The organism is Nonomuraea sp. NPDC047897 (assembly GCF_043204415.1).
Classification (GTDB): domain Bacteria; phylum Actinomycetota; class Actinomycetes; order Streptosporangiales; family Streptosporangiaceae; genus Nonomuraea.
The window spans coordinates 331,001-387,023 of sequence record NZ_JBIDCC010000003.1 but is presented as its reverse complement, the minus strand read 5'-3'; the positions used below and the strand labels follow the sequence as shown (position 1 = coordinate 387,023).

49 protein-coding genes and 2 pseudogenes (2 of these 51 cut by a window edge) are annotated in these 56,023 nt (G+C 71.8%); 27 read left to right on the top strand and 24 right to left on the bottom strand.

Annotated elements, in window-relative coordinates:
* From ACGF0J_RS08775 to ACGF0J_RS08760, 4 genes are all read right to left on the bottom strand, one after another.
* Window positions 1–1,140 carry the 5' end (the start) of an NEW3 domain-containing protein gene (locus tag ACGF0J_RS08775; protein ID WP_393143468.1) on the bottom strand. It extends 3,087 nt beyond the left edge of the window, so the window shows 1,140 of its 4,227 coding nt (coding positions 1–1,140); its start codon is at window positions 1,138–1,140; the stop codon falls past the left edge of the window.
* A gap of 98 nt (window positions 1,141–1,238) precedes the next feature.
* On the bottom strand, window positions 1,239–3,782 hold the full coding sequence (locus ACGF0J_RS08770; RefSeq protein ID WP_393143466.1) for a discoidin domain-containing protein: 2,544 nt from the start codon (window positions 3,780–3,782) through the stop codon (window positions 1,239–1,241).
* A 12-nt stretch (window positions 3,783–3,794) separates the two neighbouring features.
* On the bottom strand, window positions 3,795–5,015 hold the full coding sequence (locus ACGF0J_RS08765; protein WP_393143464.1) for a glycosyl hydrolase: 1,221 nt from the start codon (window positions 5,013–5,015) through the stop codon (window positions 3,795–3,797).
* 46 nt (window positions 5,016–5,061) lie between these two features.
* Window positions 5,062–6,093, bottom strand: coding sequence for a LacI family DNA-binding transcriptional regulator (locus ACGF0J_RS08760; RefSeq protein WP_393143462.1), 1,032 nt, complete (start codon window positions 6,091–6,093; stop codon window positions 5,062–5,064).
* 98 nt (window positions 6,094–6,191) lie between these two features.
* Between ACGF0J_RS08760 and ACGF0J_RS08755 the strand changes: the two genes are divergently transcribed.
* The 5 genes from ACGF0J_RS08755 to ACGF0J_RS08735 all read left to right on the top strand — a co-directional run bounded on the left by ACGF0J_RS08755 (window position 6,192) and on the right by ACGF0J_RS08735 (window position 13,582).
* Window positions 6,192–7,472, top strand: a complete 1,281-nt coding sequence (locus ACGF0J_RS08755) for an ABC transporter substrate-binding protein (protein WP_393143460.1) — start codon at window positions 6,192–6,194, stop codon at window positions 7,470–7,472.
* Window positions 7,469–8,368, top strand: coding sequence for a carbohydrate ABC transporter permease (locus tag ACGF0J_RS08750; RefSeq protein WP_393143458.1), 900 nt, complete (start codon window positions 7,469–7,471; stop codon window positions 8,366–8,368). The genes ACGF0J_RS08755 and ACGF0J_RS08750 overlap by 4 nt, the downstream gene beginning before the upstream one ends.
* Before the next feature lies 1 nt (window position 8,369).
* Window positions 8,370–9,311 carry a carbohydrate ABC transporter permease gene (locus tag ACGF0J_RS08745; RefSeq protein WP_393143456.1) on the top strand — a complete coding sequence of 314 codons (942 nt, stop codon included), beginning with the start codon at window positions 8,370–8,372 and terminating at the stop codon, window positions 9,309–9,311.
* 32 nt (window positions 9,312–9,343) lie between these two features.
* Complete coding sequence (locus ACGF0J_RS08740) at window positions 9,344–12,364, top strand: alpha-mannosidase (RefSeq protein ID WP_393143454.1); 3,021 nt, start codon at window positions 9,344–9,346, stop codon at window positions 12,362–12,364.
* Between the two features lie 153 nt (window positions 12,365–12,517).
* Window positions 12,518–13,582, top strand: coding sequence for a glycerophosphodiester phosphodiesterase family protein (locus tag ACGF0J_RS08735; protein ID WP_393143452.1), 1,065 nt, complete (start codon window positions 12,518–12,520; stop codon window positions 13,580–13,582).
* A 58-nt stretch (window positions 13,583–13,640) separates the two neighbouring features.
* On the opposite strand, the gene ACGF0J_RS08730 is transcribed toward ACGF0J_RS08735, so the two are convergent.
* From ACGF0J_RS08730 to ACGF0J_RS08720, 3 genes are all read right to left on the bottom strand, one after another.
* The gene (locus ACGF0J_RS08730) at window positions 13,641–13,898 is read right to left on the bottom strand and encodes a hypothetical protein (RefSeq protein WP_393143450.1); all 258 of its coding nucleotides are present in this window, start codon (window positions 13,896–13,898) and stop codon (window positions 13,641–13,643) included.
* Window positions 13,899–13,965: 67 nt separating this feature from the next.
* Window positions 13,966–14,598 carry a tyrosine-type recombinase/integrase gene (locus tag ACGF0J_RS08725; protein WP_393143448.1) on the bottom strand — a complete coding sequence of 211 codons (633 nt, stop codon included), beginning with the start codon at window positions 14,596–14,598 and terminating at the stop codon, window positions 13,966–13,968.
* Window positions 14,599–14,826: 228 nt separating this feature from the next.
* A complete protein-coding gene (locus tag ACGF0J_RS08720; protein ID WP_393143446.1) occupies window positions 14,827–15,321 on the bottom strand; it encodes a MarR family winged helix-turn-helix transcriptional regulator in 495 nt (164 codons plus the stop codon).
* Window positions 15,322–15,400: 79 nt separating this feature from the next.
* On the opposite strand from ACGF0J_RS08720, the gene wrbA reads away from it, so the two are divergent.
* From wrbA to ACGF0J_RS08695, 5 genes are all read left to right on the top strand, one after another.
* Window positions 15,401–16,081 carry an NAD(P)H:quinone oxidoreductase gene (gene wrbA / locus ACGF0J_RS08715; protein WP_393143444.1) on the top strand — a complete coding sequence of 227 codons (681 nt, stop codon included), beginning with the start codon at window positions 15,401–15,403 and terminating at the stop codon, window positions 16,079–16,081.
* Between the two features lie 25 nt (window positions 16,082–16,106).
* Window positions 16,107–17,531, top strand: coding sequence for an MFS transporter (locus ACGF0J_RS08710; RefSeq protein ID WP_393143442.1), 1,425 nt, complete (start codon window positions 16,107–16,109; stop codon window positions 17,529–17,531).
* Between the two features lie 116 nt (window positions 17,532–17,647).
* Window positions 17,648–18,139 carry an alpha/beta hydrolase fold domain-containing protein gene (locus ACGF0J_RS08705; RefSeq protein WP_393143440.1) on the top strand — a complete coding sequence of 164 codons (492 nt, stop codon included), beginning with the start codon at window positions 17,648–17,650 and terminating at the stop codon, window positions 18,137–18,139.
* Window positions 18,021–18,365: an alpha/beta hydrolase gene (locus ACGF0J_RS08700; protein ID WP_393143438.1), complete on the top strand. Its 345-nt coding sequence runs from the start codon at window positions 18,021–18,023 to the stop codon at window positions 18,363–18,365. Before ACGF0J_RS08705 ends, ACGF0J_RS08700 begins: the two co-directional genes overlap by 119 nt.
* Window positions 18,366–18,429: 64 nt before the next feature.
* Window positions 18,430–18,966, top strand: a complete 537-nt coding sequence (locus tag ACGF0J_RS08695; RefSeq protein WP_393143436.1) for a hemerythrin domain-containing protein — start codon at window positions 18,430–18,432, stop codon at window positions 18,964–18,966.
* A gap of 98 nt (window positions 18,967–19,064) precedes the next feature.
* Here the strand turns inward: ACGF0J_RS08695 and ACGF0J_RS08690 are convergent, their stop codons facing one another.
* The 3 genes from ACGF0J_RS08690 to ACGF0J_RS08680 all read right to left on the bottom strand — a co-directional run bounded on the left by ACGF0J_RS08690 (window position 19,065) and on the right by ACGF0J_RS08680 (window position 21,704).
* A complete protein-coding gene (locus tag ACGF0J_RS08690; protein ID WP_393143434.1) occupies window positions 19,065–19,409 on the bottom strand; it encodes a hypothetical protein in 345 nt (114 codons plus the stop codon).
* Window positions 19,410–20,172: 763 nt separating this feature from the next.
* On the bottom strand, window positions 20,173–21,318 hold the full coding sequence (locus tag ACGF0J_RS08685) for a DUF1648 domain-containing protein (RefSeq protein WP_393143432.1): 1,146 nt from the start codon (window positions 21,316–21,318) through the stop codon (window positions 20,173–20,175).
* A complete protein-coding gene (locus ACGF0J_RS08680) occupies window positions 21,315–21,704 on the bottom strand; it encodes a GntR family transcriptional regulator (protein WP_393143430.1) in 390 nt (129 codons plus the stop codon). The genes ACGF0J_RS08685 and ACGF0J_RS08680 overlap by 4 nt, the downstream gene beginning before the upstream one ends.
* A gap of 56 nt (window positions 21,705–21,760) precedes the next feature.
* On the opposite strand from ACGF0J_RS08680, the gene ACGF0J_RS08675 reads away from it, so the two are divergent.
* From ACGF0J_RS08675 to ACGF0J_RS08665, 3 genes are read left to right on the top strand one after another with little or no spacing between them, the layout of a single operon-like run.
* A complete protein-coding gene (locus ACGF0J_RS08675; protein ID WP_393143428.1) occupies window positions 21,761–22,117 on the top strand; it encodes a hypothetical protein in 357 nt (118 codons plus the stop codon).
* A complete protein-coding gene (locus tag ACGF0J_RS08670) occupies window positions 22,114–22,995 on the top strand; it encodes an ABC transporter ATP-binding protein (protein ID WP_393143426.1) in 882 nt (293 codons plus the stop codon). The genes ACGF0J_RS08675 and ACGF0J_RS08670 overlap by 4 nt, the downstream gene beginning before the upstream one ends.
* Window positions 22,992–23,786 carry an ABC transporter permease gene (locus tag ACGF0J_RS08665; RefSeq protein ID WP_393143424.1) on the top strand — a complete coding sequence of 265 codons (795 nt, stop codon included), beginning with the start codon at window positions 22,992–22,994 and terminating at the stop codon, window positions 23,784–23,786. The genes ACGF0J_RS08670 and ACGF0J_RS08665 overlap by 4 nt, the downstream gene beginning before the upstream one ends.
* A gap of 219 nt (window positions 23,787–24,005) precedes the next feature.
* Here the strand turns inward: ACGF0J_RS08665 and ACGF0J_RS08660 are convergent.
* A pseudogene (locus ACGF0J_RS08660) lies at window positions 24,006–24,098 on the bottom strand (Tn3 family transposase); the annotation flags it as partial.
* 251 nt (window positions 24,099–24,349) lie between these two features.
* Window positions 24,350–24,865 (bottom strand): MarR family winged helix-turn-helix transcriptional regulator, encoded by a 516-nt coding sequence (locus ACGF0J_RS08655; protein WP_393143422.1) that lies wholly within the window; start codon window positions 24,863–24,865, stop codon window positions 24,350–24,352.
* A gap of 103 nt (window positions 24,866–24,968) precedes the next feature.
* On the opposite strand from ACGF0J_RS08655, the gene ACGF0J_RS08650 reads away from it, so the two are divergent.
* The gene (locus tag ACGF0J_RS08650) at window positions 24,969–25,913 is read left to right on the top strand and encodes an EamA family transporter (protein WP_393143420.1); all 945 of its coding nucleotides are present in this window, start codon (window positions 24,969–24,971) and stop codon (window positions 25,911–25,913) included.
* A gap of 2 nt (window positions 25,914–25,915) precedes the next feature.
* Window positions 25,916–26,788, top strand: a complete 873-nt coding sequence (locus ACGF0J_RS08645) for an NAD(P)H-binding protein (protein ID WP_393143418.1) — start codon at window positions 25,916–25,918, stop codon at window positions 26,786–26,788.
* Here ACGF0J_RS08645 and ACGF0J_RS08640 read toward each other — a convergent pair.
* A complete protein-coding gene (locus tag ACGF0J_RS08640; RefSeq protein ID WP_393143416.1) occupies window positions 26,778–30,542 on the bottom strand; it encodes a helix-turn-helix domain-containing protein in 3,765 nt (1,254 codons plus the stop codon). The two genes, ACGF0J_RS08645 and ACGF0J_RS08640, sit on opposite strands and share 11 nt — an antisense overlap.
* 107 nt (window positions 30,543–30,649) lie before the next feature.
* Between ACGF0J_RS08640 and ACGF0J_RS08635 the strand changes: the two genes are divergently transcribed.
* The gene (locus ACGF0J_RS08635; RefSeq protein ID WP_393143414.1) at window positions 30,650–34,003 is read left to right on the top strand and encodes a hypothetical protein; all 3,354 of its coding nucleotides are present in this window, start codon (window positions 30,650–30,652) and stop codon (window positions 34,001–34,003) included.
* An 82-nt stretch (window positions 34,004–34,085) separates the two neighbouring features.
* On the opposite strand, the gene ACGF0J_RS08630 is transcribed toward ACGF0J_RS08635, so the two are convergent.
* The 3 genes from ACGF0J_RS08630 to ACGF0J_RS08620 form a co-directional block, all read right to left on the bottom strand.
* Window positions 34,086–35,030 (bottom strand): hypothetical protein, encoded by a 945-nt coding sequence (locus ACGF0J_RS08630; RefSeq protein ID WP_393143412.1) that lies wholly within the window; start codon window positions 35,028–35,030, stop codon window positions 34,086–34,088.
* A 61-nt stretch (window positions 35,031–35,091) separates the two neighbouring features.
* A complete protein-coding gene (locus tag ACGF0J_RS08625; protein WP_393143410.1) occupies window positions 35,092–35,904 on the bottom strand; it encodes a MerR family transcriptional regulator in 813 nt (270 codons plus the stop codon).
* A 33-nt stretch (window positions 35,905–35,937) separates the two neighbouring features.
* Entirely contained in the window at window positions 35,938–37,254 is a 1,317-nt protein-coding gene (locus ACGF0J_RS08620) for a PLP-dependent aminotransferase family protein (RefSeq protein ID WP_393143408.1), read from the bottom strand.
* 74 nt (window positions 37,255–37,328) lie between these two features.
* On the opposite strand from ACGF0J_RS08620, the gene ACGF0J_RS08615 reads away from it, so the two are divergent.
* The gene (locus ACGF0J_RS08615; protein ID WP_393143406.1) at window positions 37,329–38,246 is read left to right on the top strand and encodes a branched-chain amino acid transaminase; all 918 of its coding nucleotides are present in this window, start codon (window positions 37,329–37,331) and stop codon (window positions 38,244–38,246) included.
* A gap of 42 nt (window positions 38,247–38,288) precedes the next feature.
* On the opposite strand, the gene ACGF0J_RS08610 is transcribed toward ACGF0J_RS08615, so the two are convergent.
* Together ACGF0J_RS08610 and ACGF0J_RS08605 are read right to left on the bottom strand one after the other, a co-directional pair.
* Window positions 38,289–39,725, bottom strand: a complete 1,437-nt coding sequence (locus tag ACGF0J_RS08610; RefSeq protein ID WP_393143404.1) for an alpha/beta hydrolase family protein — start codon at window positions 39,723–39,725, stop codon at window positions 38,289–38,291.
* Between the two features lie 134 nt (window positions 39,726–39,859).
* Window positions 39,860–41,308, bottom strand: a complete 1,449-nt coding sequence (locus ACGF0J_RS08605) for an FAD/NAD(P)-binding protein (protein WP_393143402.1) — start codon at window positions 41,306–41,308, stop codon at window positions 39,860–39,862.
* 158 nt (window positions 41,309–41,466) lie between these two features.
* On the opposite strand from ACGF0J_RS08605, the gene ACGF0J_RS08600 reads away from it, so the two are divergent.
* On the top strand, window positions 41,467–42,576 hold the full coding sequence (locus ACGF0J_RS08600; RefSeq protein ID WP_393143400.1) for a response regulator transcription factor: 1,110 nt from the start codon (window positions 41,467–41,469) through the stop codon (window positions 42,574–42,576).
* Between the two features lie 46 nt (window positions 42,577–42,622).
* Here ACGF0J_RS08600 and ACGF0J_RS08595 read toward each other — a convergent pair whose 3' ends face one another.
* Window positions 42,623–43,678, bottom strand: coding sequence for a protein kinase family protein (locus ACGF0J_RS08595; RefSeq protein ID WP_393143398.1), 1,056 nt, complete (start codon window positions 43,676–43,678; stop codon window positions 42,623–42,625).
* 41 nt (window positions 43,679–43,719) lie between these two features.
* Here ACGF0J_RS08595 and ACGF0J_RS08590 point away from each other — a divergent pair, with 41 nt between their 5' ends.
* The 4 genes from ACGF0J_RS08590 to ACGF0J_RS08575 all read left to right on the top strand — a co-directional run bounded on the left by ACGF0J_RS08590 (window position 43,720) and on the right by ACGF0J_RS08575 (window position 46,272).
* Window positions 43,720–44,628 (top strand): alpha/beta fold hydrolase, encoded by a 909-nt coding sequence (locus tag ACGF0J_RS08590; RefSeq protein ID WP_393143396.1) that lies wholly within the window; start codon window positions 43,720–43,722, stop codon window positions 44,626–44,628.
* Between the two features lie 100 nt (window positions 44,629–44,728).
* Entirely contained in the window at window positions 44,729–45,541 is an 813-nt protein-coding gene (locus ACGF0J_RS08585) for a helix-turn-helix domain-containing protein (RefSeq protein WP_393143394.1), read from the top strand.
* 192 nt (window positions 45,542–45,733) lie between these two features.
* Window positions 45,734–46,036: a type II toxin-antitoxin system Phd/YefM family antitoxin gene (locus tag ACGF0J_RS08580; protein ID WP_393143392.1), complete on the top strand. Its 303-nt coding sequence runs from the start codon at window positions 45,734–45,736 to the stop codon at window positions 46,034–46,036.
* Window positions 46,033–46,272 (top strand): type II toxin-antitoxin system RelE/ParE family toxin, encoded by a 240-nt coding sequence (locus ACGF0J_RS08575; RefSeq protein ID WP_393143389.1) that lies wholly within the window; start codon window positions 46,033–46,035, stop codon window positions 46,270–46,272. The genes ACGF0J_RS08580 and ACGF0J_RS08575 overlap by 4 nt, the downstream gene beginning before the upstream one ends.
* Window positions 46,273–46,416: 144 nt before the next feature.
* Here ACGF0J_RS08575 and ACGF0J_RS08570 read toward each other — a convergent pair whose 3' ends face one another.
* Window positions 46,417–46,998, bottom strand: a complete 582-nt coding sequence (locus ACGF0J_RS08570) for a TetR/AcrR family transcriptional regulator (RefSeq protein ID WP_393143387.1) — start codon at window positions 46,996–46,998, stop codon at window positions 46,417–46,419.
* Window positions 46,999–47,147: 149 nt separating this feature from the next.
* Between ACGF0J_RS08570 and ACGF0J_RS08565 the strand changes: the two genes are divergently transcribed.
* Complete coding sequence (locus ACGF0J_RS08565) at window positions 47,148–48,680, top strand: MDR family MFS transporter (protein ID WP_393143914.1); 1,533 nt, start codon at window positions 47,148–47,150, stop codon at window positions 48,678–48,680.
* Window positions 48,681–48,838: 158 nt separating this feature from the next.
* Window positions 48,839–49,249 carry a VOC family protein gene (locus ACGF0J_RS08560; RefSeq protein ID WP_393143385.1) on the top strand — a complete coding sequence of 137 codons (411 nt, stop codon included), beginning with the start codon at window positions 48,839–48,841 and terminating at the stop codon, window positions 49,247–49,249.
* Window positions 49,250–49,272: 23 nt separating this feature from the next.
* On the opposite strand, the gene ACGF0J_RS08555 is transcribed toward ACGF0J_RS08560, so the two are convergent.
* The gene (locus tag ACGF0J_RS08555; protein WP_393143383.1) at window positions 49,273–50,052 is read right to left on the bottom strand and encodes a phytanoyl-CoA dioxygenase family protein; all 780 of its coding nucleotides are present in this window, start codon (window positions 50,050–50,052) and stop codon (window positions 49,273–49,275) included.
* A 41-nt stretch (window positions 50,053–50,093) separates the two neighbouring features.
* Between ACGF0J_RS08555 and ACGF0J_RS08550 the strand changes: the two genes are divergently transcribed.
* Window positions 50,094–50,984, top strand: coding sequence for a helix-turn-helix domain-containing protein (locus ACGF0J_RS08550; RefSeq protein WP_393143381.1), 891 nt, complete (start codon window positions 50,094–50,096; stop codon window positions 50,982–50,984).
* A gap of 61 nt (window positions 50,985–51,045) precedes the next feature.
* Here the strand turns inward: ACGF0J_RS08550 and ACGF0J_RS08545 are convergent, their stop codons facing one another.
* Window positions 51,046–51,762 (bottom strand): TetR/AcrR family transcriptional regulator, encoded by a 717-nt coding sequence (locus ACGF0J_RS08545; RefSeq protein WP_393143379.1) that lies wholly within the window; start codon window positions 51,760–51,762, stop codon window positions 51,046–51,048.
* A gap of 87 nt (window positions 51,763–51,849) precedes the next feature.
* On the opposite strand from ACGF0J_RS08545, the gene ACGF0J_RS08540 reads away from it, so the two are divergent.
* Both ACGF0J_RS08540 and ACGF0J_RS08535 read left to right on the top strand, forming a co-directional pair.
* The gene (locus ACGF0J_RS08540; protein ID WP_393143377.1) at window positions 51,850–53,034 is read left to right on the top strand and encodes a cytochrome P450; all 1,185 of its coding nucleotides are present in this window, start codon (window positions 51,850–51,852) and stop codon (window positions 53,032–53,034) included.
* Window positions 53,035–53,154: 120 nt separating this feature from the next.
* Window positions 53,155–53,286, top strand: a pseudogene (locus tag ACGF0J_RS08535) (methyltransferase domain-containing protein); the annotation flags it as partial.
* Window positions 53,287–53,460: 174 nt separating this feature from the next.
* Here ACGF0J_RS08535 and ACGF0J_RS08530 read toward each other — a convergent pair.
* Together ACGF0J_RS08530 and ACGF0J_RS08525 are read right to left on the bottom strand one after the other, a co-directional pair.
* Window positions 53,461–54,687, bottom strand: a complete 1,227-nt coding sequence (locus ACGF0J_RS08530; RefSeq protein WP_393143375.1) for an MFS transporter — start codon at window positions 54,685–54,687, stop codon at window positions 53,461–53,463.
* Window positions 54,688–54,707: 20 nt separating this feature from the next.
* A protein-coding gene (locus ACGF0J_RS08525; RefSeq protein ID WP_393143373.1) for a rhodanese-like domain-containing protein crosses the window boundary here: on the bottom strand, window positions 54,708–56,023 show its 3' portion. It continues 64 nt past the right edge of the window; the window shows 1,316 of its 1,380 coding nt (coding positions 65–1,380); its start codon lies off the right edge, out of view — the gene reads right to left on this strand; the stop codon is at window positions 54,708–54,710.

Here is a 56,023-nt window from a genome sequence, read left to right as displayed (position 1 = left end):
GGCCCGGACCGCGTCGAGGAAGTCGCGCGGGGTGGCACAGACGAACCGCGGCCAGACGTAGCGGGCGTTCCAGGAGCGGTGGATCTCGGTGACCCACTTGTTCGGCGGGGTGTAGTCGGTGCCCACGGGCAGCAGCAGGTTCCTCGTCGCTCCGACCGGCTTGAGCTTGCGGTACAGCTCGTACACGGCCTTCTCGGCGCTGGCCAGGTCGGCTGAGGAGTCCATCCACCAGCCCGCCGAGTAGTGGTGCGGCATGAAGTGCGTCAGCACCCCGAGCCCCGACGGGGAGATCCACTCGAACTCGCTCGGGAACTGCATGACCGTGGCGTCGTCCTTGGCCTCACGGAAGTTCTTCTGGATCGGCCCCCACTGGTGGAACGGCCCGCGCGCCCACGCGCTGCCGGTCAGCCCGGCCGCCGCGAGGTATCCGGGGAACTGCGGGTCGTGCCCGAACGCGTCGAGCTGCCACGCCGTCGCCGGCTCCCCGCCCAGGATGTCGCGCTGGTAGCCGATGCCGTACACGATGTTGCGGATCGTGGTCTCGGCCCCGGTCAGGTTCGTGTTTGGCTCGTTGTACGTCCCGCCGACCAGTTCGACCTGCCCGCGCTCCATCAGCAGCCGCAGGTCGGCCCGGCGCTCGGGATGCACGTCGAAGTACGGCTTGAGGTAGTCGATCTCGGCGAGCACGAACTTGTAGACCGGGTCGCGCAGCGCGAGGTCCAGGTGCGCGTCCACCAGGGCGAAGCCGTTCCGCTCCCACAGCGGACGGGTGGTGGCGTCCCCGGACAGCAGTTCCCAGGGCGAGGTGTAGGCCGCCTGCGTGTTCCACCACACCGGGTCGTAGTGGAAGTGCGAGACCATGAACATCGTCCAGCCGGGTTCGGCCACGACGACCACGCCGTCGGCGCGCGCGTCCCCCGCCGTCACCACGATCGGCAGCTCGGTCCCCGGGACGGGGTCGGCGATCCGCAGCGGGACCTCGACCTCGCCGGAGCCCTCGGCCGCGCCCGCCACGCCGGGGCCGGTGACGGCGACCCGCGCGGGTGGCCCGTCGAGCGTCACGCGCAGCACCTGGCGCGGGGCGTCCTCGCTGCCCGCGAACAGGTCCGTGGACTCCACGGAGACGATGGCGACTGACACGGGATTCCTCTCTTCGGGCCGGTGACCCGCGTGATCGGCGGCCGGTCGCCGCGCCGGATGGCGGCGGAGCGACCGGCCTGGTGGGGCGCGTCACCGCGCTAGCTGCCCCATGCCTCGAACTCGTAGATCCGGGCGGCGGAGTCGGTGTTCTGGGTCGGTCTGGTGATGGACAGTCTGACGTGGCGGGCGGTGAGGGTGACCGGGTGGGTGGTGGCGGCCGCCGTGTTGCCGGTGACGGTCACCGCGGTCGTCCACTCCTGCGAGGCGTCGGAGCGCACCTGGATGGTGAAGTCCCGGGAGTTGAACGCAGCGGGCTCCCCGCCGGCCTGCGCGTGCCGGACCACGAACCGGGTGAGCGGCCGGGCCTCGCCGAGGTCGACCTCCAGCCACCTGTCCGCGGTGAGCGTGCACCACTTGTCGGAGTTGCCGCCGGTGACGGTGCCGTTCACGGCCTTGGCCGGGCCCTCGTCCGCGGCGCACTGCCCGGAGGCGGTCGCCGGACGGCCGAGCGCGTGGTTCTCCTCCCCCGGTCCGCCCGGCCAGGCGACCGTCGCGGTGGCGGCGGCCGACCGGCCGTACTCGGTGGAAACGGCTTCGACCTCGATCGTCGTGCTGGTCTCCGCGCCGGCCCGGTCGAGCCGCGGCACGAAGTAGGCGTCGTTCGGCGTCGCGCCCAGGTAGGTGCGGGAGCCGTCGGCGTTGCGGCGGTAGACGTCGTAGTGGTGAACCTGCCCGGAGCCGGCGGCGGTCCAGGCCAGCCGGAGCGACTTGCGGGAGGAGGACACGTCGGTCGCTCCGAGCACCTGCAGGCGGGAGGGCGCAGCGGGCGTGTCCACGGCTCCGTCGTACACGGCGAGCTGGCCGACCCGGATGTCGTAGGAGGCGGCGGAGCCCTCGGCACGCAGGCCGAGCTGGGCGATGGTCTTGCCGGCGTGCGCCGACAGGTCGAGCGTCCTGCGCTCCCACCCGGTGCCGCTCGTGGACCCCAGGTCGAACGTGGTGAAGGTGCCCGGCGCGTCGGTGAACGCGACGGCCGCCTTCAGGCGGGTCGGGCCCGCGGCGGGCGTCTTGACCACGACGGACAGCTTGGTGCCGGCCGTGACCGGCAGCTTCGCCTGGTAGAGCCGCACGGTGTTGGCCGCGTCGAGCTTCCCGGTGAGCCGCAGCGAGGAGCCGCCCTCGTAGGCGTCGCCGTAGTCGATGGACGGGGTGAGCCTGGTGCCGGTGGAGTTCACCACCCACTGATAGGTGGGGGGCACGTCCTGCACCGACAGGTTGTTCCAGCCGCCGGTGCGCACGCGGGTCCCGCCGACGTTGTAGAAGTCGCCGTGCCCGGTGTTGAACCCGGTGACGAACGGCTTGGCGGTGACGGCCGTGGACTCGGCGATGTGGTGCGCCAGTCCCTTCCAGGGCGAGGAGGTCGCGGTGTCGGACGGGTCGGCGTTCGCGCCCACCCAGTAGCGGGAGTCGCGGGTGCGGAAGTCGGCCGGGCCCGAGGAGGACTTCCACGTCCACTCGGGCCGGTAGATGCCCAGTGAGGTGACGTGCGGCTGGCCGGCGGGGAACACCGCGTCCCAGTTCACCCCGGTGTTGTAGCCGTTGGCCTCGGTGTCGATGCCCGCGTACAGCTCGTGCTCGTCCCGGCCGAGGGAGCGGGCCAGGTCACGCGACGACCGCAGGTTGCCCGCGCTCCAGCCGAAGTCCAGGAACATCGAGTCGGACACGCGGGCGGGGTCGCTGAGGAAGGCGTCGTTCGCCGTGGTGAGAGCGTCCTGCCAGGTCACCGAGCCGCTCTCGGTCATCGCGTCGTACCACATGAACTCGACCGGGCCCTTGGCGCGGGCGTACTTCATCAGCGAGCGGATCTCGGTCGCCAGGGCGGCGTCGCCGCCGGCGGTCTCCTGGTTGATGAACCAGCCGTCGAAGCCGTAGTGCTGGGCCACCTGCACCAGTTTGTCGGCGACCGGGTAGGTCGAGCCGGACTTCTGCGCGAAGTCGCGGACCCACTGGATCTGCCCGCCGTACGCCGTGGGCGGGAAGAACACCGTGCCGTAGACCTTGACCCCGTTGCGGTGCGCGGCGTCGATCACGGTCGCGTTGGGGGCGAGGATGAGGCCCTCGCTCGCCGAGCCGCCCCAGAAGACCAGGGTGTCGATGTACTGCCAGTAGGTGAAGGCGTAGTAGTTGGGGTCGAGGGAGCCCTGCGACGGGTTGCCCGAGGTCGGCCCGAACGACACCAGCGAGGCGATCTTGCCCTCGCCGGCGCGCGCGTTCGGGTTGGCCTTGAGCGCGGGGTCGGTGGCGCGGGGCCGCAGCGGCACCCGCGACCGGTTGAACCGCGCGTCCGGGTCCGTCGCCGGGTTCCAGTCCAGGATCGTGTTCGGGTGCCAGTAGGAGGCGTGGGGCTGGTCGCCCGCCGCCCGCGTCGCCGCGCGGCCCGACCGGTCCGGCTGCGCCGGGGTGGACGGAGCGGCCGAGGTGGACGGTTCAGCGGACGGGCCGGCGGACCGATTGGCGGGTGCGGAGCTGGGTGGTGTGGAGGGCGGGGCCGTGGGGTCGGCGAGGGCCGGCTGGATGGGCTGGGCGGCGAGGGCCGTCGCGATCAGGGCCCCGCACAGGGCGGGTAAGACGCGGCGTCTCATGTGGGCTCCCTCTCATGGGTGGGTGAGAACGGTGTCGATTCCCCGAGTCGCGAGGTGGCCCGGGTCGCCGGCGCGGTCGCCGGCGACGATGGCCACGGGTCCGGTCTCACGCAGCCGGACCCATGCGGTGTGGAAGGCGCTGCCGGGCGCGACCTCCGCCCGGCGGCCGGGCTCGGTCCGCAGGTCCACGTCGCACCGCAGGGCGGGGCGCCGTTTCTCGGTGCGGCGGCGGCGCTCCCCGATGATCGCCGCGAGTTCCTTGGCCGCGGGCTTGGGACGGTGGTCCACGGTGAACAGGCCCAGGTCGTACTCCCGCTCGGGGAAGTCGGCCAGGGAGCGTTCCAGGTCGTGGGAGCACCACCAGGTGACCCCCCACAGGGCGGGGTTGGCGGTCACCCTGTCGAGCGTGCGGCGGACGAACTCGGCGGCGTGGGCCTCGGGCACGTCGGGCAGGGGCACGCCGATCTCCTGCAGCCAGACGGGCCGGGCCGGGTCGAGCGAGGTGGCCGCGGCCAGTTCGACGAGGTAGTCGGCGTGGCCGACGGTGGCCGGGCCGAGCGGGCCGTCGATGGCGGAGACGCCGTTGAACACCCAGGAGTGGACCGTGGTCAGGTCGCCGAGGTCCACGTTGTCGGTGGGGTGGAACGGGTGCTCCGGGTCGTACCAGGTGGCGTCGTACAGCGAGTGGAGGGCGAGCAGGCCGGGCGCGGCGGCGCGCACGACGTCGACCAGCTCGGCGGCCCAGGCCGTGGACGCCTCGGGCGTGGTGGGGTTGCTCGGGTAGAGGTTGTTGACCTCGTTGCCGAGCGTGACGGCGAACACGTTGTCGCGGGTGGCGACGGCGCGGGCGACCCGGTCGGCGTACGCGGCGATGCCGTCGCGGACGTCGCGGTCGGTGAACAGGCTGCGCCGGTGCCAGGTGAGCACCCACGACGGCAGGAAGTCGAAGCTGGACAGGTGCCCCTGCAGCAGGTCCACGGCGACGGACAGGCCGAACTCGGCGGCGACGTCGATCAGCGCCAGCAAGTCGTCCACGCCGCGCTGCCGGATCAGCGCCCGGTTGGGCTGGATCCACGGCCAGACCGGGAACACGCGCACGTGGTCCAGGCCGATCGAGGCCAGGTCCGCGAAGTCGTGGCGGACGGCGTCGAGCGAGAGGTCGAGCAGGCCGTGGAACCAGCCGGCCGAGGGCACGTAGTTGGCGCCGTAGCGGATGGGGTCGGACAGGGGCACGCGTCCTCCGGGGGTCGAACGAACTCCCGGCGCAGCCTAAAGCGTTTTAGTGCTCCTGCCAACCCATCGGCGGGGCGGTGCTCTCCCGGACCACCAGCCGGGGGGTGGCCGTCTTGACGTCCCGGCGCAGCCCCGGCTCGGCGATGACCTCCAGCATCACCTCGGCGAGCTGCTTGCCGAAGGCGAAGGTGTCGCGGGACAGCGCGCTGATCGCGGGGTGCGCGATCCGGGTCAGCACCGAGTCGTCGAAGGCCACGATGGACAGCTCGTCCGGAACCTTCACCCCCATCTCACCGGCCACCCCCAGCCCGGCCAGCGCCATCACGTCGCTGTCGTAGACGATGGCCGTCGGCCGGCGGCCGCGCGACAGCAGCGTCCGGGTCGCGGCCGCGCCCTCGGAGTCGCTGAAGTCGGTGGGCACCGACATCGCGTCCTCCAGGTCGAGCTGCCCGGCGCGGTCGCGCAGCGCGCGCGTGCGGCGCTGGGTGTGCCGGAACGACGGCAGGCCCGCGACGTGGGCGATCCTGCGGTGGCCGAGCGCGGCCAGGTAGTCCACCACCGACAGCATCGCCCCGCGGTCGTCGGCCCACACGCTGGACAGGCTCCCGTGCCTGCCGGGTCCGCCCAGGACCACCGTGGGCGTGCCGAGCTCCTCCAGCACCTCGATGCGCGGATCGCGGACCTTGAGGTCCACCATGACGAACCCGTCCACCCGGTGCGCCGAGGCCCACTCGCGGTAGACCTCAATCTCCGCCTCGACGTCCTCGACGATCAGCAGGTGCAGCGCCACCGACTGCACCGACAGCCCGGCCTGCAGCCCCGACAGCAACTGGGCGAAGAACGGCTCCACGCCCAGGGTGCTGGCGGGCCGGGCGATGACCAGGCCCACGGCCTCCGCGCGGGCCCCGCCCAGAGCCCGGGCGGCGCTGTGCGGCCGCCAGTTCATCTCCTTCGCGACCTGCAGGATTCGCGCGCGGGTGGCCTCGCCGACCCCCGGGCGTCCGTTGAGCGCGAAGGACACCGCGCCCTTCGAAACCCCGACCCGCTTCGCGATGTCGGTGATCGTCGGTCGGCGCACCGCAGCTCCTTCACGAGTTCGTCTCAGCTATTGACACATGAGTCTAGCCGGGGGAATAGTCCGGCAACTAGAGCGTTTTAGCACCCAAGGAGAGCGCCATGCGTAGGTACTGGACGGGACTGGCGGTGGCAGCCGCCATGGTCGTCCCGGGCTGCGGGCTCGGCGGGGCCGACCCGCAGCAAGGCCCCGCTCCGACCGCGGCGGCCACGGGCGAGGTGAAGGGCACGGTCAGCCTGCAGACCTGGGCCCTGAAGCCCAAGTTCACGACGTACATGGAGGGCGTCATCGGCGCCTTCGAGAAGAAGTACCCGGGCACGAAGGTCGAATGGCTCGACCAGCCGCCGGACGCCTACTCGGAGAAGGTCCTCAACCAGGCCGCCTCCGGCACCCTGCCGGACGTGACCAACCTGCCGCCGGACTTCGCCCGGCCCCTGGTCAAGCAGGAGATGCTGCTCGACGTCGCCCAGGCCGACCCCCAGCTCACCGAGGAGTACGTCGCCGGCGGCCTCGACGCGTACCGGTTCCGCGGGTTCTCCGGGACCTACGGCTACCCGTGGTACCTCAACACGGACGTCAACTACTGGAACTCCGAGCTGATGAGGAAGAACGGGCTGGACCCGGCCAAGCCGCCGGCGACGTTCGACGAGCTGGTCGAGCAGGCCCGGATCTTCAAGCAGAAGTCCGGCGGCAAGGTCTACCTGATGAGCCGGCGCCCCGAACTGGGCGACCTCACCCAGGCGGGCGTGCAGATCCTGTCGGACGACGGCAAGAGCTTCGTCTTCAACACCCCCGAGGCCGCCGCGGTGATCGACAAGTATCGTGCGGCCTACAAGGAGGGCCTGCTGCCGCGCGACGTGCTCACCGACACCTACGCGGGCAACGCCAAGCTGTTCAACGAGGGCACCGTGGCCTGGACGACGGCCGGCGCCAACCACATCATCGCCGTCAAGACCGACAACCCCTCGCTGGCGCCCAAGGTCGTGCCGTCGGTCGCCATGGGCACCCCGCCGCTGTACGTCCAGGGCCTGTCGATCTCGAAGCAGTCGAAGAACCCGGCCGCGGCGGTCGCGCTGGCCCGCTGGGTGACCAGCGCGGAGAACCAGGCGGCCTTCGCCCACGAGGTCAGCGTCTTCCCGAGCACCAAGGCCTCGGCCAACGACCCGTTCTTCACCCGGAGCGACGGCACCAACGGCGGTGACGCCAAGGTCATCGCGTTCAAGTCTCTCGCCACGGCGAAGGTGCTCCAGCCGTACGAGGTCACCGAGGCGATGAGCAAGTTCGTCCGGCAGCAGATCGCGCTCGCGCTCACCGGCGAGGTCTCCTCGAAGGAGGCGCTGGACGCCGCGGTCGCCAAGTGCAACGAGCTGCTCAACCAGTGACTGCTCCCGCACTCCCCGCGCAGGGCGCCCTTCGCCGCCGGTTCATCCCTTGGCTGCTGGTGGCGCCCGCCGCGCTGTGGTTGTTCGTCTTCAACGTCTGGCCCTCGCTGAACACGCTCGTGCTGGCGTTCACGAACGCCAAGCCGCTGAGCGGCGGGCACTTCACCGGCCTGGACAACTTCGGGCGCATGCTCGACGACACCCAGCTCGTGGACGCGCTGCTCAACAGCATCGTGTTCATGGTGGTCTGCCTGCCGGTGCTCACCCTGCTGCCGCTGCTGCTGGCGGTGCTGGTCGAGAAGAAGATCCCGGGCATCACGTTCTTCCGCACCGCCTTCTACACCCCCGTCGTCGCCTCGGCCGTCGTGGTCGCACTGATCTGGAGCTGGCTGCTGAGCGACCGGGGCCTGGTCAACGGGCTCGCACAGGCGATGGGCGTGCTCCAGGGGCCGCTGCCGTTCCTGACCGACCGCTGGCTGCTGGTGTTCAGCGCCATCACGCTGACGGTGTGGAAGGGGCTGGGCTACTACATGATCATCTATCTGTCCGCGCTCGGGAACGTCCGGCGCGAGCTGCACGAGGCCGCGGCCGTGGACGGGGCCGGGCCGGTGCGCCGCTTCTGGAGCGTGACGGTCCCGGGCGTCCGCAACACGATGTTGCTGGTCTCGGTGCTGGTGGCGGTCTCCGCGCTGCGCGTCTTCTCCGAGCTGTTCGTGTTGTCCAACGGCACGGGCGGGCCCGGCGGGCGGGCGATGTCGCTGGTCATGCTGATCCAGCTCTACAGCCGCGGCTTCTACGGCCACTTCGGCTACGCCTCCGCGCTGAGCCTCCTGCTCTTCGTCATCACGATCGGTCCGATGCTCCTGCTGGCGCGGCTCAACAGGAAGGCGGCCTGACATGGCGGACCTGACGACGCGCGACGCGGCCGGGCGCCCCGCCGTGTCCACTCCCCCGCCGCCGGGGCGGCACGCGGGCCGGGCACGGCGAGGCGGGCGGGGCCGGGGCGGGTTCGGCGCACCGGGGCCCGGCGAACTGGTGCTGCGGTACACGCTGCTGCTCCTCGTGCTGGCGATCACCGTCCTGCCGTTCCTGTGGCAGTTGTCCACCTCGCTCAAGGGGCCGTACGAGGACGTCTTCGCGCAGACCCCGAGCTTCGTCCCGCTCCAGCCGACGCTGGAGAACTACGCGAAGGTCGCGGCGACGATCCCCGTCTGGACGTACGCGCTCAACTCGCTGATCGTGGCGGTCATCGTCGTGGGCGGCAACGCGGTCGGCGCGACGCTGGCCGGGTTCGCGCTGGCCCGGCTGGAGTTCCGGGGGGCGAAGCTGCTCCTGGCGCTGTTCCTGTCCACCCTCGTGCTGCCGGGCGAGGTGACGATCATCTCCCAGTACCTCACCGTCCGCGGCATGGGCCTGGCCGACACCCTGTTGGGCGTGGCGCTGCCCGGCACCATCGGGATGCTGAACGTGCTGCTGATGCGCACCGCGTTCCAGGCCATCCACAAAGAGATGGACGAGGCGGCGGTCATCGACGGGGCGACGCCCTGGCAGCGGCTGGTGCACCTCGGCCTGCCGAACGTGCGCGGCATGCTCAGCGTGATAACGATCTTCGCGTTCATCGGCGCGTGGGACGACTTCCTGTGGCCGCTCATCGTGCTGAACGACCCGAAGAATTTCACCCTCACCGTAGGCCTGCAATACCTCAACGGGACGTTCAGCGCCAATCCCCGCCTCATCGCGGCAGGGACAATGATTTCCTTCCTGCCCATCGTGCTCCTCTTCGCCTCGCTGCAGCGCTTCTTCTTCCGCGGCGTCGCGGAGGGCGCGATCAAGGGCTGAAACCGGTTCTCCAGAACGAGGAGTCTCTCTCCATGCATGACGACCGCGAGCTGGTCGAGGCCCGCCTCAAGCGGGTCCTCGACGAGCGGATCCGCCCCGCGGTGCACCCCGCCTCCGTGCCGCTGGACGTGGCCGTGTGGCACGCGCCCGGCGAGCCCGTGCCGGTGGCCGAGGGCCTGGCGGCCGGCACCTCCCCGATCAGAGTCGGTGACGCCTGGGGCGCGCCGTGGGGCACGAGCTGGTTCACGGTCACCGGCACGGTGCCCGCCGACTGGGCGGGCCGGACCGTGGAGGCCGTCCTCGACCTGGGCTTCGACGAGAACATGCCGGGCTTCCAGTGCGAGGGCCTGGTCTACCGGCCCGACGGCAGCCCGGTGAAGGGGCTCAACCCGCGCAACCAGTGGGTGCGCGTCGGCGCGCCGGTCGAGGGCGGCGAGGAGGTGCGGCTGCACATCGAGGCGGCCGCCAACCCGGTGATCCTCGACTACCACCCCTTCCTGCCCACGCAGCTCGGGGACAAGGAGACGGCCGGGAGCGAGCCGCAGTACCGGCTGGCCCGCATGGACCTGGCGATCTTCGACGAGACCGTGTGGCAGCTCGTGATCGACCTGGAGGTGCTCGGCGAGCTGATGGCGGAGCTGCCCGCGGACGGCGCCCGCCGCTGGGAACTGCTGCGCGCCGTCGAGCGGGCCCTCGACGCGATCGACCTGCAGGACGTCAACGGCACCGCGGCCGCCGCCCGCGCCGAGCTGGCCGGGGTGCTGGCCGCACCTGCGGTGCCGTCGGCGCACCGGATCAGCGCGGTCGGGCACGCGCACATCGACTCGGCCTGGCTGTGGCCGCTGCGCGAGACCGTGCGCAAGGTCGCCCGCACCGCCTCCAACATGACGGCGCTGCTGGAGGAGGAGCCGGAGTTCGTCTTCGCCATGTCCCAGGCGCAGCAGTGGGCGTGGATCAAGGAGCACCGGCCGGAGGTCTGGGCCCGGGTCGTCAAGGCCGTGGCGGAGGGGCGGTTCGTCCCGACAGGCGGCATGTGGGTGGAGTCCGACACGAATATGCCCGGCTCGGAGGCGATGGCCCGGCAGTTCGTGCACGGCAAGCGGTTCTTCCTCGACGAGTTCGGCGTCGAGAACGAGGAGGTGTGGCTGCCCGACACGTTCGGCTTCGCCGCCGGGCTGCCGCAGATCATCAAGGCGGCCGGGTCGAAGTGGCTGCTCACGCAGAAGATCTCCTGGAGCCAGGTCAACACGTTCCCCCACCACACGTTCCTGTGGGAGGGCCTCGACGGCACCCGGATCTTCACCCACTTCCCGCCCGTCGACACCTACAACTGCTCGATGAAGGGCAGCGAGATCGCCCACGCCGCCCGCAACTTCCGCGACAAGGGCGTGGCGCGGCACTCGCTCGCCCCCACCGGCTGGGGCGACGGCGGCGGCGGCACCACCCGCGAGATGGTCGCCAAGGCCGCAAGGATGCGCGACCTGGAAGGCTCGGCCACCGTCACCTGGGAGACGCCCGCCCAGTTCTTCGCCAAGGCCGAGGCGGAGTACCCCGCCCCGCCCGTCTGGGTCGGCGAGCTGTACCTGGAGCTGCACCGCGCCACACTCACCAGCCAGGCCAAGACCAAGCAGGGCAACCGCCGCAGCGAGTCGCTGCTGCGCGAGGCCGAGCTGTGGGCGGCCACCGCCGCCGTGCGCACCGGGTTCGACTACCCTCACGAGCGGCTCGACCGGCTCTGGAAGACCGTGCTGCTCCACCAGTTCCACGACATCCTGCCCGGCTCGTCCATCGCCTGGGTGCACCGCGAGGCCGAGAAGACGTACGCCGCCGTGGCCGCGGAGCTCAACGAGATCATCGACGGGGCGCAGCGGGCCCTCGCGGGCAACCCCGGCTCCGGCGAACTGGTCTTCAACGCGGCGCCGCACGCCCGCGACGGCGTCCCGGCCGGCGGCGCGGCCCCGGTCGCGGCACCCGCCCCCGCCGCCGCGCTCCGCACCCGCGCCGAGGGCGGCTACATCCTGGCGGACGACCTGCTCCGGGTGGAGATCGACAGCCGCGGCCTCGTCGTCTCGGCGTACGACCTGCGGGCGGAGCGGGAGACGGTGGCGCCCGGGCAGGCCGCCAACCTGCTGCAGATCCACCCCGACTTCCCCAACATGTGGGACGCCTGGGACGTGGACCAGTTCTACCGGAACACGGTGACCGACCTGGTGGACGCCGACGAGGTCACACCCGGCGAGGCGCCGGGCTCGGTCCGAGTGGTGCGCTCGTTCAGCGCGTCGCGGGTCACGCAGGTCCTCACCGTGGCGGCCGGGCGGCTCGACATCCGCACCGAGGTCGACTGGCACGAGACCGAGAAGTTCCTCAAGCTGGCCTTCCCGCTGGACGTGCACGCCGACCGGTACGCCTCCGAGAGCCAGTACGGCCACGTCTTCCGCGCCACCCACACCAACACGAGCTGGGAGGCGGCCAAGTTCGAGGCGTGCAACCACAAGTTCCTCCACGTGGCGGAGCCGGGTTGGGGCGTCGCGCTGGTCACCGACTCCACCTACGGTCACGACGTGACCCGTACCGTGCGCGCGTCCGACTCGGGCACCACCACCACGCTGCGGGTGTCGCTGCTGCGGGCGCCGCGGTTCCCCGACCCCGAGACCGACCAGGGCGTGCACCGGTTCCGGCACGCGCTGGTGCCCGGTGCGACGATCGGCGACGCGGTCCGCGAGGGCTGGTTCGTCAACCTGCCCGAGCGGCGCGTTCCCGGCGATGCCGAGGTCGCGCCCCTGGTCACCGTGGACGACGACGCGGTCGTGGTGACCGCCGTGAAGCTGGCCGACGACGGAAGCGGGGACGTCGTCGTCCGCTTCCACGAGTCGCGGGGAGGCCGGGCCCGCGCCCGCGTCTCCCCCGGCTTCGCCGCCACCGGCGTCGTCGTGACCGATCTGCTGGAGCGCCCGCTCGCCGGCGCGACCGCGCCGGAGCCGGCGCCGGCCGACGGGGCGGTGACGGTGTCGCTGCGCCCGTTCGAGCTGGTCACGCTGCGGTTCAGCCGCTGAGCCCGCGCCTTCGGCGCACCGCCCGGGCGGGCGGTGCGCCGGGTCGTCGGGACACTGGCGATCACGCAACCTTCCTCTCCCGCTCAGCTCGTGGATGCCTGCCCGTCCCGGCGGTCGTGTGTCATGCCAATCCCACGGACTGGAAGAAGCACCATGAGCAGACTGCGCATCACCACCGCGGCCGCGATTCTCGGCGCCGCCGCCCTGACCCTGCCGACGGCCGCCGCCCACGCCGACGAGTTCCGCGACGCCTCCCGCAACACCCTGGACCTGCAGGCGCACCGCGGCGGACTGGGGCTCGTGGTCGAGAGCACGCTGCCGGCGTTCGCCAACGCGCTGGAGCTCGGGGTCAGCACGCTGGAGCTGGACGTGCAGATCACCGAGGACGGCCAGGCGGTGGTCACCCACGACCGCCGGATCAGCAACCGCAAGTGCCGCGACACCGCCCCGGCCGTCGCCGGCGACCCGGAGTTCCCCTACGTCGGCAAGTACATCAACAGACTCACCCTGCGGCAGGTCCGCACGATGGACTGCGGCACGCAGACACTGGCGGAGTTCCCCGGCCAGCGAGCCGTTCCCGGCGCGCCGATGGCGACCCTGGGCGAGGTGTTCGACCTGGTCAACCGCTACCGGGCGCGAGGGGTGCGGCTCAACGTCGAGACCAAGGTGGAGGCCGGCGCGCCGCACGAGACCGCGCCCAGGGAGCAGTTCGTCCTGGTGACGGCGGCCGAGATCCGCCGGGCCCGGCTGCTGAACCAGGTCACCGTCCAGAGCTTCGACTGGGGCGCGCTCATGCGGATGCGTGAGGTGGAGCCGCGGCTGCCGCTCGTCGCGCTCACCAACCGCGACTTCCTGCAGACCGGCCGGCCGGGCGCCTCGCCGTGGCTGGGCGGCATCGACATCGACGACTTCGGTGGCGACCCGCTCAAGGCCGTCAAGTCGTTCGGCGCGGACGCCTTCTCGCCGGTGCACGGCTTCCCGCAGAACGGGAAGGTGACCGATCCCGGCTACCAGCCGTATGTCACCAAGGCCATGGTGGACCAGGCGCACGACCTCGGCATCAAGGTGATCCCGTGGACGGTCGACGACGAGCCGACGATGAACAAGCTGATCGACGACGGCGTGGACGGCATCATCACCGACTATCCCGACCGGCTGCGGCAGGTCATGGCCGACCGCGGGCTCAAGCTGCCCAAGCAGTACGCGCCGAGGCCCTGACCCCCTTTCGGCCCGCTCAAGCCGGTGGAGCACCTGCTGACCGCCGAAGAGCGGTCGTTCAGCCGAGTTGCCGGGTGATCGTCGGGTCGGTGATCGCTGTGTCGTTGGCCAGGAGGTACGCCTTCGAAAGGATCACCCCCAGCGTCCCCCCGTCGTCCTCGAACGGCAGGAACACCGATCCGGCCGCGTGCCCGCTCGCCGGGACGATGCACAGGTACGCGTCGTTGGGCTCCATCAGGATGTTCGTCGACCCCAGATGGATCTTGTACGTCTTCAGATCGTCCCGTACAAGGGGTGCCAGTAAGAAACGTGTCATGAGCCCCAAACGGCATTGATCTTGCAGATCACCGATCCAGGACCGCCGAGGCGGTAGACATTTGAGATCAGGATGCCGTCTGATCTCGGCGTCGGCGGGCGGCGCGGATCTCGGCGTCGGCGACCTTGTCGTCCAGCAGCGCGTAGAGCTGGGTGGTTTCGGTGGAGGCGTGGCCCAGGCGGCGGCGCACGGCCTCGATGGAGACGCCGGCGTTGATGAGTTCGGTGGCGTGGGCGTGGCGCAGCTGGTGGATGTCGATCTCGATCCTGGCCTGCGTGCAGTAGGTCTGCCAGCGGTGGTGGGCGGCGTCGTAGGACAGCGGCCCGCCGCGGCCGTTGATGGAGGCGCGGAACAGCGGCCCGGCGGTGTAGCCGGCGCGGGTGAGGTAGAGCTTGAGCAGGGTGACGTAGCCTCGGTCGTCGAGAAGGACGGTTCGGACGCTGCCGCCCTTGCCGTGGATGCGGACGTGTTCGTCGTCCAGGCGCAGGTCGAGGTCTTCGACGTACAGGCCGCACACCTCCGAGGCGCGGGCGCCGCACACGTAGGCGGTCTCGAACAGCACCCGATCCCGCAGCCGGTCCAGCGGCGTCTGCTTGCGCGGTCGCCGTGAGCAGATCACCGCGAGCACCTTGGTCACGTCGGCCGCGCTGGCCGGGCGGGGCAGGCTCTTGGGCACCTTGACGGTGTCGATCCGGTCCATCGGGTTGGCCTGCTAGAGGTCGTGGCCAGGTCGGTGAGGAAGTCGTCGAGGTGCCGGGCGAGCGGGTGGGCGCGGCCGAGCTGCTCGGCGATGACCGGATCCATCGTGCCGACCTCCACCATCCGCGAAGTTGCCAGATAACCGGGAAACGAAGCCTGCGTGCCGGGCGACGGCCGCCCAGCTCGCGCTACCCCGGCGATCGCCATCTTGCCAGATAACAACGGTTATCTAGGAAGCCTTGCTGGGTGAGCGCACGGCGCTAGACCGTGCCAGCGCCGCCTGGGCGGTGGGGCGCCTGGTGTCCACGTTGTCGGTCAAGGTTTTGAGAATGCCGGGGAGTTCTGCCACCGTTTCGGCGGGCAGGCCGCCCACGGTCTCCTCCGCCAGAGCGCACCAAAGCTGCTTGACCTGGTCGGCCAGAGCTTTGCCGCTGTCGGTGAGTTCGACGATGCTGGCGCGCTTGTCGGAGGGGGCGGGTGTGCGGCGGATGTGGCCGCCAGCTTCGAGCTTGCGAGTCATGAGCGTGACGCTGGGCGGCTCGCAACCGAGCGCCTCGCTGAGCTGTGCCTGGATCATCGGGCCGGTCCGGTCGAGCTCGAGCAGGAGCGCCTCCTGACCGGTGTGCAGGCCGAGCGGGGCCAGCAGCGATGCGGCCCTGGCCCGGTGGCGCAGGCTCAACAGGCGGATGGCCTGGTTGAGGGCGTCGGCGTGCTCGAAGTCCATGGGCTCCTCCTTGACACATTGGTTATGCACATAACTATTATGCACGTAACCAATCTTACTCGACAATGAGGAGCCGGGCATGACCGTGAAGGTCGCCGTCATCTACTACAGCGCGACAGGCAGCGTGCACGCGCTCGCGCAGGCCGTCGCCGGGGGCGCCGCCTCGGCCGGGGCCGAGGTGCGGCTGCGGCGGGTCGCCGAGCTGGCTCCCGACAGCGCGATTGACCAGAACCCGCTGTGGCGGCAGCACGCCAATGCCGCCGGGTCGATCCCCGAGGCCTCGATCGATGACCTGGCGTGGGCCGATGCATTCGCGTTCGGGACGCCGACGCGGTTCGGCGCTCCTGCAGCGCAGCTCAAGCAGTTCATCGACCAGGCCGGCGGGTTGTGGCACGAAGGCGGATTGGCCGACAAGCCGGTCACGGCCTTCACCTCGGCATTCAACCGGCACGGCGGCAGCGAAGCCACACTCTTGTCGCTGGGCAACGTCTTTTACCACTGGGGGGCGCTGATCGTCCCGCCCGGATTCACCGATCCGGCCGTGTACGCCGCCGGTGGCAACCCCTATGGCACCTCGCATGTGACCGGCCCGACCGGAGACGGCCCGGACGCCGCGGTGCTGGAAGCGGCCAGATACCAGGGGCAGCGGTTGGCCCGGATCACAATCCGGCTGCTGGGAAGCGGGCGCGTCACTGATGCCGCCGCGGGCAAGGGGAACGCCCGCGAAGCCCTGGCCGCTACGGCCTCCCGGACCGCGTGAGCGGCGGGTTGGCCGGGAGTAAGTCATGACAACCAACATCGAGACGCAGCGGGCCAGGCCGCACACCGGGCCCGCCTGGTTGGTCCTGGCGTTGGCGTGTGCCTGCCAGTTCATGGTGATCCTGGATTCGTCCATCGTGAACGTGGCCCTGCCCTCGGTCCGCGAGGACCTCGGCTTTACACCCACCGGCCTGGCCTGGGTGGTGAACGGCTACCTGCTCACCTTCGCCGGCTTGATGCTGCTGGGTGGCCGCGCCGCCGACCTGTACGGCCCGCGCCGGATGCTGGCCGCCGGGCTGTTGTTGTTCTCCGCCTCGAGTCTGGCCGGCGGCCTGGCAACCGCTCCGGAGGTCCTGGTGGCGGCCCGCCTCGCGCAGGGCATCGGAGCCGCCATGATGGCCCCGGCGACACTGGCCGTGATCAACACCTCTTTCGCCGAGCCGAACGCGCGTGCCAAGGCATTCGGCGCATGGTCCGCCGCAGGCGGTGTGGGCGGGCTGGCCGGCGCGATCGCGGGCGGCGCCATCACCACCGGCCTGTCGTGGCGGTGGGTCTTCCTCATCAACGTGCCCATCGGCGCGGTGCTGATCGTCGCGGCGATAATGTCGCTGGCCGGCACGCGAAGCAGCCGGCGAGAGTCGCTCGACTTCACGGGCGCGGTCACCGGGACGGCGGGACTGGCCGCGCTGATCTACGGGGTCATGCAGAGCGCCGATCACGGCTGGTCGTCCGGGCTGGTCATCGGGCCGATCGTGGCGGGCCTGGTCCTGCTCGCCGTCTTCATCGTGGTGGAGGCACGCTTCGCCGCCCAGCCGATGGTGCCGCTGCGGCTGTTCAAGATCCGTGGGGTGGCGGTGGGCAGCGGCATGCTGCTGCTGTTCGGCGGGATCGGCATCGCTATGTGGTACTTCACCGCGCTCTTCCTGCAGAACGTCCTCGGCTACAGCGCGCTTCAAGCCGGGCTCGGGCAGACACCCGCGGCGGTGATGTTCATGGTGATCGCGCGGTGGGCCGCCGTCCTGCTGCCGCGCACCGGCGTGCGGCCTGTGTTGCTGTCCGGCAGCGCCTGTTTCCTGGCCGGATTCGGCTGGCTCTCCCTGGCTCATGCCGGCAGCGGCTATGTCACCAGCGTGCTCGGGCCTACGCTGCTCATCGCGGTCGGCATCGGGCTGAGCTTCCCCACTCTCATGGCCGTGGCGACTGCTGACGCTCCCGAGGGCGATGCGGGGATCATCGGCGGCCTGGCCCAAACCGCCAGCCAGGCGGGCGGGTCGATCGGCCTGGCGGTGCTCGCGACGGCTGCCGGCGCGAGAGCTGCGTCGGAGGCCGGCGGGGGCTCCCCGGCCGCCGCCCTCGCCGCCGGATATGGCCTGGTCTTCCTCATGGCGGCTGGGCTCGGCCTGGCTATCGCGGTGGTCAGCTTGCTGCTGCCGCGGCACCGGCGCGGCTGACCGCCGACGACGCCGCGTGCGCACTCGCCGCACCCCTGTGTCCGCGTACGACCTCACGTGGCGGTGCATGTGAACCGTCCTGGGTTTAGTTCCAACTTCTATTGGAGGATGGAGCTATGCCACGTCAGTTCCCGCCGGAGTTTCGGCAGCGCGCGTTGCGGCTGCTGGGCGAGTCCCGGGAGAACCACGAGTCGGAGTACGAGGCGATCAAGGCAGTAGCGTCGAGGCCGGAAATCCGGATGGAACGAAAACGTACGCTAAGCCCGTTCGCCCAGGCCGTGGCGGGTTCACAGGCAGGGTCTGCGGGAGGCGCTAGCGTACGTTTTCCGTTCCAAGGCACAGCAGGGTGCATCCTGGCGGGTGAGTCCGCCGGGGGCACATTGCTGCTGTCGGCGCTGCTCGTGCTCAAGCAGGCAGCCGATCCCCTCCCCACGGGGGCGGTGGCCATTTCCCCACAGACCGACCTCACCCTCTCCAGCCCGTCCATCGATGCAAACGACGGCCAGGACTTCGTTAACCGGGCTGTGCTCGACCACGTCCGCACCCCATATCTGGCCAGGGCACAGCCGGACCGAGCACCTCAGTCTCCCCTCCCACGGCGAGCTTGACGGGCGGCCGCCGCTGCTGCTCGCGGTGGGCGCGAAAGAAGTGCTTCTCGACGACGCGCGGCGCTTCGCCGAAGCCGTCTCCACCGCCGGAGGAAACGTCTATCTCGACATCTACGACGGTATGCCCCATGCCTTACACGCCACCGTCCTCCCTATCGCCACCACCCTGCTCCGCCGCATCGCAGAGTGGATCAACCAAGCACCCCTCGCACAGGACCAGACATGATGATCACCCTGGCTCTGAATCACGCGTCCACGGCCCCCAAGGCGTCACCCATCCGGAGGAGAGCATGAATGCACGTTCCGAGGCGGGCAGCCGCCTCACCGCCTTGGGCACACAGTTGCTCGAAGTGCATGTCTGGCTCCGCGAGATGCTGGAAGACCTCCAGGACAGCGTCGACGACTACTTCGACGGCAAGGGGCTTCCGCCACGGGACCTGCGTGCCCACTGCCCTTCCTTCTGCACGGCGTTGACGCGCCACCACACCGGCGAGGACAAGGGCGCGTTCCCGGCGATCGCCGAGGAGTTCCCTGAGCTGCGCAAGGTGCTCTCCGACCTGCGCACCGACCACAACCAGCTGGACTGGCTGGTGGGGAATCTGCAGAAACTGCTCGAGTCCCTCCCGGAGAAACCGGACCCGGCCACGGCCTCTAAGGTGCGCGAGGAGGTGGAGGCGCTGTCGGCGATCATGCAGACGCACTTCATCTATGAGGAGAAGAAGCTGATCTCCGTACTCAACTCGATGGACGTGCCCGAGTGGCGCGAGAGCCGGCCCGACTTCCTGCTGATCGACGACGAGGACGGAGCTCGGACTTCTTCTCGGTGAGGTTCCACACCAGGAGAACGGCGACCGCGGACCGCCGCGCGGCTCCTCATGCTCCAGTGATGCGCCCAGGACGATCGGCAGACTTCCGGCTGCTGCCGCTACCGGTGGCGGTCGAGCGCGTCGCCGTGGCCCCTCAGATCGCTGCCCAGCCTGGCCATCTGATCGGCGTGATCGCTCAACGCTGCGGAGTGCTCCGCCAAGGCCGCCGTCTGGGCCGCCGCCAGGTCATGGCCGTGACGCAGCTCGTGGTAGATCGCCTGGAGCATCGACAGCTGCGCATCAGCCAGCAGCTCGCCGGCACTCCGATCGGCCAGCTCAGCCGCGGTCTTGTTCTCGTAGCCGATACTGCCGTAGGCCTGCCCGGCGAACTGGTAGAACATCTCGGCCGTGGCCCGGTCGCTTTCGGGCTGGCCATTAGGGGCGGGGATCTGGGAGGTGTCCACGACCACGACGGTAACCCGAATGGCTCTGGCTGCCCCAGCGCTCAGGTGCCGGGGCGCGAAGCTGGCGCCCGCGACGACGCCGTCGACCTCAGTTCAAGGGGCTGACGATCTCCGAAACGCAGCGGCGCTCCGGGACGGCGCCGGAGGCTGTTGCCGTGTCAATAAGCGATACCGCAGATCAACGGCACGGCGACGGTGAAGAACTTGTAGCCGACGAGGCCTTCACGGCCGTCGGCTATATCGAGGATCTCTGACCCGGTGCCCTCGCACGAGGCCGCGCACTACGGTGCTGGCATGGTGATGCGGTTGCTGCTGGAGCCCTTGCCCGCGTCGTGGCCGGCACCGGCACGACCGACGGGACTGCGCGGCCTGCTCACCCGGCTGCAGGAGATGGCCGACGCGGTGCGGCGGCCAGGCAACCTCGATGACCTCAAAGGGCACCTACGGCGGGCAGCCCGCGCTACCTCGGACGCCGGTTCACGCTCGCCTCGGGGCTGCTCGGCGTGATCGTCGTCAAACGCCCGCTGGGCCCGCCGCCGCCGGACCTGTTCGCACGCCTGCGCCGCGACCTGCGCCGGCACGCCACCACGAATTCGGCCGAGACGGGCATCGTGGCCTGCCGGCCAGGCGCCTTACCGCTTCGGCGGTCAGGCAGGTGATCGAGCAAGACATTGACACCGACACGATGGAGGGCCGCGCGATGTTCGGCATGCTGTCGGTCCTGGCCGAGTTGCAGCGCGAGTTGATCGTCGCCGGCCAATCATCAGAAGAGGCTGTGCTTCTCCGGCAGATCAACGACGCCCGCCAGCGCCAGTCCCGCGAACACGATCAAGGCAACTGCGAGGACACCGAGCAGGAGCCAGGCAATCGGATGGCCGAGATTAAGGGTCCATGAGGAGGAGCTGAGACGGGCGTGTACGAGCAGAGCCGGGTCGCGGCGGTTTGCGTAGACGGTGCCGGCGAGGAACCAGTGGCGGTCGTCGTCGCGCTGGCCGGCCCCGGTGTCCTCCAGTTCCTCGCCTGGCAGAGCGGGGAGCCGGTGCCCAGCCTGGCCCACTTTGATCTCCCATATCAGCCAGCCGCCCAGCAGCACGATGAGCGGGGCGTAGACGGCCACATGCCAGGCGATCTTGGGGGGGACGATCTCCCACAGATGCAGGGCTGCGAAGAACAGAGCCAGGTTCAGGCAGGCCGCGGAGAGCAACGACATCATCGCAACGCCGCGCAGGTAGATGCGGTAGCGGCGGGCTGAACCTTGGGGTCTGGCGGCATCGAGGTCGGGGCGGGCGCGTAGCACGGCCAGGACTGTGGCCAGGACTATCCCGGTGATGACGATCTGGTAGATCACCGGTTGGAAGGCGTTCAGCACGGTTGTGGGTTCACGCTGGGAGGAGGCTGTGCCGTACCCAAGAAATGGCGGCAGCGTGGCGGGCAGTCCGCCGTAGCGTGCCCAGCCGATGGCCGCGGTGAGCAGCAGCACGGACAGCGTGGGCAGCCCCCACGACCACGGCACGCGGACCGGGTCGGTGCGGAAGGTGGTGTCCACGGTGACGCCCTGACGCCGCTCGGCCGCCCACCGGCCGGCGAGCTTGGCGGCGCGGACCATGCGATGAGCGCGATAGAACAACAGCAGGTCCACGACGATCACCACCGTCGTGGCGATGCCGATCGCGGCAGCAGACCCGGTGATCAGCAGTCCAAGGATCGAGACCACTGCGGCGAGTGCGGCCACCAGGCCGGTCGTGCGAGCGTAGAACCGCCGCGCAGTGGTGATGGCGGGATCGCCCACCCGCTGGATGCCGACGCGTACTCCGAACGGCAGTGTGGGCCTTGCCAGCGCCGGAAGCGCCAGCATGAGGGACGTGACCAGTGCGATGAGGATCAGGTTGGCGCCGAGGAGCGGGATCACGCGCTCTCCTCGAAAGCGATCAGTAGAGCCTCGCACCGGCGCAGCACATCCTGCCGGTCGATGCCGTGGACGGTGGCTTCTGCCAGCAGCACGCGCATACGTTCCTCCCAGTCGTCGATAAAGGGGGCCTCGGGCGGGCCGGTGTCGGCATCGCGCCGTACGACCGCGCCGCTCTTGCGGTTGATCCGGATGACGCCCTGCTGTCGCAGCAGGTCGTAGGCCTTGTTCACGGTATGGAAGTTGATGCCGAAATCCGCGGCGAGTTGCCGCGTGGAGGGCAGTGCGTCGCCTTCGCGCGCCTGCCGTCTGGCGATCGCCTCCACGATCCGGTCCCGGATCTGTTGGTAGATCGGGACCTCGCTGTCGAGGTCAAGGGTCAAGTGCACACCATCACTCTATCTGATATACATCTAATAGAACAGATAGACGGAGAGGACACCTTGTGCTGCAGGTAGAGATTCACCAGGAAACGCTGACCATCCGCTTCGCCCCATGGACACGGCTGTTCACCCGGACCGGCGCGGTGAGCGTGCCACTGGCGCAGATCGCCGAGGTGCACCTGCTCGACCGGCCGCTCGCGGCTGCCACGGGCACCCACTACGGCCTGCTCGTCTCCGGCGTCAGCAAGGTCGGCACCTGGACGTCCCTGACCGGCGTCAAGCGTCTGGTCGCCGCCCGACGAGAGGTCACCGGCCTACGGATCATCCTCAAGAGCCGGGTGTCGGGCTACGACGAGCTGATCCTCAGTGTTCCGGACGCCGAACAGCTTCAGCGCCGGCTGATCGCGGTGATGGCATGAACATCGAGGTGCATGGCCTGACCAAGGCGTTCGGATCGATAAGGGCCGTCACCGACCTCAGCTTCGAGGCCGAAGCGGGGAACGTCACCGGATTCCTGGGGCCGAACGGCGCCGGCAAGACCACCACCATGCGGATGATGCTGGGCCTGATCACGCCGACCTCCGGCACCGCCACGTTCGGCGGCAGCCGCTACGCAAACCTGCCCCGCCCGTCGGCCACCGTTGGAGCCGTGCTGGACAGCGCGGGCTTCCACCCCGCCCACAACGCCCGCGACCACCTGCGGGTCTACGCCCGCATAGGCCGGTACGGCACGGCCCGGATCAACCAGGTCGCCGACCTGACCGGGGTATCGGCCTTCGCCGACCGCCCCACGCGCACCCTGTCCACCGGCATGCGGCAACGCCTCAGCCTGGCCACCGCGCTGCTCGGCGATCCCCCGGTGCTGCTGCTGGACGAACCGAGCAACGGCCTGGACCCTGAAGGCATCGCCTGGCTGCGGCACTTCGTCCGCGAACTGGCCGCCGACGGCCGCACCATCCTCATCTCCAGCCATGTGCTCGGCGAGATCGAGCACATGGCCGACCATGTGGTGGTGATCCGCGACGGCCGGCTGGTCACCACAGGACCCATCACCGGCTTGTACGGCACAGCCATCGTGCTGGTCCGCTCCCCGCAAGCGGATCTGCTCGCCGCCAGGCTGATGGAGCGCGGGACCCGAGTGGAGCATCCACAACCCGACCTCCTGCGCATCCGCGGCCTGAGCGCCGCAGAGGTCGCCACCGCTGCCGCCTCCCACGGCGTCACACTGCACGAGATCACCCCCGAGCGCCCCACTCTGGAACAAGCGTTCCTGCACCTCACCGGAGGTTCCCGATGACCGCGCTCCTTGCCGCTGAATGGACGCGCCTGACCAGTACCAGGCTCTGGCTGTGGGGTCTGCTGGCCGCGCTCGCCAGTGGAGCACTCGTGGGCTTGCTCGCCCTTGTCGGGCCGGAAAACTTCACGCCTCCGCTGCCCGGGCTGGACACCGCCCAAGGCACCCGCGTGCTGCTGGGTCTGCTCGGCTTCACCGTCTTTGCCCCCGCTCTGCTGGGCACCATCGCGGTGTCCTCGGAGTATCGGCACCGGACCATCACCACCACGACGCTGTTCGCTCCCAGACGCTGGACCTGGCTGGCGGCCAAGCTGGGGGTCTACACGGGGGCTGGGCTCGCCTACGGCGCGGTCGCCGCGGCTGTGGCCGGCGGCGCTCTGTTCGGGGTGGCCATGCTCAAGGGCGTCACGCTTGGTCTCCCGGCTGTCGTGATCGCGGCCTTGTTGGCCCGCATCGCGCTGACCATGGCCGTCTACACTCTGCTGGGCGTCGCGGTGGGTGCTCTGCTTCGCAACCAGGTGACCGCTCTCGTCGCCGTCGGTGCCTACTTCTACATGATCGAGACCGTGTTGATGCTCGTCCCGGGAATCAAAGTGCTCTATCCCTATCTCCCGGGCGGCGCCACTGCCGCGCTGACCGGCTTCACTTATCTGGCGGATGCCGTGGCCAGTCAGACCGGCACCTCTGCGGCCCAACTGCTGTCCGCGCCGGCAGGTGGTGGCGTCTTGGTTTGCTATGCCATGATCGCGGCTGCCATCGCCGTCGCGGCCCCGTTGCGACGAGACATCATGTGAGCGTCCTGACAGACCCACTGACTGTTGAACCTGGGTGCGCGGGCCCGACCCGAGGTCGAGCTGTTTGCTCATGTCGAGCTCGAACTTGCCGTACAGGTTCAGATGGGACCAGAACAGAGCCGACAGGGCGCGCCGGTCGGCCTCGGTGAGCTTTTTTCGCCACTTCGGCTCGGCGAGGACGATCTGTACCATCCTGGTGTTCAGGTATTTGTTGGCCGAGTCCCAGTTCTCCACCACGTTCAGGCCCTCGTGGATTTCGCGGCGCAGTTCCTCCTCGGTCAGGGAGTCGCACATGAAGACGGTGCGGATCACCCGGCCGCCCTCCAGCTACGGCCAGGCCTCGCCTTCGGTCAGGCCCGGCCGGTACAGGCGGGCTGAGCCGATGTTCTTCAGCCGGGGCAGCAGCTTGAAGTCCAGCAAGTCCTGCGTTCGACGTAATTCGGTGGCCTGGAGGGGTTCGCCCACGTCCAAGATCTGGTCAGCGTGACGAACTCTTCGACGGCTGCTGACCGGCCCTATTAGCCCTTTCCGGTGGAGCGCCGTGCCGGAGCGGCCGGCGGTCTTCAGGAGTTCAGCGGGTTGCGTGGCGAGTGGTCGCCGAGGCTGGTGAGCAGCTTGCGCAGCAAGCCGGCGAGGTCGTCCTGGTCGCGGCCGCTCAGTTTGCCGAGGAGCTTGGCTTCGAGGTCGACATGGGCGACGACGACCCGGTCGATCAGCTCCCGGCCCGGCTCGGTCAGCGAGATCAGCACGCTGCGCCGGTTGGCGGGATCGACCTCGCGGGTCACCAGTTCCCTGGCGACGAGCCGGTCGATCCGGTTGGTGATCGCTCCGGAGGTGACCATCGACTGCTCGACCAGTTGCCCGGCGGTGAGCTGATAGGGGGGCCCGGACCGGCGCAGCGTCCCCAGGATGTCGAACTCCCACAGCTGCAGGCCGTGCGTGGCGAAGTGGTCGCGCAGCTCGCGTTCGAGCAGCCGGGAGGCGCGCTGGATCCGGGCGACCACGCCCATCGGCGTGGGGTCGATGTCGGGCCGTTCGGTCCGCCACTGGTCCATCCGCCAGTCGACGTTGTCCTCCACGGGCCTGCCGCCTCCAGAACATCTCAACGTGAAACTGTTTGACGTCATGCTAACAGACGGCTACATTTCCCAACGTTGAATATTTCAATGTTAAGGAGATGAGATGACGCAGGCTCTGAGCCGGTCGGCCGTGGGCGGCGCCGCCCCACCCGGGAGCACCCTGGGCCTGACCGCGCTGACCGCCCTCGCGCCGGCCAGTTGGGGCACCACCTACCTGGTCACCACCGAGTTCCTCCCGACGGGCCACCCCTTGGTGTCCGGCGTCATCCGGGCGCTGCCGGCGGGGCTGGTCCTGCTCGCCGTCACGCGCAAGCTGCCGCACGGCACGTGGCTGTGGCGCTCGTTGGTGCTCGGCACCCTCAACATCGGCGCGCTCTTCGCGCTGCTGTTCGTCGCCGCCTACCGACTGCCGGGCGGCATCGCGGCGACCCTCACCGCCGTCCAGCCGTTGTTCGTCGTCGGCCTGGCGTTCCTGCTGCTCGGCGAGAAGCCCACCCGCTGGAGGCTCGGCTGGGGCCTGGTCGGCGTGGTGGGCGTCGGATTGATCGTCCTGCGCGGCCGGCTCGCGTTCGACCTGCTTGGCATCCTGGCCGGCATCGCGGCCGCCGGGGTGATGGCGGGCGGGATCGTGCTCACCAAGCGCTGGGGACGCCCGGCGGGCGTGGGCGCCGCGACCCTCGCCGGCTGGCAGCTCACCGCCGGCGGTCTCGTGCTCGTCCCCCTCGCGCTCGCGTTCGAGGGGCTTCCGCCCGCACTGGACCTTCGTGCGATCGGCGGCTACGCGTGGCTGACCGTGGTGGGCGCCCTGCTCTCCTTCCTGGTCTGGTTCCACGGCATCGGCAAGCTGCCCGTGGTCGCCGTGTCGTTCCTCGCCCTGCTCTCCCCCGTGGTCGCCGCGATCCTCGGCTGGCTGTTCCTCGGCGAGTCCCTGACGCCGTGGCAGGGGGTCGGGTTCGTGCTCGCGCTCACCGCCATCGCCGCCGCGCAACTGACCCCCGACGTCATCCGCAACCTCGTCCGCACCCCCGTCACCGCCAAAGGAGAATGAACATGTCGCGTACCGTGCTCATCACCGGAGCCACCGGAACCGTCTCCACCGCGCTGATGACCGCGCTGGAAGGGGCCGAGGTGGAGCTTCGCGCCCTGGTCCACCAGGAGTCGACAGCGGACGGCCCGCGCGAGCGGGGCGCCGAGATCTTCGTCGGTGACCTCGACGACCCCCGTTCGCTGCCGCCCGCCTTCGAGGGCATGCAGGACGTGTGGCTGCTCACCCCGAACGGCCCGCGGGCGCCGGAGAACAGCATGAACGTCGTGTGGGCCGCCCGCCAGGCCGGCGTGGAGCGGATCGTGCGCCTGTCCGTCGTCGGCGCCGCGCACGACGCGCCGAACCGCAGCGGCAGGCTGCACGCGCTGTCCGACCGGGAGATCGAACGCTGCGGCATGCGCTGGACGATCCTGCGTCCGCACTGGTTCATGCAGAACCTGCTGAACGAGGCGGGCGACATCGCCGCCACCGGCACCTTCTCGTCGAACATGGGGTCGGCGCGGATCGGCATGATCGACGTACGGGACATCGCCGACTGCGCCGCCCGCGTGCTCCTCGACGACCCGGACCGCCACCACGGCGAGACGTACACCCTCACCGGCCCGCGTTCGCGGACGCTGGACGAGGTGGCCGGCCACCTGAGCGCCGCTCTCGACAGGGCCGTCACCTACCTGCCGGTCAGCGACGACGCCAAGCGCAAGGCACTGCTCGGCTACGGCGTCCCGACCTGGATCGTCGACATGCTGGAGGAGTACGCGCAGGCGTACGCCTCCGGCTGGGGGGACTTCACCACCGGTACGGTGGCCGACCTTCTCGGCCGCCCCCCGCGCGACCTCGCCGACTTCGTCCGCGACCACGCCGCGGCGTTCACGGCGTAGCGGGATCATCCCGCTGGTGACACGGTCGCCGCCGGTCGATGCCGGGGAAATGGCCCGCCCACTGCCCGGCCGTGAGGTCCGGGTACGCCCTGGCGCAGACGGCCAGGCCCGCCGGCGCCGGATCGACCCTCCACAGCCGGGCCGGGCGGTCGGCTCCGCCGCTGACCAGCAGGCGGCCGGCGAACAGCAGGCCGACCACGGGCCCTTCGCCACCCGTCAGGACCGCCCAGCGGGTGGGTGCGCGGGGATCCGTGACATCCCACAGGTGCACGCTCGGCTCGCCGCCGCCGGTCGCGAGCAGGCGGCTGTCGGGACTGAAGGCGAGCGAGTCCACATAGGTGCCGTGGCCGTCCAGGACCGCCAGCGGGGCCGGGCGGCCGGGGCGGGTGACGTCCCACAGCCGGACGGTGGTGTCCTGGCCTGCCGTGGCCAGGGTGCGGCCGCCGGGGCTGAACGCGCCGTTGTAGACCGCGTTGTCGTGGCCGCGCAGGACCGCCACGGAGACCGGGCGGTCCGGGTCGGTCAGGTCCCACAGGCGGGCGGTCCTGTCGTAGCCGAAGGAGGCCAACAGGCGTCCGGACGGGGCGAAGGCGAGGGCGTTGACGAAGCCGGTGTGGCCGGTGAGCGGCCGGGTCTCGCGCGGGTGGGCGGGGTCGCTGATGTCCCAGGCGCGAATCACGAGGTCGCGGGTGGCGGTGACGGCGAGCACCCGGCGGTCGGCGCTGAACTCCGCGCTGTCCGGGGGTGCCGCCGCGCCGTCCATGGTGGCGAGCAGCGCGGGGGCGGGGCCGGTGAGGCTCCACAGGCGGATCGTGCCGCCGGGGCCCGCGGTGACCATGAGCGATCCGTCGGCGGACAGCTTCACCAGCCCCTCGGTGCGGGCCTGGAGCCGGCTCACCGGGCGGTGCGGGTCGCTGACGTCCCAGCGCAGCGCGTGAACGCCGTTGCCGGTGATCACCGTCTGGCCGTCCGGGGCGGCCCAGACCGGCCTGGTGCGCCCGCTGCCCATCAGGGCGGGGCCGGGCAGGTCCCACAGGCGGAGCAGGTGGTCGTAGGAGCCGGTGGCGAGGGTGTGGCCGTCCGGGCTGAAGGCGACGTCGGACATCGCCCCGGTGTCGATCGGGGCGCCGGGGCGCGGGCTGAGCGTCTGGAGCGGTCGTCCGTCGGCGACGTCCCAGAGGCGGGCGGTGTTGTCGTCGCCCGCGGTGGCGATGGTCCGGCCGTCCGGGGCGAAGACGGCGCCGTTCACCGCCCAGCGGTGGCCGGACAGCGTGGCCCGGAGGCGGGGACGGCGCGGCCGGGCCACGTCCCACACCCGGGGCGTGCCGTCCTGTCCGGCGGTGACCAGGCGCCGCCCATCGGGATCGAACGCGACCGACAAGACTCTGCCGTGGTGGCCCGTCAGCGTCGAGAGCGGGCGGACCCCGGTGATCGTCAGGGCCGGGCCGGACCCGGTGGCCGGCGGCGGCGGGGGCAGGGCGGCCAGGTCCCACAGGCGGGCCGTGCCGTCGTCCCCGGCGCCGGCCAGCAGCCGGCCGTGTACGGCCAGCCGCCGCACCATACCCCGGTGGCCGTGCAGCGTGGCCAGGGGCCGGCCCGTGGCCGCGTCCCTCACGGCGATCACGCCCGTGCCGCCGCCGGTGGCCAGGAAGCGGCCGTCGGGGGTGTAGGCCAGTGCGTGAACGGCGCCGTCGGCGGCGGGCAGGGTCATCAGGGGCCGGACGGTGGTGGGGGCCGCCAACGGACGGGCGGCGAGAACGTCCCACAGGCGGATGGTGCCGTCGTCGCCGCCGCTGGCGAGCCGCCGCCCGTCGGGTGCGAAGGCGAGCGCGACGACCTCGCCCGTGTGTCCGGCCAGGACGGCGAGCGGGCGCGGCCGATGCGGCGCGGCCACGTCCCACAGCCGCACGGTCCCGTCCTTGCTCGCGCTGGCGAGCAGCTCGCCGCCGGGCGCGTACTCGACATCGTGCACGTAGTCGGTGTGGCCGCCCAGCCGCAGGTTGAACGGCACGCCGAAGGCGCTGAGCAGCCCGCCTCGCGCCTCCACGGTGGGTGCGAGCACGTACGCGGCCTGGACGAGCCGGGCGGCGAGCGCGGGATCGGCCGCGCGAACGGCGGACGCCTGCCCGGCCACCTGGCGGGACAGGGCGATGTCGCGCTGCTCACGCGCGGTCACGGCCTCGTCGAGCGCGGCGACGCCGCTGAGGCAGGCCAGCACGAGCAGCAGGACGAGGCCGGCCGCCAGCCGCCGCAGCCTGCGTGCCCCGGCGCGGGCGGCCTGCTCCTGGCGCCGTACCAGTTCGGCCGAGGCGTCGAGGAACTCGGCGGCGAGCGCGCCGGGCGGATGCGTCGTGGCGGTGCTCCACTCCTGGGCGGCGGCCAGGCGGGTGCCCCGGTAGAGGGAGGCGGGGTCGCGGCCCTCTCGGTCCCAGGCAGCGGCGTCGGCGGCCAGGCGGCGTCCGGCCAGGAGCGCGGCCCGGTCCTCCGCGAGCCATGAGCGCAGCAGTGGCCAGGCGGTGAGCAGCGCCTCGTGGCTGATCTCGACGGTTCCGTCGTCGGCGGTGAGCAGTCGCTGGGCGACGAAGCTGTCCAGGACGTCCCCGGCGCCCTCGGGCAGATGGTGCCTGGCCACGCGGCGTCGGGCGTCGGCGGTGTCGTCTGCGACGTGCACCAGTTGCAGCAGCAGCCGCCGGGCCAGCGTGCGTTGCGGCTCGGTCAGCCCGGCATAGGCGGTGCCGGCGCTGAGCGCGATCGCGCCGGCGATGCCGCCGGCGGCGTGGTAGTCGGCGACGGTGATCGTGGTGCCGTGGCCGCGTCGCCAGGTGGCGTACAGGGCGTGGGACAACAGCGGAAGTGCGCCGGCGGCCGGAGTCCGGTCGCGCTGGGTCAGATCGCGCAGGATGAGGTCGGCCAGCCCGGCTTCGAGGTCGAGACCGGCCTTGCGGGCCGGTTCGGTGATGGCCGCGCGCAGGCCGGCTTCGTCCATCGGACCGAGCGTGAGCTGGCCCTCGGTGATGGCGGCCACCAGCTCCCGATGGTCCAGGGCCTGGGTGTAGAAGTCGGAGCGCAGGCCGAGCACGACGACGTTGCCGCGCGCGAGACTGTGGAGGGCTGCGACGAAGGCGTGCCGCTCCTCCTCGTCCCGGCACAGGGTGAACAGCTCCTCGAACTGGTCGAGCACGATGAGCGGACCTTCCAGGCCCGCGAGCGTGTCCATCGGTCTGGCGCCGGGGGTCCGGACCGTTCCCGTACCCAGCGTGGCGATCAGGCCGGCGCCGATCAGTGAGGACTTCCCCGACCCGGAGGGGCCGACCAGAACCTGCAGGCCGCCGCCGCGTCCGCGCAGCTCGCCCACCCGGGCGACCAGCCGTCGGGCCGGCTCGTCGCGGCCGAAGAACCAGCCGGCGTTCTCGGGCTGAAAGGCGGCCAGGCCCAGGTACGGCGTGGGCCCCGACCGGAGTGCGCCGCGTCGTTGCCTGGCCCGCCGCCAGCCGGCGAGCCACTCCCCGATCCGGTCCTGGTCGTCCTCGCCGCACGCGTGCAATACCTGGAGCAGCAGCTCGCGGGAGGAGAGGGACGGGAGCCCCCGCCCGGCGAACCAGTCGCCGATCGTGCTGTGCGCGCCTCGTACGCCGACCTTCGCCGCCACCTGGCGGACGGTCAGGCCCGCGCGCTCGCGCAGCAGGGTCAGCTCGTCGGCGAAGTCGCGGCGCGTCCTGATCCGTCGCGGCAGCGGATCGTTGGCCTCGGGCACATCTGCATGTCGGCCTGACCTGCCGCAAGGTTACACACCACGTACGGACTTGTACGGATATCGCGGCGGCCCTCGGCTCACCCGGGCGTCCTCTCTACCGTCGAGGCGTGCGATCCTCCCTCGGGCGTGGTCTGGCCGCCCTGCTGCTGACGCTTGCCTGTGCACTGGTCGGGATTCCGCCCGCGCTCGCCCTGGCGGCCGGAACGTGCGAGCTGGAGTTCGTCGTCGAGACCGGCGACGACGGGATCAGGGACGACTCCCTGGAGATCTTCCGAGTGGGCGAGAAGGTGATCCTGTTCGAGGAGCGCCCGGTGGGCTTCCCTCTCCGGCCCTTCCACCAGGGCGGCACCGGTGACCGGGGGAACGCCGAGTTCCGGTGGACGGGCCGCCTGACGGTCTGTGCCACCACGGCGGATCTGGCCAAGGGGCTGTCCATCGAGCACATCAGCTTCGCCGACGACTACCGGGCCGACAACTGGATGCTGAAATCGCTGACCGTGGTCGACCGCGCCACCGGCACCGTCCTCGCCGAGCGGACCACCCCCGAGGGGCAGGACTTTCTGCAGTACTTCCACAAGAACAGCGACCAACTGCTCACCATCCCGCTCGACACCGGGAGCGAGCCGGACCCGCCGGCCGATCCCGCCCGCAGGATCTGCCGGCTGGAGATCTCGGTCACGACGGGTGGCGACGGGATCAGGGACGACTCCCTGGAGATCTTCCGGCTCGGTGAGCACGTGGTCCTGTTCGACGAGCGCCCGGCGGACCTCCCACCCCGGCCCTTCCACCAGGATCGCACGGGCGACCTGGCGAACTTCGAGCACACCTGGCAGGCACGGCTGCCCGGCTGCGCCACCGCCGCCGAGCTGGCCCAGGGGTTCGGCATCGAGCACATCAACTACGCCGACGACATCGCCACCGACAACTGGTACCTGGTCTCCCTGCGGGTCATGGACCGTGACACCGGGACCGAGCTCCTCGCACTGGGCACCCCGCCGGGAGCGGAGTTCCTGCACTACTTCCAGAAGAACAGCGGCCAGCTCTACCGCACGCCCGACCGGGACCTCGACGGCGACCACCTCAGCGACCGCATCGAGCTGAACGGCATCCCCCGCGCCGACGGCACCGTGGACACCTGGCTGCCCGACCACGGGGCCAACCCCTGCCGCGCCACCATCGCGGTCGAGATCGACTGGCTGCTCGACACCGGCAGCGGCCTCGGCGACAAACCCGACCAGGCCGCGATCGACGAGGCGATCGCGATGTTCGCCAACGCGCCCCGCCGGGCGGAGGCCGCCTGCCCGTACGGATTCCCCCGAGAGCGGGGCGTCCAGCTGCTGGTTCACCTCGACCAGCCGATCCCGGTCAGCCGCGCGGAGCGCGAGCAACCACTCGCCATCGCGGTGGGCGGGCGACCTCAGCCGTTCCACTCGTTCCGCGCCACCCACTTCTCTTCGGCCCGCTCCGGCCTGTTCTTCTACAATCTGTGGGGTTACCGGACCAACAACACCAACATGGGCGGGTGGTGCTGTTTCGGGCGGGACTTCCTCGTCACCCTCGGCGCCCTGCGCGAGCGCCCGGTACGGATGCAGAGCGGCACCTTCGTCCACGAGCTCGGCCACGCGCTCGGCCTCGGCCACGGCGGCGGCGACCGGGTGAACTACAAGCCGAACTACCTGTCGGTCATGAACTACACCTACTCGGCGGTGGGCCTGCCCGACCACAGTGCATGGCAGGCCCGCATGGCGGACCTCGGGGACGCCACCGACGGCAGCATCCTGCTGCGGACCCTCGACGAGGTCAGCAGACTCGACTACTCCGACGACAAGCTGCCCTCTCTGGTCCGCACCGGCCTCGACGAGGGCGAGGACCTCGGCACCGACCGCCATACCATGGCGGCCTGGTGGAACAACAAGGGCATCTTGCACGTCGGCGACGCCTCGACGCCCCTCGACTGGGACACCGACGGGGAGGAAGACGAGCAGCCGGTCGCGGTCGACGTCAACGGCGAGTTCCAAAGGTGCGTCGAAGGCGCCGACCCTGACCGCGACCCGCCCGTCAACGACGAGCTGGAGACCGACAGCTCGGGGGACGACCTCAAACAGCGCGGGCGCATCTACGCCGGCCTCAACGGGATCTGCCAGACCCCGCCCGAACCGACCGATCAGGCCGAATTCGTCCCGGACACGTCGATCAGGGTCCCGATGCACTTCGACTACCCCCACACCTTCCGCTACGCCGACGGGCTGACGGGCTTCGACGACTGGGAGCACCTCAGGTTCGACCGCGCCGGGAACGAGGGCGGCGGCCCCGCGCCCGACGTGGCACTCGAACCGACCACCGACGAGATGATCGGCCATCGGGCGCGCCTCGTGGACGCTCTGGTCGCGGCCGGCAGCCCGCGACCGGCGTCCCGGCCGCGCTGGGCCTACGCGTACATGGACCGGGCCACCACCGCCGAGGCGCCGATCGGCGAGACCGTCCCACTCACCCCGTCCTGGCAGTGGAGCACCGGACGGCTCGACCCGGCCACCGCCGATCGGCGCGCCACCGTGGTCCACACCGGGACGGGCACGTACGAGGTCCGCCTGCCCGGGGTCGCGTCGACGGCCGGGATCGCGCACGTGACCCCGTACCGGACCGGCTACCGGGGCCGTACCTGCGGAGTCACCGGGTACGCGCCCGCCGGCCCCGACCAGGTGATCAAGGTGCGGTGCTTCAACGAGGCAGGCGCGCCGGCGGACTGGTGGTTCACAATCTTCTTCGCCGCGCCGGGGCCCGGCACCGCCCCCTACGCCACGGTCAGGTACGACGGCGCCGGCGGCACAGGCTCGGTGAACCCGGTGTTCAACGCCGGCACGGTCAATTCCGACGGGGGCGTCAACCGCGTCACGCGCGAGGGCCTCGGGCGCTACCGGGTGACGCTGGAGGGCTCGGCGTTCGCGTCCGGCGCCGGACACGTCCAGGTCACGCCGTACGGTGACGGCGCGGCGGCCCGCTGCGTCCCGGCCGGGAGCACATCGGGCGCGGACCGGGTGGAGATCGCCGTGGCCTGCCACGCGATCGGCGGCGCGGTGCCGGCGGACTCGCCCTGGTTGTTGTCGTACGTGGACGGCGCCGGCCTGCACCGGGACGGCACGACCCCGGCGGCGTACGTCAGCGTGACCGGCGACCCGGCCGCTCCGGTCGTGGACCCGGAACGGTCCTTCAGCGGCAACGGCGAGACGCCCGCGCTCACGCGGCTCGGCACCGGCCACTATCGGCTGACCTGGGAAACCCTGGGCAGGACCGGAGACAGCGTGCAGGTCACGGCGACCGGTACCGGCGGCGGGTACTGCCACCTCGCAACCATCGACTCCTACTCGGCCCCGCCCCGGGTGTCGGTCCACCTCTGGTGTCACACCGCCGCCGGAGCCCCGGGCGATCACACGTTCGCCGTGGCCTACCTACGAGCACCGTGACCGTCGGCAGCGACTGCTCCCGGGGCAGGGTCCGGCCTTGGAACGGCCCTCCCTGAGCGGCCGTGCGGGCGCCCGGGGTCGCTCAGCAGCGTGGCCGTCTCGCCAGCCGACGTAACCAGCCGCGCCACCCCGCCACCCGGCCCGCCGGACGCCGCCGGATGGCGACGGCGTCCCGGTCGGGCGCGGCCGGCAGGCGCTCCTCCAGCGCAGCCAGCACCCGTGCCGCCGCCAGCTCGGCGATCTCCCGCCGCTCGGCCTCGGCCTCCGCGCGCCGTTCGCTCTCCCGCCGCCGCTCCGCCGCCCCCGCCAGCGCCAGGTCGCCCGCCCACGCCAGCACCGACAGCGCCGCGCCGCCCAGCAAGCCGGCCCAGAACAGCGACCGGTTCGCCGCCTTCTCCGCCGCGACGTCGGTGAACGTGCCGTACGGGGCCGCCTCGGGAATGCCCGGGGTGTTCGCCACCTGCCGCCGCGCCCACCGCAGCCCCGGACCCCGGTAGTCGGGTGAGACCGCCTCGGGCTTCAGCCCGTTCTGGGCCGCCCGGTCCGTGCGGGCGAAGGTGACCTCGTACGCGACGTCGTACTCACGATCGGTGCCGAACCAGGTCGCGGTCACCTCGGGCATCCGCACCACCGTGGTCGAACCGCTCTTCGCGACCAGCGGCTTGACCGGCTTGAACACCGCCGCCAGCACACCGCGCGTGCCCGGTGGCGGCGGGCACAGCCGGGTGGTCGTCGACCGCAGGGGTCCGTCGGTGTAGAAGTGCACGTCCGCCAGCACGCACTCGCCGGACTTGATCCGGTCGACCGTCGCCAGGACCTCGACCGCCAGCCCCGGGGGGTCCGTCGCGATCAGCTTGACGTCCACGTCCCGGGCCGGGCCGCGGATCAGCAGCGACACCGTGCTGGTGTCGCCGACCACCGGGAACGAGGGCACTGCCGCCTCGTACTGCCACCAGCCGGCCAACATGAGAAGAACGGAGCCGGACAGAAGGAACAGCGGGGTTCTGACGGTCCTCGCGGCAGCCATGATCCGACGATGACAGGTGCGGCGGCATTCCGGCAGGCCGATCTGATGCCCCCTCTTGAAGTCACCTGACGGGCCGGGTGGGTGGGGCCTCGCGACGATCCGCTCCGGTGGCGCCCACGTGCTCGGCGATGCGGCGCACCGCCTGGCGGACGACCTCGGCCTGGCCGGGGGCCAGCTCGTCGAGGAACGGTTCGACGGCCGTCATGTCCCAGCCGGCCGTGGCCGTGGCGTCGCCGTTGAGCAGGTGCTCGGCGGTGAAGCCGGCAAGCTCGGCGGCCAGGGCGGTGACCCGCGGATCGGCCGGATCGGCACCGGCCAGCTCGTCCAGCCGCCGGTAGAAGTCGTCGCCGCGCGCCGCCAGCTCCGGGTCTGCGGCCAGCGTCGCGAACGTCGCCCACGAGGGGTCCTCCGCGTCGGCCTGGCCCATGCTGTCGACGAGCACCAGCAGGTCGTGATCCCACGCGGACGCCCCGGACCGTGGTGCGTCCACCTGCCGGAGGTAGGCCGCCAGCTCCGGTGAGACCGTGTCGTCCGGCCCGAGGACGCCCGCCTCGGCCTTGCCGATCAGCTCGGCGAGCCGGGCCCGTCTGGCGCGGATCTCGTGTTCCTGCCGCGCCAGGTCGGCGTCGATCTGGGCCAGGATCTCCGGCAGCTCCCTGTCCCGGTCGTCGGCGATGACGTCACGTGCCTCGTCCAGACTGAGCCCGAGCTGGACCAGCCTGCGGACGCGGGCCAGCGCCAGCGCGTCGCGCATGCCGTACTCGCGGTAGCCGTTGGCCCGGCGGGCGGGCTCGGGCAGGACGCCCTGATGATGGTAGTGGCGCACTGTCCGGGTCGAGACTCCCAGCAGCGCGGCCAGCTCTCCGATCCGCATGCTCCCAGTTAAGACCTTGACGTCGCGTCAAGGTCAACGCAGCCGCGCCCAGGCGCGGGCCAGCGCCGCCACGGCCTGGTCGGCCACCGCAGGTGGTGGGGCGAAGCTGAGGCGCAGGTGGTCGCGGTGCCGGCCGTCCGGCGAGAACAGCGAGCCGGGCGCGACCGCCACCCCCTCCTCGCGGGCCAGCGCCGCGAACCGGTCGCCGTCGGCTCCGGGAAGCCGGACCCACACCGACAGCCCCCCGCACGGGCGGGCCCACGACCACTCGGGCAGCCGCTCGGCCAGGGCGGCGACGAAGCGGTCGCGGCGGCGCGCCAGCTCGGTCACCCACGGCCCGACGGGGTTGTGCTCCAGCAGTTCGGCCGCCAGCCGTTGCGCCACGGCGCTGGTGGCCAGATCGGAGTCGAGCTTGACCTCGGTGATCCGGGCCAGTAGCGCCTCGGGCGCCGTCAGCCAACCGACCCGCAGCCCGCCCCACAGCACCTTGGACAGCGAACCGACCGTCACCGTGCCGCGCGGATGCAGCCGGGACAGCGGCTCGGGCGGGGAGGCTCCGTCATAGACGAGGGGCGCCAGGGTGCGGTCCTCGACCAGCGGCACGCCTTCGGCTGCGGCCAGCTCGGCGACGTGCCGCACCTCGGGGAGGGAGCCGGTGGGGTTGTCGACGCCGACCACGTAGACGGCGGCCGGGCGGTGGCGGGCGAAGGCGGCCTCGGCGGCGCCGGGATCGGCGAGGTCCACGGGCACGGCGTGGGCTCCGGTCCGGCGGAACGCGGCGAGGGCTCCTACGTACGTGGGATCGCCGACGAGCACCCGCTCCCCTGCGCGCAGCAGCGTGCGCGCGGCCAGGTCGATGCTCTGCTGCGCTCCTCCGGTGATCAGCACGGACCCGGTGGCGGCCGCGGCGTCGGCGGAGCCCAGCAGGCCGCGCAGCCGCGGGTCGCCCATGGCGTCGTAGCCGTGGCCGCTCGGGCTGCGCAGCAGCATGGCCGGGTCGAGCGGCGGCATCGCCAGGTGGGAGGGGTCGGGCACCACGGAGGTCGACAGGTCGGCGGGCAGGACGGCGCCGGTGATCAGGCCGGCCATGGACCGGGCGCGCGTGACGTAGGTGCCGCTGCCGTGGCGGCGCTCGCAGAGTCCTTCCTCACAGAGCGCGTTGAACGCGGCCGCCACGGTGCCCCGGCTCATGTCGACGGCCTGGGCCAGCTCCCGCTCCGACGGCAGCCGGTCGCCCGGGGTGAGGGCGCCGGTCTGGGTGAGGTCGGCCAGGGCTCCCGCGAGGCGGCGGCTGGGCGAACCCTGGTGCAGCCGGAGCCGGTCGCGGAGCAGCGTGAGGAGCGGTTCCATGCGGCCCATACTAGCTTGCCACTTGGCTGTTCAATGGCATAGCGTGCTGAGCCACTTGAGGAGGGTGGTGTCCTTTGGAGACAGGCCACATCTGGATGGACGGCACGCTGGTCCCGTGGGGCGAGGCCAGGGTGCACGTGCTCTCGCACGCCCTGCACTACGGCACCGGTGTGCTGGAGGGGACACGGGCGTTCGACACCGGTGCGGGCCCGGCCGTGTTCCGGCTGCGCGAGCACCTCGAACGCCTCCACCGCAGCGCCCGGATCCTCGGGATGCGGGTGCCGTACGACGTGGACGAGCTGGCCGAGGCCACCCTGGAAATCGTCGCCGCCAACGGCCACCGCGCCTGCTACATCCGCCACCTGGTGCACCGCGGCTACGGCGAACTTGGGCTGGCGGCGCGCGCCAACCCGGTCGTGGTGTCGATCGCGACGTGGGAGTGGGCGGCGCCGGCCTCCGGCGTACGGCTGATGACCAGCTCGTGGCGCCGCAACGACCAGGCGGCCGTGCCCACGGCGGCCAAGGCGACGGGCCCCTACCTCAACTCGGTCCTCGCCAAGGCCGAGGCGGTCGAGGCCGGCTACGACGAGGCGGTGCTGCTCAACGCGGCCGGGCAGGTCAGCGAGTGCACCGCCGCCAACCTGTTCGTGGTGCGCGCGGGCCGGATCGGCACGCCGCAGGCGAGCGCCGGGGCGCTGGAGGGCATCACGCAGGACACCGTCGAACGCCTGGCGGCCGACCTCGGCATGCCGGTGACCAGGCGCGACGTGATGCGCTCCGACCTCTACGGCGCCGACGAGGTGTTCCTGTGCGGCACCGCCGCCGGAGTGGTGCCGGTGCGGTCGGTCGACGGGCGCGACCTGGCCACGCCGGGCCCGGTGACGAGGGCGCTGGCCGCCGCCTACACCGAGGCCGTGCACGGCCGCGACGCGCGCTACCGGCACTGGCTGACCCCGCTGCGACCACGCCTGGCGGCCGGCCTGCACCCGTGAGCTCGACCGATCAGGGGCCGCGCACGGCGGACGTGCGACGGTTCACCGGTCTCCGCCCCGGTGGACGGTGAGGACGCCGTACCCCGACAGGCGGGCGACGAGGTCCGCCCGCCTGCCACGCAGGGTGACGTCCAGGAAGGCGGCGGTGGCCTCGGCCGTGAGGCGCGGTCCACCGTCGCGGCCCAGCGAGCCGACGAGCGAGGGCAGCGGCGGCAGGAAGAGCGGCGCGTCGGTGAAGGACAGGTGCGCCGCGCCGCGGACCGTCACGTGATAGCCGGTCGCGGTGCCGAGCTTGAGCACCCGCGTCAGGCGCGGGAGGTAGTCCTGGTTCTCGTCCGGCCCGACCGGATGGGTGAGGGCGAGGAACGGCTGGCCGAACGGTCGCGGGTCGGGGTCGTGCGGAAAGCCGTCCAGGTTGATCACAGCCGCGAACCGGGGGTCCTGGTGGGCCGCCTGCAGGGCGGCTCCGCCGCCGATGGAGTGCCCGGTCACCGCGGCCCGGCCGGTGTCGAGCCGGCCGGTCAGCGTTCCGGGAACCCGCGGGCCGGGGAGCTCACCCCGGTCGAGCCGGTCGAGCTGGGTGAGCACGAAGCTCAGGTCGGCGGCCCGCACCGCCGTCCACCCGGCCGCCCGCCGGGCGTCCTCGGCCGGGTCACCGGTGGCGACCAGCCGCGTGCGCACCGTCCGGCCCCCCTCAAGGGTGACGACAGCCGAGTCGTACGGGTGGTCGAGGGCGGCGACCGCGTAGCCGCGGCCGGCCAGCTCCTCCGCCCAGGCGGTGTTCTGGGTGCGGACCCCGCCCAGCCCGGGCGAGAACAGCACGACGGGCCACCGGCCGCCATCGGCGGCCGGGGCGTCGAACACCGCGTGCGACCTGGCCTGCGGCGCCTCGTCGAGCAGGAAGCCGGGCACGCCGAGATAGCCGGTCAGGCCGCGGGCGACGGCTCGCGCCTCCCGATCGGTGCGACCGAGATACCGCGCCCGGTCCACGCCCGCCGGGCTCGGCCGGGCGGGATACCAGAGCTGGACCACGACCGTCCGCCGGTCGCCCGGCTCGGCGGTGGCGGTCTCGGGCCGGTCCGGGTCGGTCCATCGCAGCACGCTCGTGCCCACGGCGTACGGGCCCGACGGCTCGGGGAACACCGGCCGGGGCAGCGCCCACGCCGCCGCCACCCCAGCGGCCACGAGCCCCGCGCACGCCGCCGTGCCCGGGGCGGCCAGCCACCATCGCGCCCGCCACGCCGGCCGTCCGGGCCGCCGCCGCAGCAGGGGCGACACCGCGAACGGCGCCGCCAGCGACCCCCCGGCCAGGACCGGCAATAGCTGCCAGCGCACGCCGGCCGGCACCAGCGCCGCTCCGCACAGCACGAATGCCGCGACCGCGGCCGACGTCACCGCCCGCCGCGCCCGGGGCGGCGTCCAGCGGGCCAGCACGACAACGGCGGCGCTCACCACCACGGAGATCTCCAGAAGGGTCATGCGCCCATCGTCGGAGAAGCGGCAGCACCGCCGCATCGGCCTGATGTCCGGACCGGGTGCGACCCAGGTGCCATCCCCGTCTCCGACCCCGGTCGTACCCCTCACCGCCGGCGGTTCGGCCGGCCCGCGGCCGGTCAGCCCGCGTGCGTGGCGAGCAGCCCGTGAACCGCCCGCGCGGCCCGGCCGGCGACGCCGGGGATGCTGGAGGTGATGAACGGGCCGCCTCCGGCGAGGTCGCCCACCACGTGCAGCCGCGGGTCGGCGGGAACCAGCCCGCCGGACGGGTGAAGCGCCGCCAGCCCCCCGGCGAGAAGGGAGCCGACCAGCGGCTCGGCCGCCCACGGCACCGCCTGGGGCGGCGGGTTCACGGCGTTGACGACGACGTCCGCGCCCAGGTCGCCGCCGTCGCCCCGCAGGCGGAACCTCCCGTCCACCGCCTCGATCTTGCGCACGCCGGCGGCGACGGTGAGCTGCCCGGAGTCGAACAGCCGCAGCAGGATGGCGGCGTTCACCGGCACCATCGGCGAGGCGACGCTGGTGGCCAGGCGGAAGTGCCGCCGCAGCCGGTCACGGTCGGGCTCGGGCAGCAGCCGCCAGGCGTGCGGGCCGACGGTGTGCGCCGCCTCCTGCAGCACGCGCCGCCCGATCCGGGGATCGTCGACGGCGGCCAACTGCCGGCGCAATCGCCGTACCGGCTCCTCGTGCGGGGCCGCCGTCAACTCCGCCGCGAAGTCCGCGAAGTCCTCCCCCGCCTCCTCGACCTCGGCGCGCAGCAGCGCGACGAGGTCGTCGAGGGTGACCGTGCCGTTCGCGCGGTGCAGCGCCTCCACCCGCTCGGCGGTCACGTGCACCGGCCGGTGACCGAGCGGGCGTTGCCAGACGTGCGGCAGCATGCCGCTCCGCGACGCCAGCGCGATCGGGCCGGCATGGCCGCGGGCGGCGAGCGACACGACGACGTCGACCGCGGTCAGCCCGCTGCCGATCACCGCGACCGCGTCCCCGGCCCGGACCTGGCCGAGCGTGTCGGCCAGCGGGTACGGATCCCGGACGAAACCGGGGGCGCCGTCCAGCCCGTAATGGTCGCGGGGCGTGCCCCCGCCCACGCACAGCACCACGTGGCCGGCCCGGTGGTCGTGCCCGTCCTCGGTGCGCAGCACCGGCCCGGAGCCGCCCGCGCGGGTCACCGCGACGACCCGGGCGGGCACGACGCGCACCCGCCAGCCCCGCCCGCGCAGCGCGGCCACGGCGGCCTCGGCGGTGTCCGCCAGGTAGTCGCCGTAGAGCGCACGGGGCACCAGCGGCCGGCCCAGCAGGCCGTCCAGGTGGGCGGCGGCGCGCTCCGCCCCCAGCCAGGACGCGTAGTGCCCGAAGTCCCCGTTGCGGATGGACATGATGGCGGGCGGCGCGTTGACCAGCACGCTGTCCAGGTCCGGCCCGTACGGCCGGCCCCGCCACAGCCGCGGCGACGGCTCGAACACGGTGATCTCACCGGGTCCCGCGCCGCGGGCCGCCAGCGCGTCCAGCAGGCCGACCGCGGCGGCGCCGGCCCCGACGATCGCGATGTGCGGCTCGTTCTCCCCCATGGTGCTCCCTCACTCGTCCCACAGACCGGTACGAGACTCGCGGGAGCCGGAGCCGCCTACCATCCCCCGCCATCGGGTGACCGGCGCGGAATGCCCCCCTCAAACGAGGGGTTGGTGAGCAGAAGCGAGCCAGGCAGACTGGCCCGGAAGGAGGCTCCATGACCACCCAGGTGCGCCGGCCCGCCCAAGTGCTCGCGGCCGTCGAGCGGGCCAGTGACGCGCTGGACCTGTTCGGCCGCGCCTCGGCGCGGCTGCGGCGGCTGGTGCCGTTCGACGCGGCCGTGTGGACGGCGACAGACCCGGAGACGGGCCTGGTCACCGCGCCGATGCTGGTCGAGAACATGGGGTCCGGCGAGGGCTGCGCGGCCTACTGGGAGAGCGAGCTGCTGGAGGAGAACGTCGTCCCGTTCCGCGATCTCGCCCGCGCCGCCGTCCCCGCGGCCGGTCTGCGCGCGGCCACCGGCGACCTGCCCGCGCGCAGCGCCCGCTTCCGCCGGCTGCTCGGCGGCCAGGGCGTGGACGACGAACTGCGGGCCGTGCTGCGGATCGGCGACCGGCCGTGGGCAGTGGTGAGCCTGTTCCGCATGCGGGGAGGCACGGCGTTCGGCCCGGACGACATCGCGTTGCTCGCCACGCTGTCGGGTCCGCTCGCCGGCCGGCTGCGCCGGTTCGCCCGCCCGTCCGGCGCGGATCCCGAGCCCGGCGGGTCGGCGCCGGGCCTGCTGCTGTTCGACGAGCACGGCGAGGCCGCGTCGATCAACGAGGAGGCCCGGCGGTATCTCGCGCTGCTGCCCGACGGCCCGTCCATGCCGTCGGCGCTCGGGGTCAGGCTGCCCATCTGGCTGATCGGAACGGCACTGCAGGCGCGCGCCATCGCCGGGGGCCGCGATCGCGGCAGTGCCCGGGTGCGGATCCGGACCCGCGACGGCGGATGGCTGAGCTGCCGCGCTTCTTGCCTGAGCGGCCCCGGCGGCCGGCCGGGACCGGTGGCGCTCGTCATCGAGCCCGCGACCCCCGCCGACCTGGCCGGCATCGTCGCCCAGGCGTTCGGCCTGACGCCGCGGGAGTTCGAGGTCGCCCGGCTGGTGGCCGGCGGGCTGTCGACCGCTGAGATCGCGGCGGCGCTGGTCATCTCCCCGCACACCGTCCGCGGCCACCTCAAGGCGGTCTTCGGCAAGGCGGGCATCTCCAGCCGCGGCGAGCTCGTCGCCACGCTGTTCACCGAACGCCACCAGCCGGCGACGGGACCCGCGGCCGGACCGATGTGACCGTGCCCGGGCGGACAGGTGGCGCCTCAAGCAGGAGGTGTGACCTTCAATCGAGCGGCAGGGCGTGCCGTCCGGCGACCCGGCGGATCTCCTCCAGCGGGTACGGCGTCTTCCTGCTCTCACTTTGCAGATCGTGGTAGAAGTCGTTCAGCACGGTGGCCAGCGGGCTGTGCCGCGACAGCAGGGCCGCGACCCCGTCGGGCACGCCGGCCGGGCGCTCTCCCGCCGCCCACTTCCGCACCAGTTCGCGACGCCCCGGCCAGTCGGCGCCGTGGAAGGTGCCAGCCAGCCAGTTCACCAGGTACGTCAGCGTGTAGGTGCGGTCGAAGGTCACGTGCCGGTGATAAAAGGCCTGTTCCTCCTCTGTCAGGTCGAACCGGGTCGAGGTGGCCTGCCCGAAGTCGGTCAGGTAGAAGCGGTGCCCGTCGGTGAGGATGTTCTCGAAATGCGCGTCGAAGTGCAGGAGGCCGCCCGCGTTCATGACAGACACGACCTCACGCAGCGCCTGGTCCGCCAGGGTGCAGGCGTGGATGGCGTCGCCCGCGCGCACCCGCTCCTCCAGCCACTGGTGCAGGTTGTGGGGGAAGTACTCCAGGAAGAGCGTCAGGCTCGCCGGAGCCTCTGCCAGCGCCTCAAGGCGGCGGCGCACGCCGGGCGCGCCCTCCCAGAACGTGACCGCCCGATCGATGTCGGCCAGCTCTCCGTACAGCGGGGCGGGCTCGGCGTTGGGCAGCACCCGCCAGTGATACAGCAGCGGGAAGCCGGGGAACCGGCCGGTCAGCACCCACTCGGTGGTCATCGTGTGCGCGGCCAGTTCGCGCCACGCGCCGAAACCGGGCGAGCCGATGCCGTACTGACAGAAAGGCGGCAGCCCGAACAGGTCGGCCGTCGAGTGCGGGTGGCGCAGTTCGGGCTCGGTGAGGGGCACGCGTTTGACGAAGACCGAGGCGCCGCCGACCTCAAGCCGGGCGGACGTCCCGCCGATACCGGTGCCGAGAGGCACGGCCTCGCGCTCCAGCAGCTCGGCCAACTCCCGGTCGCCGTAGCGGGCCATGGCCGTGGAGACATCACCGTGAGTGGTCAGCCGCGCGTCCGCCATCATGATCACCTTACCGGCCGATGACGGTAGCTGGTGCAGCCGTCATGGTGACGGCCATCCGGTTTTCGACTCCGCGGGAACATTTGTCCAAGACCGGCGGCCGGCCGCCCGTGCACAGTCTCCCTATGAGTGAATACGACATTGAGCACTCGCATGGGATGCACGTGGTCCATGACGGCCCGCGGCAGGCGCCGCCGCTGCTGCTCATCCACGGGTCGGGGGCCTCGGGCGGTTTCTGGGGTCCGGTGGTCCCAACGCTGGCCGGCCACCATCACGTCATCCGGGTCGACCTGCCGGGTTGCGGCCAGTCCCCGCCCGCGCCGTCGTATGACGTGCCCGCGCAGGCGGGTCAGGTGGCGGCGCTGCTGGACGACCATGGGCTTCGTCATGTCGCCGTGGCCGGGCACTCCAGCGGCGGCTACGTCGCCACCGCGCTCGCCGAGCAACGTCCCGACCTCGTCGGTTCGCTCTCGTTGATCAGTAGCGGCCCGAGTCCGGAGGCGCTCCTCCGGCAGCCGTTCATTCTTCGGGTGCTGCTGGCCCCGCCGTTGGGCCCGCTCATCTGGCCGAGGCGTTCGGATGCGATGATCCGCAAGGGGATCAGCGCGACGGCCGCTCGCCCGGTGGACCTCCCGGACGACGTGGTCGCCGACGTACGGGGCATCACTTACCGCGTGATGAGGATGGTGCTGCGCCAGAACACCGCCTACATCGCCGAACGGAGCGTGCCCAGGCGTCTGGCCGCCCTCGGAGTCCCCATACAGGTGATCTTCGGTGCTGCGGACCCCCGCTGGGAGCCGTCCTCGGCGCACCGGTACGAGGCGGTGCCGAACGCGCGGGTCGAGCTGCTGCCAGGCGTCGGGCACCTGCCCATGCTGGAAGCGCCCGAGAAGGTCGGCGAACTGCTGCTGAGCTTCACGGCAACGGGGCCGTCGACCACCCGTAACGCCTGATGCCTAGACTGGCCATGTGTTGCCGGCCGGGACGTCGCCTGACCGGGCATGGGTGGACCTCGCGATCCCGCGGCCGTCGGTCGGGCTGCCGGGAGTCAGCATGGCCGGGTTCCGCCACCGTGCCCCGGCCTCGGTGGACATCTCCTTGGTCGCGTATCCGTCCGTCACCCTGCTCGTCGATCTGAGCGAGGGAGCCGGCGTCGCCTACGAAACCCATGGCCGGCACGAGCACGGCAGCGTCGTCGTCGGGCTCCTTCCCGGCGACCTCCGGGCGACTGGCCAGGGAGTCGGCGAGCTGCTCCAGATCCGGCTGGAGCCGGTCGTGGCGGCCACGTTGTTCGGCGCGTCGGCCGAGCTCAGCGGGACGGTGGCAGCCCTTGAGGACGTCTGGGGCCGCGACGCCGGGCAGGCCGAGAACAGGCTGCGCGCCACCGCGTCGTGGGACGAACGCTTCGCGATCGCGGCGGACATCCTGGGCCGGCGGCTGGGCGCCCACCCGCCGGTCGACCCCGAGGTCGCCCACGCCTGGCGGCGGACGTTCGCCAGCCGGGGGCAGGTGCGGGTCGACGGTCTTGCAGACGAGGTCGGCTGGAGCCGCAAGCGCCTGTGGTCCCGTTTCGGGTCCCAGCTCGGCATCACCCCGAAACGCGCCGCCCGGCTGGTGCGCTTCGACCACGCCGCCCACCTGCTCTCGGCGGGTCACGCCGCCGCCCGCGTCGCCGCCGAGAGCGGCTACGTCGACCAATCCCACCTGCACCGGGAGGTTGCGACGTTCGCCGGGCTCACGCCCACGGCCCTGGCCGCTGCGCCGTGGCTCGCGGTCGACGACGTGGCGTGGCCGGCTTCATCGCCCGCCAGCGTAAGCACGCCTTCCTGCGACAGGCCGTGCACGCCAAGCTCGCGCCTCGGTTGACACCAGAACTCGCCAGCCACCCGCACGTTCGCCGCCACCGGCACGCTCGATCGCCCGGCGCCTTGAGGTCGGACCCCGGGCACGCTGGCCACCTACAGCCTCGTGGTGTACTTCGCCATCGCACTCAATCAGGGGTATGTACACCATGTGCACCACGTGCATGGTGTACAGGGTGCGCGTAGGGTGAAGTGCATGACACCTGACGCGTTGGGCATCGTGGAGGCCCGTAACAGACTCGGCACCCTCGTGGCCCGAGCCGTCCACGGCCACCAAGTCACCCGGATCACCCGATCGGCCGATGAGCGCGCCGTACTCATCTCCGAAGCCGACTACGAGGAACTGCTCCGCGCCCGCCACGAACTGGAGGCCGCCCGCGTCGCTGCGGCAGTCGCCGCTCACGAGCGCGGCGAGCGCGAGATGATGACCTACGACAGCAAGGCCGCCCTGTACGCCGCCCTTGACCTACCAGCCTCTGGCGATGGCGAGCGCTCTTGAAACGACTCCTCCATGTAGACCGCGCGGTCCTCGACATTCTGCGCCAGGCGGCGCCCACCCTACGTGCCGCCATCGCGGACACCCTGCTCGATCTGATCGAGGATCCCGAGCCACTCCGAGCGGTCCCGTACGGCGGCATCCCCGACGCGTTCGAGCTACGGACCGAAATCTTCCGTGTCGTCTACACGCACGGCCCTGACCACATCTCGGTCTGGGTCTTGGAGATCAACACCTGATCGAGCGGCGGAAACGCGCTGAGAGCGTCCAGGGGCAGCCTTGGGCTTCATTCGGCTGCTAACGGTTCCCCCTGTGTACCCCCGTTCGGCCTCGGACCGGAACGCCGGTGCGTGGCCGTCGACTTGATCGGGTCGAGGCGCCGCTCAGCCGAACGGCTGGGCGATCTGGTCGAGCACCTGGTCGGTGACCTCTTGGAGGTTGCGCGTCTCGCCGTCGGCGATCCACAGTTGGGTGGCGACGCGCAGCCCGGCGAGGAAGGCCGCGGTGATCACCTCGGCGGGGATGCCGCCGGCCGCGCGGCCGGCCAGCGCTTGGGTCAGCTCGTTCTCCAACCGGACGTGATTGGCGAGCTGCCTGGCGAGCAGTGAGGGGTGTCGTTTGGCCAGCTTGGTGCGGATCAGCCACTCCCTGTCGGGGATGCCGTTCTCGTCGTAGAGGCATTTCATGGCTGCGCGCAGCGCCTGCCAGGCCGACTGTCCGGCCGGTTGGTCGCGTACGTGCCGCACCAGCTCGCCGAGGCGCCGCTCGTCGCCGTAGAGCAGCGCGTCCTCCTTGCTGTCGAAGTAGTTGGAGAACGTCCGGCGGGAGATGTTGGCGGCGTCGGCGATGGCCTCGACCGTGACGTTGTCGAGGCCGAACTCCACGGCGAGCCGCAGCGTGGCCTCGTGCACCGCCTGGCGTGTCTCGGCCTTCTTGCGTTCGCGGAGCCCCACTGTGGTGTCCATAATGCGGGCAAGTTTACCCGTCGGGAATACATGCCCAATGCGCAAGTTTGCCCAGTGGGAAGGTAAAGTGTCCGAGCTGCCCACAATGCCCCACCAGCCGGAGGTTGCGCATGCCCGCACAGACGGCGACGCCGTCCGCGGCCGAGCCGATGACCCATCGTCAGATCCTGGAGGCCCTCAGCGGCCTGCTGCTCGTCCTGTTCGTCGCGATGCTGAGCGGCACCATCGTCTCGGTGGCGCTCCCACAGATCATCGGCGCGCTCGAAGGCAGCCAGTCCCAGTACACGTGGGTCGTCACCGCCTCCCTGCTGGCCTCGACCGCCTCGACTCCCGTCTGGGGCAAGCTGGCCGACCTGTTCGACAAGAAGCTGCTGCTGCAGATCTCCATCGTGATCTTCATGGTCAGTTCGCTGGCCTGCGGGTTCGCCCAGGACACCGGGCAGCTCATCGCCTTCCGCGCGGTCCAGGGCCTCGGCATGGGAGCCCTGCAGATCCTCGCCCAGGTGGTCATCGCCGCGATGATCAGCCCCAGGGAACGCGGCCGCTACAACGGCTACCTCGGCGCCGTCATGGCCGTGGCAACCGTCGGCGGCCCGCTGCTCGGGGGGCTCATCGCCGACACCTCCTGGCTCGGCTGGCGATGGTGCTTCTTCATCGCCGTGCCGTTCACCGTCGCCGCCTTCGCGCTGCTGGCCAAGACCCTGCACCTGCCGACCGAGCGCCGCTCGGACGTGAGCATCGACTACTGGGGCGCCACCCTCATCGCGGCCGGTGTCAGCGTCCTGCTCATCTGGGTCACCTTCGTCGGCGGCGACTTCGACTGGCTGTCCTGGCAGACCGCCGCCATGGCCGGCGGCGGAGTGCTGCTGCTCGCCGCGGCCACGTGGGTCGAGTCGAGGGTCAAGGAGCCGGTCGTGCCGCTGCACGTCATCAGCCGGCGCACCCCCGCCCTCGCCATCCTGGCCAGCCTCGCCGTCGGCATGGCCATGTTCGGCGGCGCGGTGTTCCTGGGCCAGTACTTCCAGATCGGCCGCGGCTACGGCCCCACGGCCGCCGGACTGCTGACCATCCCGATGATGGCGGGCGTGCTGGTCTCCTCCACCATCAGCGGCCGGATGGTCTCCAGGAGCGGCCGCACCAAGCCGTACATCATGACCGGCCTGGTGGTCCTGCTGCTGGGGTTCGCGGGCCTGGCCACCATCGACCACGAGACCTCGATGGTGCTGGTCTCCGTCTGCATGCTGGCCGTCGGCGTCGGCGTCGGCATGTCCATGCAGAACCTCGTCCTGGTCATCCAGAACACCGTCCCGCTGCGCGAGATCGGCGCGGCCAGCGGCGCCATCACGTTCTTCCGTTCGCTCGGCGGCACCGTCGGCGTCTCGGTGCTCGGCGCCGTCCTGGCCAACCGGGTCACCGCCCACATCGCCGAGGGCCTGGCCAAGGCCGGCATCCCCGCCGCCGGGAGTGCGGCGGGGAGCAGCCTCAACATCGCCGCGCTGCCCGAACCGGTCAGGACCATCGTCCGGGCCGCCTACGGAGACGCCACCGGCCACATCTTCCTGATCTCGGCCGGGATCACCGTCGTCGGCCTCGTCGCGGCCGCCTTCCTCAAGCCCGCCCGGCTGCGCGACAGCCTGGACCTGCCCGAGCCGGACCCGAAGGGGGCCCCGTCCGGCGCGTGACCCCGCGGACCCGGAAGGCCGCGCGCCCGAATCGCCCCGGGGACGCGGCCTTCCGCCATGACGCCCCGGGCTCGCGCCCCTCGGACGGATGCCGGCAGGCGGCGCAACGATCAGGAATCGAGAAGCGTGCGCCCCGCCCCGGACCTAGCCTTACCTGCATGAAAGTCACCATCCACGCGAGTTTCCTGCCGCATGACGACCCGGACGCCTCCCTGGCCTTCTACCGCGACGCTCTCGGTTTCGAGGTGCGCGACGACGTCGGATATGACGGGATGCGCTGGATCACGGTAGGCCCCGCCGACCAGCCCGGCGTATCCGTCGTCCTGCAGCCACCGGCCGCCGACCCCGGCATCACCGACGACGAGCGCGTCACCATCGCCGAGATGATGGCCAAGGGCACCTACGCCGGCATCCTGCTGGCCACCGACGACCTCGACGGTCTCTTCGAGCGGGCGGTGGCCGGCCGCGCCGAGGTGGTCCAGGAGCCGGTCGAGCAGCCGTTCGGAGTGCGCGACTGCGCCTTCCGCGACCCCGCGGGGAACCTGGTCCGCATCCAGCAACTGCGCTGAGCCCGCGCTGACGCCCGCGTCGCTCAGTGCGGGGCCGTCACTTCGGTGCCGCAGGGGCCGCCGCCGGTGGCGGGCTCCAAGGTCACGGGCTCCCCGGACATGGTGAGCGTCGGGTAGTACGCGGAGATCCGCTCGGCCGAGCGACCGGCGTAATGGCAGATGAAACTGCGCCGGAACCGGTCGGTCGTCGTGTTCGCCTCGGACCCGTGCACCAGGCTGCCGTTGAAGAACAGCACGTCGCCGGGCGACATGTCGACCGGCACCCGTCGCAGACCGGGCGGCGGCGCGACGTACTCGCGGGTGAACGACACCCCCGGATCGGCCTCCTCCGGGCAGAACACGTCCATCAGGTGCGTGCCGGGCACCACCTCCAGCCCGCCGTTGGCCCGGTCCACCAGGTCGAGCGCCACCCAGGCGGCCACACACGTCCCCGGTTCGACCCGGAGGTAGAAGTTGTCCTGGTGCAGCGCCTGTCCGCGTGCCCCCGGCGGCTTGAAGTAGAACATGCTCTGGGCTGCTATCGGCTCCTCCTCCAGCAGTTCGCGCAGGATCTCCGCGATGCGCGGGTCGAGGAGGTAGCGCAGGGCCAGCTCGTTGATCTGATGGGGATGCATGATCCGCGGATAGTCGCGCAGGACGTCGTACGGCCGGCCGGGCTCCTGCGGCAGTGGCGTGAAGTGGCCCGGAACGGGCCCTGCGGCGTGCAGCGCCATGAACTCCTCGCGCAGCCGGGCCACCTCGTCGGGGGCCAGCAAGCCGCGCGCCAGGACGTACCCCTGCTCGTGGAAATCGGTGATCCTCATGTCGTTCACGCTAGGCAGCGGCGCCGGGTAAGGGTATGCCTGTGACCGCTGACGACATGTCCGTTCCTGCTGCCGAGTCGATCATCGTGGGCCACTTCGACGAGCGGCCCGGCTACGTCACCCGCCGGCCGGGCGGCTCGCCGAACTGGCTGCTCATGTGGACCCAGGCGGGCGCGGGACTCGTCAAGCAGTCCGGGGTGTCGTTCGTCGTCGGGCCGGGGGACCTGGTGGTGCTGGCGTCGGGGGCGGCTCAGCATTACCGGGTCGCGCCCGGCGGGGACCGGTGGCGGTTCTGGTGGGTGCACTTCCAGCCCCGGCCGTCGTGGACGTCCTGGCTCCGCCCGTACGCGTCGGCGGCCGGCTGCCATCTGGTCGGCGGGGTGCCGGGCGCCCTGCACGAGCGCATCGACCAGGTGTTCCGTCGCGCGCTGCGGGACGCCCGCTGGGTCACCCCGGCGGGCGGGACGACGCCGGACCCGCCCGGACCGGCTGTCGCGGGTTCGGTTGCCGCCCGGGCCCTGGTGATGGTGGCGGTCGAGGAGGCGCTGCTGCTGGCCACCGCCGCCGGCAGCCGCTCCGGGGGCACGGACGGCGGTGGGGACGCCCGGGTGCGCCGCGCCCTCGCGCTGATCGCCGCCGCGCCTGGCGCGCCGCACTCGGTCGCCTCGCTGGCGGGCGCCGTCGCCCTGTCGCCGTCCCGGTTCGCGCATCTGTTCACGGCCGAGACGGGCACCACCCCCATGCGGGCGGTACGGCGGGCCCGCCTCCGGCACGCCGCCCGGCTCCTCGAGATGACCGGCCTCGACGTGGGGCAGGTCGCGGTGGCGTCGGGGTTCGCCAGCCCGTTCCATTTCAGCCGGGCCTTCCGGCGGGAGTACGGCCTGCCGCCCCGCGACTACCGCGACCACCTGGCGGCGGCGAGGCGCCACTGACCCGTTTCCCGGCTCGCGGGCGGGCTCCACGTGCCCTCGGCCCGTTTCGTGGGCCCGAGGGCTACGCCCCCGGTGGCCGCACCGGCTCACTCCTCGCCCGGCTCGTCGACTGCGACGAGCTCCGGCTCTGCGCCGGCCGCTGTGCGGGGTGCCGGTCGGCGCCGGGTGCGGGCGCTGGGCGGGCGGCGGCCATGACGCCGTGCACGGCCGCCGTGATGCGGTCGGCGGCCTGGCCGGGGTCCGGCTGTCCGGCGTCCAGCCAGGCGATGACGGACTCCAGGGTGAGGGTGGGGATGAGGTTCGCGGCCCAGTCCAGCCAGGGGCCCGCGGGAATGGCTCGGGCGAGGTTGCGGTGGGCGACCTCGCGGGAGGCGGCGGTGATGGAGTCGATCAGCTCGCGGAAGTCAGGCTCGCGGGCGGCGTGGCGAAACAGCAGCCGGAACCCGTCGGGGTCGGCGGCGGCGGCGCGCAGCAGAGCGGGGATGGAGTCCTCGTCGAAGTCGTCGGCGCCGGCGGCTTCGGCCAGCCGTGCACACGCGCGGTCGAGGACGGCCCGGTAGAGGTCGGCCTTGGAGTCGAAGTGCCGGTACAGCATGGCTCGGGTCAACTCGGCTTCGGCGGCGATGTCGTCCAGCCCCGTGGCGGCATAGCCGGCGCGGGCGAAGGCGCGGGTGGCCGCGTCGAGGATCTGCTCACGCCGTTCGGCGCGGCGCAGCCTGCGCACCGGCTGAGCCGGTCCGGCCTCGCGCTGGCCCTGGCTCGCTACGGGCTTGCTCATCCGACCTCCACTTGTAGAAGGCGAAGTCTACATGTAGCTTAATAGACAGCTAAGTATACAAGTCCGCGTTTACCTTATCGAGGGGCCATGTCGTCCACCCCCGCTCAGCTCCCCTACGACCAGCCCGGCCCGCTGCGGCCGCCGCCGCTGCTGCGCCGGCTGCAGGCCTCGGGCCCCATCCACGCCATCCGCACCGCGGTCGGCGACCCCGGCTGGCAGGTGACGGGGTACGAGGAGGTACGCGCCCTGTTGGACGACGACCGCCTCGGCCGCGCCCACCCCGAGCCCGAGCGTGCCTCCCGCACCGGCGAGTCGGAGCTGTTCGGCGGCCCGCTCGGCGGCTTCGACACCGAGCAGGCCGACCACCGGCGGATGCGCTCGCTGCTGCAGCCACACTTCTCGCCGAAACGGATGCGCGCGCTGCGCGGCCGTGTCGAGACGCTCACCACCCGGTTGCTCGATGAGCTGGCCGCTGCCGGGCCGCCGGCCGATCTGCATGCCGCGCTGGCGCTGCCGCTGCCGGTCGCGGTCATCTGTGAGCTGCTCGGCGTCCCGTACGAAGAGCGGGACCGGTTTCGCGGCTGGACGCAGGACGCCGCCGACATCACAGACCGGGCCCGATCAGCACACGGCCTGGGCGCGCTGTTCGCCTACGGCCAGCGACTGGTGGCCCGCAAACGCGCCGCCGGCGACCCGGATGCCGATGTGATCTCCCGGCTGGCCGCCACCGACGGGGTGAGCGACGACGAGGCTGCCGCGATGGGAATGTTCCTGCTGTTCGCCGGGCACGAGACCACTGTCACCGCGATCGGCTGCGGCGTGCTGTGGCTGCTGGCCACGCCTGGCCAGTGGCAGGCCCTGGTCGCCGATCCGTCCCGGATCGACGCCGCGGTCGAGGAGATCCTGCGCGCCCCCGGTCTGGGCGGTGGAGGCGTCCCTCGCTACGCCCGCACCGACCTGGAGATCGCCGGAGTCCAGATCCGGGCCGGTGACCTGGTGCTGCTGGACACCGGCGCCGCCAACCACGACGCCGACGTGTTCACCGACCCCGACCGGTTCGACCTGCACCGGCCCGCCGTGCCGCACCTCACCTTCGGTCACGGCGCCCGCTACTGCGTCGGGGCCCCTCTGGCCCGCATCGAGCTGCAGGTGGTCTTCTCCCAGCTCGCCGCCCGCTTCCCCACCCTGGAGCTGGCCCGCCCGGTGGAGGAGCTGACCTTCGACACGCGTACGCTGACCGGCGGGCTGACCGCGCTGCCGGTGACCTGGTGAGCGCCATGAACGTCGTGCATACGAGCAGAGGACGGCCGCTGTTCGGCCGGCTGTATCCAAAAATGGCCGCCGCCATGGACGAGGGCGGCATGATCGAACGCCGCCGAGGCGGCCGTCCCCGTGGACGTGGTGCCCGGCGTCGCCGAGCGGCTGCCGGTGGCCGATCGCAGCGTGCGGGCGGCGGTGTTCTGCATGGTGCTGTGCTCGCTGCCCGACGTCGGGGCGGCGCCGGCCGAGGCGCGCCGGGTGCTCAAGCCCGGCGGGCAGCCACCTTTCCTGGAGCACGGGCGCGCCGACACGTCCGGCCTGGCCAGCAGCGGCCGGTTCCGGCCTTACCGGCGCGGCAAGGCGGCAGCGGAAGGACCAGGCGGGCCAGTCGCACCCCGGCTGACCCGCGCACGGCCGTTTCGGGGCCGCCTACCGGACTCAGTGACTGCGATGCTCGGTGATCCACCGGGCGGCGAGCAGGCCGGAGGCGGCGGTGAGCACGGCGGCGGCGACGACGGTGGCCTCCAGGCCGAAGGCGTCGGCCAGGAGGCCGGCGAGCAGGGCTCCCGCGGCATAGCCGATGTCGCGCCAGAACCGGTAGGTGCCCAGCGCATTGGCCCGCCAGGCGGGGTGGGCGTGGTCGGAGACGGAGGCGATCAGCGCCGGGTAGACCATCGCGGTGCCCAGGCCGAGCGCGACGGCCGACAGGATCCCGGCCAGCAGCGGACGATCCAGCAGCACCAGCGCGAGGACGAACCCCCCCGCCTGGACAAGCATGCCGTACACGATGAGGGGTTTGCGGCCGATGCGGTCGGCGAGATGGCCGGTGGGGATCTGCCCGAGGCCCCACAGGATCGGGTAAAGGCCCTTGATCAGGCCGACGGCGGCCAGGCCGAGGCCGTGGTCGGTGAACAGCAGCGGGAAGACACCCCACGTCAAGCCGTCGTTGAGGTTGTTGACCAGCCCCACCTGGCTGGCGCCGCGTAGCGAGCGCTCGCGCCAGGAGGTGCGGGCGAACGTCGCCGCGAGTCCGGTGTGGTCGCCGTCGGGCAGCGGCTTGGGGTGCTGGGCGAGTTCGAGGGCGACATGGACGGCGGTGTCGCGGACGGTAAGCGACAGGATCAGGCCGGCGGCGACGAAGACGACGCCGATGAGCTCGGGTGCCGGACGCAGCCCGTAGGCGGTGGCCAGGTAGCCGGTGAGCAGGGCGGTGACGCCGACCGCGGTGTAGCCGGCGGCCTCGTTCAGCCCGGTGGCCAGCCCGCGGCGGGCCGGGCCGACCAGGTCGATCTTCATGTTGACGGTCATGGACCAGGTCAGGCCCTGGTTGAGGCCGAGGAGCAGGTTCGCCGCCACGATCCACCACCACGACGGCCCCCACGCCAGCATGAACGGCACCGGCGCGCCGATCAGCCAGCCGGCGACCAGGAGCTGCTTGCGGTGGAAGCGCGCGGTCAGCGCACCAGCGGCGAGGTTGGTCAGCGCCTTGGTCAGGCCGAAGGCGATGATGAAGGAGAACACCGCCAGGTCGCTGGTCAGGCCGAACACGTCGGTCCCGATCAGCGGCACGGTGGTGCGCTCCAGTCCGACCAGGCCACCCACGCAGATGTTGACGATGACCAGCAGGGCGAACTGCGGCCAGTTCTCCCTCAGCCCCAGTCGCACCGGTGGGATCGTGCCGGTGCTCACCAGGACCCGCCCCGCGCCGTCACGTCGAGCCGGATGCCGCGGGCGGCGGCGTACTCGGCCGGACCGCCGTTCAGGACCGTCAGATCGGTGTGTCCGGCGCGTTCCAGCAGACTCGCGGCCGTCATGGCCCGCTCGCCATGCCCGCAGGCCACGACCGCGCCCGCCGGGACGTCCGCGGCATGACCGGGCAGCTCCCCGAGTTCGACATGCTGCGCGCCGGGCACGTGCCCGGCGGCGTACTCGGAGTCCTGGCGCACGTCGAGGTAGGGGCCCTGCGGGACCTGGTCGGCGGCGACGAACGCAGTGGCCGTCTGCGGGTGGCCGGCCTCCAGCCAGGCGGTCATGCCGCCGGCCAGGTGTCCGGCCGGCCGCTCGTAGCCGATCTTGTACGCCTGCCAGACGATCTCGGCCAGGTCCTGGTCCTGGTGGGCGACGAAGGCGATGGGGGCATCATCGGGCAGGAGCCAGCCGAGCCAGGTGGCGAATTGCTCGCGCAGGGGGATGGAGATCGCGCCGGGGATGTGGCCGGCGGCGAATTCGGCCGCCGGGCGTACGTCCACGACATGGCCGCCGTCGGCGAGCAGCGCCTTGACCTGCCAGGCCTCCAGGGCGGGCAGCGGAGGCGCACCGGTCAGGACGGTGGGGCCGCGCCGGTTGCGCTCGGTCAGCCGGGCGAAGTAGGCGGGGTAGGAGCCCAGGCCGGCCACCAGTCGCCGGAGGAAGGCGTCCTCGTCCGGAGCGGCAAGCAGTGGGTTGGTCTGTTTCTGGGCGCCGATGGTGGTGGTGCGCTCGGTGCCGGGTGGGGCGGAGCAGAACGAGCCCGCGCCGTGGGTGGGCCACACCGCGGTCGCGTCCGGCAAGGCCGCCAGCCGGTGCAGCGACCGGTACTGAGCGCGGGTCAGTTCCTCGGTGCGCTCTGCGCCGAGCAGGTCGGTGCGGGCGGCGGAGTCCACGATCAGCGACCCGCCGGTGAACACGCCGAGCGCGCGGCCGTTGTCCAGCAGCAGGTACGACAGGTGCTCGTCGGTGTGGCCGGGCGTGGCCAGGACACGAAGGGTCAGCCCTCCCAGATCGACCTCATCGCCGTCTTCCAGGCCGTGGTGCGGGAACGCGCGGCGTCCGGCGGTGGAGGCCAGCACGGTGGCACCGGTGTCGTGGCCGAGTTGGACTGCGCCGGACAGGAAGTCGGCGTGCAGGTGGGTGTCGGCCGCGTAGACGACGGTCAGGCCGCGCCGGCGGGCGGCGGCGTGCAGGGAACGTAGGTCACGGCCGGCGTCCACGGCGAGCGCGCGGCCGTCGCCCAGGTCGACGA

Coding starts and splice junctions, on each gene's coding strand:
- ACGF0J_RS08770 (WP_393143466.1), bottom strand. CDS start 3,782: ATGAGACGCCGCGTCTTACCCGCCCTGTGCGGGGCCCTGATCGCGACG.
- ACGF0J_RS08755 (WP_393143460.1), top strand. CDS start 6,192: ATGCGTAGGTACTGGACGGGACTGGCGGTGGCAGCCGCCATGGTCGTC.
- ACGF0J_RS08745 (WP_393143456.1), top strand. CDS start 8,370: ATGGCGGACCTGACGACGCGCGACGCGGCCGGGCGCCCCGCCGTGTCC.
- ACGF0J_RS08740 (WP_393143454.1), top strand. CDS start 9,344: ATGCATGACGACCGCGAGCTGGTCGAGGCCCGCCTCAAGCGGGTCCTC.
- ACGF0J_RS08735 (WP_393143452.1), top strand. CDS start 12,518: ATGAGCAGACTGCGCATCACCACCGCGGCCGCGATTCTCGGCGCCGCC.
- ACGF0J_RS08730 (WP_393143450.1), bottom strand. CDS start 13,898: ATGACACGTTTCTTACTGGCACCCCTTGTACGGGACGATCTGAAGACG.
- ACGF0J_RS08725 (WP_393143448.1), bottom strand. CDS start 14,598: ATGGACCGGATCGACACCGTCAAGGTGCCCAAGAGCCTGCCCCGCCCG.
- ACGF0J_RS08720 (WP_393143446.1), bottom strand. CDS start 15,321: ATGGACTTCGAGCACGCCGACGCCCTCAACCAGGCCATCCGCCTGTTG.
- wrbA (WP_393143444.1), top strand. CDS start 15,401: ATGACCGTGAAGGTCGCCGTCATCTACTACAGCGCGACAGGCAGCGTG.
- ACGF0J_RS08710 (WP_393143442.1), top strand. CDS start 16,107: ATGACAACCAACATCGAGACGCAGCGGGCCAGGCCGCACACCGGGCCC.
- ACGF0J_RS08705 (WP_393143440.1), top strand. CDS start 17,648: ATGCCACGTCAGTTCCCGCCGGAGTTTCGGCAGCGCGCGTTGCGGCTG.
- ACGF0J_RS08700 (WP_393143438.1), top strand. CDS start 18,021: ATGCAAACGACGGCCAGGACTTCGTTAACCGGGCTGTGCTCGACCACG.
- ACGF0J_RS08695 (WP_393143436.1), top strand. CDS start 18,430: ATGAATGCACGTTCCGAGGCGGGCAGCCGCCTCACCGCCTTGGGCACA.
- ACGF0J_RS08670 (WP_393143426.1), top strand. CDS start 22,114: ATGAACATCGAGGTGCATGGCCTGACCAAGGCGTTCGGATCGATAAGG.
- ACGF0J_RS08665 (WP_393143424.1), top strand. CDS start 22,992: ATGACCGCGCTCCTTGCCGCTGAATGGACGCGCCTGACCAGTACCAGG.
- ACGF0J_RS08650 (WP_393143420.1), top strand. CDS start 24,969: ATGACGCAGGCTCTGAGCCGGTCGGCCGTGGGCGGCGCCGCCCCACCC.
- ACGF0J_RS08645 (WP_393143418.1), top strand. CDS start 25,916: ATGTCGCGTACCGTGCTCATCACCGGAGCCACCGGAACCGTCTCCACC.
- ACGF0J_RS08630 (WP_393143412.1), bottom strand. CDS start 35,030: ATGGCTGCCGCGAGGACCGTCAGAACCCCGCTGTTCCTTCTGTCCGGC.
- ACGF0J_RS08625 (WP_393143410.1), bottom strand. CDS start 35,904: ATGCGGATCGGAGAGCTGGCCGCGCTGCTGGGAGTCTCGACCCGGACA.
- ACGF0J_RS08620 (WP_393143408.1), bottom strand. CDS start 37,254: ATGGAACCGCTCCTCACGCTGCTCCGCGACCGGCTCCGGCTGCACCAG.
- ACGF0J_RS08610 (WP_393143404.1), bottom strand. CDS start 39,725: ATGACCCTTCTGGAGATCTCCGTGGTGGTGAGCGCCGCCGTTGTCGTG.
- ACGF0J_RS08605 (WP_393143402.1), bottom strand. CDS start 41,308: ATGGGGGAGAACGAGCCGCACATCGCGATCGTCGGGGCCGGCGCCGCC.
- ACGF0J_RS08600 (WP_393143400.1), top strand. CDS start 41,467: ATGACCACCCAGGTGCGCCGGCCCGCCCAAGTGCTCGCGGCCGTCGAG.
- ACGF0J_RS08595 (WP_393143398.1), bottom strand. CDS start 43,678: ATGATGGCGGACGCGCGGCTGACCACTCACGGTGATGTCTCCACGGCC.
- ACGF0J_RS08590 (WP_393143396.1), top strand. CDS start 43,720: ATGGTGACGGCCATCCGGTTTTCGACTCCGCGGGAACATTTGTCCAAG.
- ACGF0J_RS08585 (WP_393143394.1), top strand. CDS start 44,729: ATGGCCGGGTTCCGCCACCGTGCCCCGGCCTCGGTGGACATCTCCTTG.
- ACGF0J_RS08580 (WP_393143392.1), top strand. CDS start 45,734: ATGACACCTGACGCGTTGGGCATCGTGGAGGCCCGTAACAGACTCGGC.
- ACGF0J_RS08570 (WP_393143387.1), bottom strand. CDS start 46,998: ATGGACACCACAGTGGGGCTCCGCGAACGCAAGAAGGCCGAGACACGC.
- ACGF0J_RS08565 (WP_393143914.1), top strand. CDS start 47,148: ATGACCCATCGTCAGATCCTGGAGGCCCTCAGCGGCCTGCTGCTCGTC.
- ACGF0J_RS08560 (WP_393143385.1), top strand. CDS start 48,839: ATGAAAGTCACCATCCACGCGAGTTTCCTGCCGCATGACGACCCGGAC.
- ACGF0J_RS08555 (WP_393143383.1), bottom strand. CDS start 50,052: ATGAGGATCACCGATTTCCACGAGCAGGGGTACGTCCTGGCGCGCGGC.
- ACGF0J_RS08545 (WP_393143379.1), bottom strand. CDS start 51,762: ATGAGCAAGCCCGTAGCGAGCCAGGGCCAGCGCGAGGCCGGACCGGCT.
- ACGF0J_RS08540 (WP_393143377.1), top strand. CDS start 51,850: ATGTCGTCCACCCCCGCTCAGCTCCCCTACGACCAGCCCGGCCCGCTG.